At 44.1% G+C, this 57,671-nt stretch carries 44 protein-coding genes, 1 tRNA gene and 1 pseudogene; 17 read left to right on the plus strand and 29 right to left on the minus strand.

All coding sequences use genetic code 11. The features are described 5' to 3' along the window. Nucleotides 1-22 precede the first annotated feature (22 nt). Nucleotides 23-106, minus strand: a tRNA-Leu gene (locus tag A3860_RS32345). Nucleotides 107-1,344: 1,238 nt separating this feature from the next. On the opposite strand from A3860_RS32345, the gene A3860_RS32350 reads away from it, so the two are divergent. After that, on the plus strand, nt 1,345-1,839 hold the full coding sequence (locus A3860_RS32350) for an Lrp/AsnC family transcriptional regulator (protein ID WP_081154666.1): 495 nt from the start codon (nt 1,345-1,347) through the stop codon (nt 1,837-1,839). A 45-nt stretch (nt 1,840-1,884) separates the two neighbouring features. Here A3860_RS32350 and A3860_RS32360 read toward each other — a convergent pair. The 4 genes and pseudogenes from A3860_RS32360 to A3860_RS32375 all read right to left on the minus strand — a co-directional run bounded on the left by A3860_RS32360 (nt 1,885) and on the right by A3860_RS32375 (nt 5,069). After that, nucleotides 1,885-2,973, minus strand: a pseudogene (locus A3860_RS32360) (PEP/pyruvate-binding domain-containing protein). A 247-nt stretch (nt 2,974-3,220) separates the two neighbouring features. Further along, the gene (locus tag A3860_RS32365) at nt 3,221-3,775 is read right to left on the minus strand and encodes a dihydrofolate reductase family protein (RefSeq protein WP_081154669.1); all 555 of its coding nucleotides are present in this window, start codon (nt 3,773-3,775) and stop codon (nt 3,221-3,223) included. Nucleotides 3,776-3,852: 77 nt separating this feature from the next. Beyond that, nucleotides 3,853-4,158 carry a DUF6968 family protein gene (locus A3860_RS32370; protein WP_081154670.1) on the minus strand — a complete coding sequence of 102 codons (306 nt, stop codon included), beginning with the start codon at nt 4,156-4,158 and terminating at the stop codon, nt 3,853-3,855. Nucleotides 4,159-4,208: 50 nt separating this feature from the next. Beyond that, nucleotides 4,209-5,069, minus strand: coding sequence for an ATP-grasp domain-containing protein (locus A3860_RS32375; RefSeq protein WP_081154671.1), 861 nt, complete (start codon nt 5,067-5,069; stop codon nt 4,209-4,211). A gap of 94 nt (nt 5,070-5,163) precedes the next feature. Here A3860_RS32375 and A3860_RS32380 point away from each other — a divergent pair, with 94 nt between their 5' ends. Then, nucleotides 5,164-5,478, plus strand: coding sequence for a hypothetical protein (locus A3860_RS32380; RefSeq protein ID WP_081154672.1), 315 nt, complete (start codon nt 5,164-5,166; stop codon nt 5,476-5,478). Between the two features lie 107 nt (nt 5,479-5,585). Here A3860_RS32380 and A3860_RS32385 read toward each other — a convergent pair whose 3' ends face one another. Next, the gene (locus A3860_RS32385; RefSeq protein ID WP_081154673.1) at nt 5,586-5,912 is read right to left on the minus strand and encodes a TM2 domain-containing protein; all 327 of its coding nucleotides are present in this window, start codon (nt 5,910-5,912) and stop codon (nt 5,586-5,588) included. Nucleotides 5,913-6,055: 143 nt separating this feature from the next. Here A3860_RS32385 and A3860_RS32390 point away from each other — a divergent pair, with 143 nt between their 5' ends. Next, nucleotides 6,056-6,856 carry an SGNH/GDSL hydrolase family protein gene (locus tag A3860_RS32390; protein ID WP_245843678.1) on the plus strand — a complete coding sequence of 267 codons (801 nt, stop codon included), beginning with the start codon at nt 6,056-6,058 and terminating at the stop codon, nt 6,854-6,856. A 30-nt stretch (nt 6,857-6,886) separates the two neighbouring features. Here the strand turns inward: A3860_RS32390 and A3860_RS32395 are convergent, their stop codons facing one another. Beyond that, nucleotides 6,887-7,621: a hypothetical protein gene (locus A3860_RS32395; RefSeq protein WP_143774380.1), complete on the minus strand. Its 735-nt coding sequence runs from the start codon at nt 7,619-7,621 to the stop codon at nt 6,887-6,889. A 20-nt stretch (nt 7,622-7,641) separates the two neighbouring features. Beyond that, a complete protein-coding gene (locus tag A3860_RS32400; protein ID WP_081154676.1) occupies nt 7,642-7,998 on the minus strand; it encodes a DUF6717 family protein in 357 nt (118 codons plus the stop codon). Nucleotides 7,999-8,165: 167 nt separating this feature from the next. On the opposite strand from A3860_RS32400, the gene A3860_RS32405 reads away from it, so the two are divergent. From A3860_RS32405 to A3860_RS32420, 4 genes are all read left to right on the plus strand, one after another. Continuing rightward, nucleotides 8,166-8,432, plus strand: a complete 267-nt coding sequence (locus A3860_RS32405) for an autorepressor SdpR family transcription factor (protein ID WP_081154677.1) — start codon at nt 8,166-8,168, stop codon at nt 8,430-8,432. Next, nucleotides 8,429-9,106 carry an SdpI family protein gene (locus A3860_RS32410; RefSeq protein ID WP_158085435.1) on the plus strand — a complete coding sequence of 226 codons (678 nt, stop codon included), beginning with the start codon at nt 8,429-8,431 and terminating at the stop codon, nt 9,104-9,106. Before A3860_RS32405 ends, A3860_RS32410 begins: the two co-directional genes overlap by 4 nt. 86 nt (nt 9,107-9,192) lie before the next feature. Beyond that, a complete protein-coding gene (locus tag A3860_RS32415) occupies nt 9,193-9,996 on the plus strand; it encodes an SDR family NAD(P)-dependent oxidoreductase (protein ID WP_081154679.1) in 804 nt (267 codons plus the stop codon). Between the two features lie 66 nt (nt 9,997-10,062). Beyond that, nucleotides 10,063-10,920 (plus strand): RNA polymerase sigma factor, encoded by an 858-nt coding sequence (locus A3860_RS32420; RefSeq protein WP_081154680.1) that lies wholly within the window; start codon nt 10,063-10,065, stop codon nt 10,918-10,920. Between the two features lie 24 nt (nt 10,921-10,944). Here A3860_RS32420 and A3860_RS32425 read toward each other — a convergent pair whose 3' ends face one another. Then, the gene (locus A3860_RS32425) at nt 10,945-12,750 is read right to left on the minus strand and encodes a hypothetical protein (RefSeq protein ID WP_081154709.1); all 1,806 of its coding nucleotides are present in this window, start codon (nt 12,748-12,750) and stop codon (nt 10,945-10,947) included. Between the two features lie 319 nt (nt 12,751-13,069). On the opposite strand from A3860_RS32425, the gene A3860_RS32430 reads away from it, so the two are divergent. Continuing rightward, entirely contained in the window at nt 13,070-14,218 is a 1,149-nt protein-coding gene (locus A3860_RS32430) for a ScyD/ScyE family protein (protein ID WP_081154681.1), read from the plus strand. 84 nt (nt 14,219-14,302) lie between these two features. On the opposite strand, the gene A3860_RS32435 is transcribed toward A3860_RS32430, so the two are convergent. The 7 genes from A3860_RS32435 to A3860_RS32465 all read right to left on the minus strand — a co-directional run bounded on the left by A3860_RS32435 (nt 14,303) and on the right by A3860_RS32465 (nt 27,307). Continuing rightward, entirely contained in the window at nt 14,303-15,763 is a 1,461-nt protein-coding gene (locus A3860_RS32435) for a redoxin domain-containing protein (protein WP_081154682.1), read from the minus strand. 59 nt (nt 15,764-15,822) lie between these two features. After that, on the minus strand, nt 15,823-18,432 hold the full coding sequence (locus A3860_RS32440; RefSeq protein ID WP_081154683.1) for an MGH1-like glycoside hydrolase domain-containing protein: 2,610 nt from the start codon (nt 18,430-18,432) through the stop codon (nt 15,823-15,825). Nucleotides 18,433-18,627: 195 nt separating this feature from the next. Next, on the minus strand, nt 18,628-21,675 hold the full coding sequence (locus A3860_RS32445) for a TonB-dependent receptor (protein WP_245843679.1): 3,048 nt from the start codon (nt 21,673-21,675) through the stop codon (nt 18,628-18,630). Nucleotides 21,676-21,720: 45 nt separating this feature from the next. Then, on the minus strand, nt 21,721-22,725 hold the full coding sequence (locus tag A3860_RS32450) for a FecR family protein (RefSeq protein WP_081154684.1): 1,005 nt from the start codon (nt 22,723-22,725) through the stop codon (nt 21,721-21,723). A 19-nt stretch (nt 22,726-22,744) separates the two neighbouring features. Then, nucleotides 22,745-23,296, minus strand: a complete 552-nt coding sequence (locus A3860_RS32455; RefSeq protein WP_173820303.1) for a GNAT family N-acetyltransferase — start codon at nt 23,294-23,296, stop codon at nt 22,745-22,747. A 167-nt stretch (nt 23,297-23,463) separates the two neighbouring features. Continuing rightward, nucleotides 23,464-26,178 (minus strand): TonB-dependent receptor, encoded by a 2,715-nt coding sequence (locus tag A3860_RS32460; protein WP_081154685.1) that lies wholly within the window; start codon nt 26,176-26,178, stop codon nt 23,464-23,466. A gap of 520 nt (nt 26,179-26,698) precedes the next feature. Beyond that, complete coding sequence (locus A3860_RS32465) at nt 26,699-27,307, minus strand: RNA polymerase sigma factor (protein WP_158085436.1); 609 nt, start codon at nt 27,305-27,307, stop codon at nt 26,699-26,701. A 223-nt stretch (nt 27,308-27,530) separates the two neighbouring features. On the opposite strand from A3860_RS32465, the gene A3860_RS32470 reads away from it, so the two are divergent. Together A3860_RS32470 and A3860_RS32475 are read left to right on the plus strand one after the other, a co-directional pair. Then, entirely contained in the window at nt 27,531-27,803 is a 273-nt protein-coding gene (locus tag A3860_RS32470; RefSeq protein WP_081154687.1) for a MoaD/ThiS family protein, read from the plus strand. A 41-nt stretch (nt 27,804-27,844) separates the two neighbouring features. Beyond that, nucleotides 27,845-28,927, plus strand: a complete 1,083-nt coding sequence (locus A3860_RS32475) for a WD40/YVTN/BNR-like repeat-containing protein (protein ID WP_081154688.1) — start codon at nt 27,845-27,847, stop codon at nt 28,925-28,927. Between the two features lie 4 nt (nt 28,928-28,931). Here A3860_RS32475 and A3860_RS32480 read toward each other — a convergent pair whose 3' ends face one another. Further along, nucleotides 28,932-29,327 (minus strand): ester cyclase, encoded by a 396-nt coding sequence (locus tag A3860_RS32480; protein ID WP_081154689.1) that lies wholly within the window; start codon nt 29,325-29,327, stop codon nt 28,932-28,934. A 381-nt stretch (nt 29,328-29,708) separates the two neighbouring features. Here A3860_RS32480 and A3860_RS32485 point away from each other — a divergent pair, with 381 nt between their 5' ends. Then, the gene (locus tag A3860_RS32485; RefSeq protein WP_081154690.1) at nt 29,709-30,875 is read left to right on the plus strand and encodes a FecR family protein; all 1,167 of its coding nucleotides are present in this window, start codon (nt 29,709-29,711) and stop codon (nt 30,873-30,875) included. Between the two features lie 44 nt (nt 30,876-30,919). Here A3860_RS32485 and A3860_RS32490 read toward each other — a convergent pair whose 3' ends face one another. Further along, nucleotides 30,920-31,159, minus strand: a complete 240-nt coding sequence (locus tag A3860_RS32490) for a hypothetical protein (RefSeq protein WP_081154691.1) — start codon at nt 31,157-31,159, stop codon at nt 30,920-30,922. Between the two features lie 51 nt (nt 31,160-31,210). Here A3860_RS32490 and A3860_RS32495 point away from each other — a divergent pair, with 51 nt between their 5' ends. The 3 genes from A3860_RS32495 to A3860_RS32505 all read left to right on the plus strand — a co-directional run bounded on the left by A3860_RS32495 (nt 31,211) and on the right by A3860_RS32505 (nt 37,481). Continuing rightward, complete coding sequence (locus A3860_RS32495) at nt 31,211-34,636, plus strand: SusC/RagA family TonB-linked outer membrane protein (RefSeq protein ID WP_081154692.1); 3,426 nt, start codon at nt 31,211-31,213, stop codon at nt 34,634-34,636. 171 nt (nt 34,637-34,807) lie between these two features. Continuing rightward, nucleotides 34,808-36,418 (plus strand): SusD/RagB family nutrient-binding outer membrane lipoprotein, encoded by a 1,611-nt coding sequence (locus A3860_RS32500; protein WP_081154693.1) that lies wholly within the window; start codon nt 34,808-34,810, stop codon nt 36,416-36,418. A gap of 478 nt (nt 36,419-36,896) precedes the next feature. Beyond that, entirely contained in the window at nt 36,897-37,481 is a 585-nt protein-coding gene (locus A3860_RS32505; protein WP_081154694.1) for an RNA polymerase sigma factor, read from the plus strand. A gap of 151 nt (nt 37,482-37,632) precedes the next feature. Here A3860_RS32505 and A3860_RS32510 read toward each other — a convergent pair whose 3' ends face one another. After that, nucleotides 37,633-38,382: a hypothetical protein gene (locus tag A3860_RS32510; RefSeq protein WP_081154695.1), complete on the minus strand. Its 750-nt coding sequence runs from the start codon at nt 38,380-38,382 to the stop codon at nt 37,633-37,635. A gap of 109 nt (nt 38,383-38,491) precedes the next feature. Here A3860_RS32510 and A3860_RS32515 point away from each other — a divergent pair, with 109 nt between their 5' ends. Beyond that, nucleotides 38,492-39,145, plus strand: a complete 654-nt coding sequence (locus tag A3860_RS32515; protein WP_081154696.1) for an HD domain-containing protein — start codon at nt 38,492-38,494, stop codon at nt 39,143-39,145. Between the two features lie 15 nt (nt 39,146-39,160). Here the strand turns inward: A3860_RS32515 and A3860_RS32520 are convergent, their stop codons facing one another. The 6 genes from A3860_RS32520 to A3860_RS32545 form a co-directional block, all read right to left on the minus strand. After that, complete coding sequence (locus A3860_RS32520) at nt 39,161-40,804, minus strand: recombinase family protein (RefSeq protein WP_081154697.1); 1,644 nt, start codon at nt 40,802-40,804, stop codon at nt 39,161-39,163. Continuing rightward, a complete protein-coding gene (locus tag A3860_RS32525; RefSeq protein ID WP_081154698.1) occupies nt 40,801-41,073 on the minus strand; it encodes a hypothetical protein in 273 nt (90 codons plus the stop codon). Before A3860_RS32525 ends, A3860_RS32520 begins: the two co-directional genes overlap by 4 nt. An 89-nt stretch (nt 41,074-41,162) precedes the next feature. Next, the gene (locus A3860_RS32530) at nt 41,163-41,417 is read right to left on the minus strand and encodes a hypothetical protein (protein ID WP_081154699.1); all 255 of its coding nucleotides are present in this window, start codon (nt 41,415-41,417) and stop codon (nt 41,163-41,165) included. Between the two features lie 274 nt (nt 41,418-41,691). Next, nucleotides 41,692-42,093, minus strand: a complete 402-nt coding sequence (locus A3860_RS32535) for a response regulator (RefSeq protein WP_081154700.1) — start codon at nt 42,091-42,093, stop codon at nt 41,692-41,694. 75 nt (nt 42,094-42,168) lie between these two features. Beyond that, on the minus strand, nt 42,169-42,786 hold the full coding sequence (locus tag A3860_RS32540; protein ID WP_081154701.1) for a hypothetical protein: 618 nt from the start codon (nt 42,784-42,786) through the stop codon (nt 42,169-42,171). A 13-nt stretch (nt 42,787-42,799) separates the two neighbouring features. Further along, on the minus strand, nt 42,800-43,708 hold the full coding sequence (locus tag A3860_RS32545) for a HEPN domain-containing protein (RefSeq protein WP_081154702.1): 909 nt from the start codon (nt 43,706-43,708) through the stop codon (nt 42,800-42,802). A gap of 215 nt (nt 43,709-43,923) precedes the next feature. Here A3860_RS32545 and A3860_RS32550 point away from each other — a divergent pair, with 215 nt between their 5' ends. After that, entirely contained in the window at nt 43,924-44,337 is a 414-nt protein-coding gene (locus A3860_RS32550) for a helix-turn-helix transcriptional regulator (protein ID WP_081154712.1), read from the plus strand. A 221-nt stretch (nt 44,338-44,558) separates the two neighbouring features. Here A3860_RS32550 and A3860_RS32555 read toward each other — a convergent pair whose 3' ends face one another. The 4 genes from A3860_RS32555 to A3860_RS32570 all read right to left on the minus strand — a co-directional run bounded on the left by A3860_RS32555 (nt 44,559) and on the right by A3860_RS32570 (nt 53,315). After that, the gene (locus tag A3860_RS32555; protein WP_081154703.1) at nt 44,559-46,388 is read right to left on the minus strand and encodes a hypothetical protein; all 1,830 of its coding nucleotides are present in this window, start codon (nt 46,386-46,388) and stop codon (nt 44,559-44,561) included. 106 nt (nt 46,389-46,494) lie between these two features. Beyond that, nucleotides 46,495-47,211 carry a hypothetical protein gene (locus A3860_RS32560; protein ID WP_081154704.1) on the minus strand — a complete coding sequence of 239 codons (717 nt, stop codon included), beginning with the start codon at nt 47,209-47,211 and terminating at the stop codon, nt 46,495-46,497. Next, nucleotides 47,168-52,234: an ATP-binding protein gene (locus A3860_RS32565; protein WP_158085437.1), complete on the minus strand. Its 5,067-nt coding sequence runs from the start codon at nt 52,232-52,234 to the stop codon at nt 47,168-47,170. Before A3860_RS32565 ends, A3860_RS32560 begins: the two co-directional genes overlap by 44 nt. Then, nucleotides 52,149-53,315, minus strand: coding sequence for a P-loop NTPase family protein (locus A3860_RS32570; RefSeq protein ID WP_143774382.1), 1,167 nt, complete (start codon nt 53,313-53,315; stop codon nt 52,149-52,151). The genes A3860_RS32565 and A3860_RS32570 overlap by 86 nt, the downstream gene beginning before the upstream one ends. A gap of 482 nt (nt 53,316-53,797) precedes the next feature. Here A3860_RS32570 and A3860_RS32575 point away from each other — a divergent pair, with 482 nt between their 5' ends. Next, the gene (locus A3860_RS32575; RefSeq protein WP_081154707.1) at nt 53,798-57,541 is read left to right on the plus strand and encodes an SEC-C metal-binding domain-containing protein; all 3,744 of its coding nucleotides are present in this window, start codon (nt 53,798-53,800) and stop codon (nt 57,539-57,541) included. Nucleotides 57,542-57,671: the final 130 nt, after the last annotated feature.

The raw sequence follows: 57,671 nt of genomic DNA on the forward strand, positions 1-57,671 counted from the left end.
CTTGAGGCTTTTTCTTTTCGTGTGCCCAGAACAGGAATCGAACCTGCACTCCCTTGCGAGAACCAGATTTTGAGTCTGACGCGTCTACCAGTTCCGCCATCTGGGCCTAAATAGCTTATAATTAATGAATTAAACCTCAATTACAAGCCTTTCAAAATCGGGAGGCAATATTACGACATTGAAAATTCCTGTCCAAAATACAGGCAGATTATTTTAAATAATTGTCAATCTTTTATTTACAACAACTCTTTTTGGGTAGGAAGACCTTCCTGATAAAATTCCAAACCTTTTGCCACATAGGTAATTCTTTGGTGATCTTGCCACAAAGATACAAAGGAGCTGCATACGCTTGTAAAATGAGCGTTAAATACGCCGCGTATGGCAGGGGTACCCCGGCAGTTGGCGGCATTCAACTATAGTTCAGCATTTTGGCAATATCTGGTTTCAACTATTAAATAACTATGGCCACCTTGCAAAGATTGGGGCTAAAGTTGTCAACACAAGACATAAATTTCTTTATATGCAGCAAAGTGACTCATTATGACACATCCGTAAGCAACTTTATAGCATCCCCTTCTAACTTTTCAACATAAGTGGCTAATTAAAGAGCATCCCTGAGCCACCTTGGTCCATATGTCGATCAAGATGGGACATAAGTATTCAACTTCAGACAATATGTGGCCAACCTATATCCAAAAGTTGGCGAGAGATGACACATAATTACCTATGGAAGACCCATCCTGAGTTACGGATGATTCATTCAATACTACGGACGACCCTTAGTGTGTCACCGGTACGGCATAATGACTTAGTGATATACTATAACGATTGAAAGATAACTCATTTTGACTGAGGGATGATCCATAATGAGCCAGGGTAATTACAAATACTGGTAGACGGTATGAAAACAAAAAGAGGGGTAAGTAAAAACAAACCCCGGCTCTCATTTCAAACTAAGCAACCAATAAGAGAACACTTAAAATTTATAACCCTATGACAAACTTGCTATTGCTATTTTCAGTTTACTTTCTTCCAACATCTCAGTAAGAAATTCATCTACCTTTTCTTTTGTTATCCCAGGCATGCAGATCCATATGCGTGCACTCCCCTTCTGTTGCCAGTTGCCATTTTTGACAAAGCGCGGCAGAGGGTGCTGAAAAAACTACCGTAATGGCATTCTCATATAGTTTTTGTAGTCTTATTTAAATGCAAAAGTTTAAAAAATAGTTATTACAACCAATAGATTTAATTTTTATGGTATAAAAAACTATTTTTTAGTTTCTTTGTAGTGGTTTAAATGCTTTCGAGTTACTATTAACTGCTTTCACAATAAAAAAAACTATTATGATCACAGAACTTGACGACATTGACATTCGCATTCTCGACCTGTTGCAACATGATGCCCGCACTACTACCAAGGAAATGGCCGATAAACTGGGGTTAACAGTTACTCCGGTATCGGTTCGCATCCGTAAACTGGAAGAGGCCGGCTATATTAAGCGCTACGTGGCCATTCTCGATAAAGACAAGATCGAAAAAAGCCTGATCGCCTTTACCAGCATTCAATTGAGAGAACATTCCCAGGACGCCCTTCGTTCTTTTGAAAAGGCCGTTACAAAAATGCGCGAAGTAATGGAATGCCACCGGCTTACCGGGCGAACAGATTTCCTTTTAAAAATAGCCATCCGTGATATGAATGAATATAACAACTTCCTAATGGACAAACTGGCCAAACTGGCCAACATCGGTTCGGTACAATCCCATTTCGTGCTCTCGGAAGGCAAGGCAGAAACAGCCTATCCGCTTACGTTGAATATTCAAAAAGAAAAGGGTAAGTAAATACAAACCCTTTTTGTGAATTATACTAATTGTTACATGTGAAACCTAAAGACCTGAAGCAACCATATTTTCTGTACTTACTATTTTGTTGCTGTTCTTTTCTGAATGACTTATTCCGGGCCTTGCCTGCACTATAAATAATTCTTTGCTTAAACCATCGATGGCCCATTCAATATCCATTGGTGTATATTTTTCCAATATACTGCTATAGTACTCTTCGATCTTAATTACCAGGCTGGCTAATTGCAGCACTATGGTATCATCCAAACAAAAACGGGCCTGCAACTCTTTCTCAATAGGAATAACTTTCACTCTTTCACTGGCATTCTCTCCATACACCATTATTTTATCTTTTACACCCATTCATTTTTCAATGGGCAGGGGCGATCCTGCTTTTAAGGCTGATTTACTAATTATATATGCATCTGGCAATACACCTCCATGCACAATCAATTCGCCCAGCCCGTACGAGCCATTAATAACGAGCGCTTCTTTATACCCGCTTTCTGTATTCAGGGAAAAGGCCACACCGCTGGCGCCCAGGTCGCTTCGCACCATCTTTTGAACACAAACTGAAAGGCCGGCCTTCAGATGGTCGATACCGGCGTTTTGCCTGTACAACATGGCCCTGCCGGTAAAAAGAGAAGCAAAACAATTTCGAATGGCATCGAGCAAGGCAGCCGGACCAACAACATTTAAATACGCTTCGTGCTGGCGTGCAAAACTGGCATATGTCAGTCCTTCGGCAACAGCAGAAGAGCGAACGGCCACGTCGGTTGCATCCTGGCCAAAGGCCTCAGATAACTCAAAATATGTTTCAATAATTTCCTGTGATAATTCAGGCAGGAAGCTTGCATTGCTGATAAGGCCTCTTATTTTTTGTGCAGCCCTTTGAAATGATCCGGAATTGGCAAGATCAATTTCGCTGAGGATACTGCTGATCACCGAACCCAATGCATTATAGCTAATGAAGGAATTATAAGCGTTTACAGTAATCACAAAACCCGGCGGTATTTTGATCCCTGTTTTTGTTATCTGTTGAAGTATTTCACCTAATAAGGCATTTTTTTCACCCACCAGGTCAGTATCCTGTATACCCACCTGGTTTAGCAGCAATACGTTACTCTTATTCATATAGCTTTTGCAATCTTATTTGAATGCAAAATTTTAAAAAATAGCTATTGCGACCAATACATTTCATTTTTGCAGTAAAAAAAACTAAAAACTCCCATTAAAAAATGAAATTGAAATCTTTTACGGTGCTTAAAGGCACTTTCACAACAAAAAAAACTTTTCTTCCCCTGCCCTGGTCAAAAAGAAAAGAGCAGGTAAGCACCTGGCACATGAGCCCCTTTTGTTGCCTGTCTCGCTTTAGTTGTCATTATCTTGTGGGCTCATAATAAAGAGTTATGGCGCCACTACCAAAGGTTTTCGTCCTTAAAAGCTTAAGGTTAAGGTTAATTCTATTGTCTATGTTTTTTAATAATGGCAGGCCGCTTCCCGCTATAACCGGGTGAATACAGAGCTGGAATTCATCAACTAAACCAAGATTCAATGATGCTACAATTAAACTCGGGCTGCCAACTAAAATATCTTTTCCTGGTTGTTGCCTGAGTGCCAGCACTTCTTCTTTAAGGCTGCCCTTTGCCACCCGCGTATTTTTCCACGTTACATTTTTCAGTGTGTGCGAAAAAACAATTTTGGAAATATTGTCTATTGTTTCTGCAAATTCATCAATTGATTTGTTACCAGTAGGATTTTCTACTACAGTTGGCCAATATTCCATAAGCTGGTATGTTATTCTTCCGTATATAACGGCGTCTGCACTTTTTAACAGCTCATTGTAATGTTGATGAATTTCATCATCTGCAACTACTGCTGTATGATCACAAAACCCATCCAATGTCATATTGATTGCTGCAATTACTTTTCTCATACTATTTGTTTTAAATCAATTATCAATCTTCTTTTTTTCAAAGGCAGTATTCGATCAACGTAGGCATAAGTCATTTTTTAAACGCCTACCTGAAAAAGCGTATCTACATCTGCTTCCTTATCTGCGTAACTATACACCGTCCAGCCTTTTTCAGCTAATGCGTTCAAGAGCGTTCTGGCTAAATTTTGAGCCAGCATTAATGCCTGAAAAGAATCGTCCCCGTTAACATCTGACAGATCCTCAAACAAACCTTTTAACTGAATTGGGCAGGCCCAGGAACCATCTTCTTTTTGATAGGGTTGCCCAATACGTAAATTCACTTCTTTTACCTCTTCATCTGTATTTTTCAAGTATAATGTTCTTTCAGCAATGTAGATACGCATAATTTATTTGAATTAATAAAGGTGAATACAGAAAAAACGCTGATTAATAGTCAGGGTTTCACGTTATCCTTTCCATCCTCTATATCAACTATTCTTTGCCAAAGTTGTAATTTATTCACGCCGGCATAACCACTTTCCTGGGCGTCGTTCAATTCAATAACTATCCAATCTCCATCTTCCTTTTTTGCCATATCAACCACCAAAAATGGAACATCGACCATTTTTGAAATTTCTTCTGCCAATTTAATAATGTGTGATCTTTCGTTAACAGTCAGTTCAACTTTTTCAAATTCCGTCCAATAGTGCCCAACTCCAACGGCTCTATTTTTCCAAAGGAATATTCTAAATTCTTTTGATGGTTGAATTTTGTCACCGACACGTTCTGCTATCTTTTCCAGTTTTATAAAATCCCGGCAGATCAAACGTTGCCAACCAAGAACGTTATCCTGCTTCCAATAATTTAGAATATTTTCTAATTCAGCCAGGTTATTAGCAATACTCATGGCTTGATTATGCCTGTTTGTTTGCCGTTCGCCTTTTATGAAAACAGGAAATGTAAATTCTGCCAGGATTGCTTCTGCCGTGGGTAGCGTATCATACCAAACACTTCTTGCTGTAAATTCTTTTATTTTAGGATACCAATTAGGTAATAAGGAGGCCATGGAATGTTGCCTGACTGAATTAACTAAACGCAAATCGAGTTCCATTAGTGCATTAGCCAAATTTTCATATGCTGAAATTGCCCCTATTCTAAGAACGACAGGGAGTGTTGTGTTGGTTATAACTGGTTTTGTTTCAAAATACTGTCTGAAATCAAAATCATATATGTCAAAATTTGTTTTGTGATATGCAACACAAACTGTTCCATTTATTTCAATAAGCGTTCTCAATATTTCTCCTGAATGCACCATTATAAGGGGGACTTTATAGTTGAATTTAAGAACTAATATTGATTCTGAACAATTTGACAAGTTCTATATTTGTCAACTATACAAAAAGCGAAGCTTGAAAGCAATCAAAATACAAATCGTACAATTTATCAGCGGCCATCAACCAGGTTTTGTGGAGTGCAGGTTTTATGACGTTATGAATAAAGAACATATCGTTCAGGAGAAAGTCCTGGTTGTTACCCAAAAAAATCTGGACGCCAACAGCGAGTATCCACAAGATGGGGTAATTGCCTATGAAATTGTAAGTGAGCGGAAAAACGCAGCAGGAAAAACAATAGTTACCCTTGACACTTCAAAGCCGTGGGATATTGACACTACTGAAGGGCTTACACAATTTGACCTGTTTGAAGAACAGTTGACAGAACATTAAAGAGGGGCTTCGAAAGCTATATAAGCCAAAAGTTCCTGCCGCGTTACGACAGGAACTTTTGGCAGATTCATGCATTTAAAGGCAGCACATTAAAGAAAAAAAACAGTTTATTTCCTGACGAGGGGTCTGCCCTGCCCATCTTTAAAATTTTCTGTAATGATCATAATTAAGTCTACCAACGCCCAAATACCACAACCTCCCAGGGTAAATAACTGGGCAATGCCAATACCAGTCTTTTTAGTATAGAAGCTATGAATTCCCAGTCCACCTACAAAAAAGCAAAGCAGCAGGGTTGTCAGCCAGTCATATCCTTCAGCAGCGACGGCATTATGTGCTCTTGCAGCTGTTTGTGAAAAATTGTGTGTAGGTACGCCGCATTTAACACATACAACGGCTTTGTCATCAATTTGGGTTCCGCAATTTGAACAAAACATAGTAAGGGGTTTAATATTTTACACATGATAAGGATAAATTTCTATAAAGTAAAAGGAAGTCTTTTTTATCTTAGCCAATTATGCCGGTAAAAACATTCATAGCCAAAATCTGTATTTCAGCCTTCTTAATAATTGGGCCAGGGTTGCTTGCTTCCTTTACTCAAAAGGAAATTGTATGGGTAGCTATTGGTGACTCTATCACTTACCTGAACGATCACCCCAACGAAACAGGGAATCGTGTTACCAAAGGGTATTTAAGCGATGTAGTTGCTGCATTGCCCGACTTACATTATATCAATCAGGGACATAACGGCTGGAAGTCGAGCGATATAGCCGGCAAGATCGAGCAACTGGGCCTGGTGAAAGCAGAGATCTATTCAATATTCCTGGGCACAAACGACTGGTGGGCCGGCCGGCCTGTAGGGAGCGTCGATGATTATAAAAATAATACAGGTACTGGTTCTTTATTCGGGTCATTCAGGATTATCATCGATAAAATACGCCAATTAAACCAGGAGGCGAAAATAATACTCATAACGCCTATGCAGCGGAATGATTTTGTTTATTTATTCAATGCCACTAATAACGCATATGGTTCCTATAAAACTAAAAACGGGCAATCACTGGAAGCGTTTGCCAACGCAGTGATCACTATTGGGAAAATGGAAAATATACCAGTTGTCGACCTCTATCACGATCCGCGGCTTAAACTGAAGTACCTGGTTAACTTCAAACGTTTAAAAAATCCCCACACGGGTAAATATAAAAATTATCATTACCCCAAATTCACCAAAATACCATTTGACCCCGCAAACGATGAATACCCCTACCCTTCCACTGCTGTAAATATTACTTATGACGGCTTACATCCATCCGATAAAGGAAATGAGATCATTGCAGAAAAGATAATAAAAACGTTGAGGGAGATTGGAGTTTCGGAATGATGGTAAAGAAAGATATCCTTAACTGTCATGTCAAAATACCCATCTGACAGGCTTTATTTCTTTCAATTTGTCCGCATAGAAGTCAAGCGCTTCTATAACTGTCTCAAAAAACCGCCCACCCTCTCCGGTATCATTGTATGAAACATAAAACTTACCAAGTGATGCAGGCACCTCATCACTATACATTACCGGAACGATATAAGTGCCAAGCTTCCAGGTTTCTTTTATGTCTTTGTCTATGCTGAACCTTAGCCAATAATGACTTGTGAATGGAAAATAACATTCAAAAGCTTTATGCCGTTTAGCTTTATTTAGCATCTCTAAATATCTTTCATTCCATTCTGCCCATTTCCAAAACCTTGTATTATTAAAGAACATATTCTTAACCTTTGTCCAGGCCTTATCAATATCGGCATTTGGGTTTTTATGCTCAAAGTCTGAATACAATTCGAGTTCATCAAATTCGCTTTTGATGGCTGAAATGTTTTTTTGTTTGTCAACCCATAGATCTATAACAACTGCAAGCCGTTCAAGGTCGGTAAATAATCCTCTTGCAAAACAGTTCTCATAGTTTTGCTTCTCTGTTCGCTCAAAAAGCACAATTGAAAAGTCATTTTCAGTAAAAGCAAACTCAGTTCTGAAACTTCTACCTGGCTTACCATAAAAAGAATACCTGCCGGGAAATGTTCCGTCAATTGTTGAAGCTAACTTCACATTGGAATTTAACTTATCAAGCCGTCTTTGTATTTCGTTTGATAAATGCACGATCGTCTTTTTAAAAAACATTATTCCCCCTCCTGCCGCACAAAAATATGCTCAGGAAGGTCGCCAAAAACAAATTCGGTCACCTGGCATAACCACATGCGCTGGTTGATCGCCTGCCCTTTGTATGTTTTCATCAAATAATAGCCACCGCCAATTTCGGGCTCGCATTTTTCGGTTAACACCAGCTCATCGGCGCCTTCAAATGGTTCGGTTGAGATGGTCAGGGATACAGAATCACCATTTTCTGCCATCACATCCAACATCGTATCGGCCCCATCAACCATTTGCAGATCACCGGCGCTTCCTCCCTGTTCTATATATTCCGGCAGGTCGATGAACCAGAACTGCCCGATCTTTATAAACCTGTATTCTTTCATAAGCAGCAGTTATAACACCAAATCTAATAAATCCCTCATAAAATAACAACTATCGCTATTGGGCATATGTTTCCAATGGCTGCTGCGGTGGGCGAATGTTAACCATTTTTTTATTTTCAAAAGTATTTTTATATTTGTCTAAATATATAAATATCTAAACATGAGGAATGAACACTATATTTAAAGCCCTCAATGACCCAACGCGGCGGGAAATACTTCAACTGCTGAAGGACCGTGACCTAACGGCCGGGGAGATTGCTGATCAATTTAACATCTCCAAACCCAGCATTTCCCACCATCTTGACCTGCTGCGGCAGGCAGACCTGGTACAATCCGTCAAAGAAGGACAATTCATTTATTACTCCCTGAATACGACCGTAATGGATGAGATCCTAACATGGCTTATGCAATTCAGGAAAAAAAAGAAAAAATGACAACTATAAACTTCAGGAACATCGTTCGCCCTGTCATCGTACTGGGCATCCTGGCAATCCCATTTATCTATCTATCCCGGATCTACCCATCCCTACCCTCACTGGTGCCCAAACATTTTAACGGGGAAGGTATACCAGATGCATATACCGCCAAACACAACCTTTGGAAGATCCTCGCTTTAACCAGCGCCATTGCGGTTGGTATTTACCTGTTACTTACCAATATCACCCGCATCGATCCTAAAAAAAAGGCCAGCCTTTCAAGGAATACCTTCCAAATGATATCCATAGTGTTGGTGATCCTTATAGCTGCTTTGAATAGCATTACGATCGCTGCCTCACAGGATGGTCATTTTGCTTTCAGCAGGTTTTTACCCGCTATCCTGGGCTTGTTCCTTGCCTTCCTGGGAAACAGAATGCTTAGCATCAGACCCAATTATTTCGTCGGCATCCGCACGCCCTGGGCCCTTGAGCACGAAGACAACTGGAAAGCCACGCACCGGCTGGGTGGAAAGGTCTTTTTCGCCGGTGGTATCCTGATCGTCATCGTTACATTCCTGCTGACCCCGGCTTTGGTAGAGTCAGCCCTTTTTGCCATCATAGCAACAATGGCCCTGATCCCTGTTGTGTATTCGTATATTTATTTCCGGAAACATTCCGGAAATAATTCGTGATCAACCATTTATGAAACTATACCTGTTTTTTTAGAAAAACCGACCGTTTTGCCCGGCTTATTCGTCCATAGATAAATACCTACAAAATGGAAAATCTAAAAGACAAAGTAGCCGTCGTATTTGCCGCCTCTGGTGAGATCGCCGGAGCAGTGGTCCGCTCATTTTCGCAACACGGGGCAAAAGTATATGTTACAGCCCGTAACCTCGATGCTGTAAAAGCACTGGCTCAGGACCTTACAACCAATGGCGGGTGCGCAGAAGCTGCCAAAGTAGACGCGTTGAATGAAACCCAAATCGACAACTTCTTAAAAAAAGTAGTCGCAGACAATGGTAAACTGGATATAGTATTTAATGGCATCGCGGTGGACTATAGCGAGATGGGCGGCCGGCCGGCCGCAACGGAGGCCACCTTTGAACAATTTATGGCACCGATGAAAAAGATAGTGGGTTCTCAATTCCTTACTTCGCGGGTAGCGGCTAAATACATGATACAATCCAAATCTGCAGGTACTATCATTCATTTAACAGCAGCGGCATCCCGGTCAAAGATCCCCAATTTGTCGGGCTTCTCGGCTGCCAGTGCCGCCGTTGAAGGAATGACCCGCGTAATGGCTGCCGAATGGGGCGGTGAGGGCATAAAGGTGACCTGTATTTGCAGCGGCGCCATAATGGAAACCAGGCGCATCTCGGGATGGATCGATTCCGCAGCAAAACAGTACGGCATACCCGTAGAGCAGCTGGTTGCCCAATACAAGGCCTTCGATATACTAAAGACCAGCCCAACCCTGAAGCATATTGGTGAAACGGCAGCCTTTATTGCCTCCGAGGCTGGTGTTGCATTCAACAGTCATATTGTGGATGTGGATTGCGGTAAATTGAATGTGTTATAATAATTTAGCTGTTGCGGTCTTCCAGGCGAAGGCCGCAACAGCATTTTTTATTAATGAATTGAAAGAATGGAAAGAGAAGAACTTCTTAAAGGCGCCCTGGCCGGTGATATCAATGCATTTCAAACCCTGTTTGCCGAATTTCAAAGCCAGTTGAAATCATACCTGTACCGGTTACTTACCGACAGAAACGACGTAGACGACATCACGCATGATACCTTTATCAGAGCATTTTCCAAAATATCGACCTTTAACCAGGATGCTGAGCTGAAAACCTGGGTATTCAAAATAGCCACCAACCTGGCGTATGATCATTTAAGAAAATTGAAAAGATGGCAGGCCGATGCCCAGGACCGGGGGGCAGACCTGGCCATAGGTTCGGAAGAAGTAAGGCGGGCCTTCTGGATAGCGCACGACACCTCACCGGCGGGGACGTACGAAATGAAAGAGCATATCGACTTCTGTTTCACCTGCATTTCAAAAACGTTGCCCATAGAAAACCAGGTAGCGCTGATCTTAAAGAATATCTACGATTTTCAGGTAAAGGAAATTTGTGAGATCCTTGAAAAAACGGAAGGTGTAATAAAGCACCTGCTGAACGATGCCAGAAATATCATGACAGATATTTTTGAACACCGGTGCGCGCTGATAAACCAGCATGGCGTTTGCCATCAATGCAGCCATATAAACGAGATCTTCAATCCCAAACAGGACCAGCAGGAAGAACTGATGAAGCTGGAACTGGTAAAGGCATCCAAAAAATATAACCGGGAAGAACTTTTTACCTTGAGAACATTACTGGTAAAGGCTATTGACCCCCTGCACGCATCGGGCACCGATTTACACGAATCAATTATGAACTGTGTAAGAACGGCAATTGGTGAAAAGAAGGATTTCTTTGAGCGGAACCGGGGTAACGCCGGGTAATCCGCGCAAATGAATGCCCACCTCCTACTCCGTAATATTATAAGCAAAAGCTAATTCATCCAGGCTCCGTTCCGCTTCTACCAGGTCCTGATGAAATGCAGCCTTGCCTGAACCGGCTATTGCAGGCAGTTGGCGGTAATATGCAATGCCGTCCCTGCAATTTTTATAATAGGCACTATAATACTTTTTGTTTTTCAGCAGGCCATTTGCCCTGCTGTCATGTAGCAATTGTTCTTCAAGGTATTTAATATACAAACGAAGTTCTGCTATGAACATATGCGGCCGGCTGTTGCCTGCAATGATATTTTCCCTTCCATAAATATGGTCAACCATTGTTTGCAATGAAACCACCTTTGAGAAATTAACGATGTTAGGCCCCGGGCAAATGGTGACCGCATTCAATTTTTTAACAAATGGCTGATCGTAAGCAATAGCAGCCGCATTGCTTAAGCCAATACATAAACATTCCTTTTCTGTTACCTGCATAACCTGTTGCTGATACTCATCGTTTGACAGGTTGAGCAATTGCAACTGTTCAATCTTTAGTTGCTGGTACTTATGTGATGCCGTACAAATTGGTTCTTCGGTAAACTCGTTGTTAAACGACAAATGCTTTTCAGTGCAGGGGCTGCCTGGTTTTCCTTTATTTATACGCGCTGCCCTTTCCTTTTCACCGCTGGTGCCTTTAAGATAATAGAACCGAACGCCCAGGGGAGAACTGCCGCTTAATACCACATCGTTCTTTCCGGCAGCACAGAGCAGCTCAAGTGTAGCAGCATCAACGGTTGTTGCCTCGGGCACCAGCAAAAACGGCGTTCCCCAGCCAGTGCTTTCAATGCCGTAATACTGATGTAAAAAACGGTCTTCCTCAAATGTGCCTATTCCACCCTGCGCCGAAAGGGTCAGGGGTGGCACATTGGTAATTTCAGAACCCCTTCTTTTTTCTACCGAAGCATTATAAATAGCAAAGATCGTATCGGTCAATTCCTGTTTCTTTAATTTAAATTCTTCCAAAATTGGCCCCAGCAGAAAACCTTCCGTTGCAAATGCATGACCACCGCAGTTGAGGCCCGATTCTATTCTGAATTCACTTACCCATATTCCTTTTTTTGCCAGGTATTTTCCCTGTATCAAAGCTGAACGATAATCACTCACTTTTACAATCACCCTTTTTGCAAACGTTCCATCTTCACCAATATCAAATGCGCTGCAATTTTCCAGGTAATTGAAAAGCCTGGGGTTCAATCCTGCTGAAAACACAACAGCTGAATTACCAAGATCGCTATTTGCATACCCGCGCAACGCCGACACGGCATCTGACCCGTCTTTTAATAATTCCCCGCCTTTATTATGATTTTCCTTATCTACCTTGGTCATGATATTTACGTCAATACGGCCTGCTCTTACCTGCGTTCTTAAATACTCCTGCATCTTCTTTTTTTCCTCCCGATCATCCGTCTTAGTCATTTGAACATACAACTGCCTTAGTTTACTGTCGGCCGGAAGCATTTCAAAATATTTGACGATCTCCGTTCCGGCTTCAAAAGCAGCCGCCTTTACTTTTGACACCTGGTTTTGAACGATCCTGTTTACCAGGTTCAGGTAATCAGTAATTCGTTTAGCTCTGTAATCCTCTTCCGATGTTGAAATGGGTTCATAGGTTTCACCAATGGTGGCATAATAATGCTTACGCATCATTTCAACCAGCCGGTCTTCAATAATGGAAATAACAGAGTTGATCCCAAACCGGGCAACTTTTATGGGGCTATCAATAGTGTACGCCAATCCCATTACCGGGACGTGAAATGTGTGTGGTGACTGATATTGCATGAAAGGCAAAAGTATCCGACGCCAGTGGCACTAAAACTGATTACAATCATATCTTTCTATATTTTTGAACAGGTTCACGAAGCAACAATATTGAGACGCCAACTTTGTTCCGGCAACATTTTTGGCAATCCCTCAAAAATTGAGTAGCTTGGATGTTCCTTTCGAAAACGCCAGGCATTTCAGTTTTTAATACCGCTCCCCGCATATACGTATTAATCACCTTCTCCTCACATGTATTAGTCTGACATTCCTTTGCAGAACCTCGTTGTATTCACGCAATGTTGTATTGATTTATTTATTCAACACAAAGGAGGTAATTATGAAATGTTCTACGAGGCTGATCGCTATTGGCATTCCAGCCTTTCTTGCTATGTATTCCTGTCAGAAGGGATTGAAAACAACCGACCAACCTGACTTAAACGAACGGGTGACCCTGCTGAATGCAAGATCGTCTACTGTTATACAGGGCACCGTGTCGGTCTTTGCAACGGGTTTTAATAACCCGCGTGGATTGAAATTCGGGCCCGATGGCAATCTCTACGTAGCAGAAGGAGGCGTAGGTGGAACAAATTCAACAGTTGGTCAATGTACCCAGGCACCATTCCCTGTAGGTCCTTATGTCGGCAGCCCTGTAAGTGGAAGGATCTCGAAAGTAAATGCAGCAGGCATACGTACCACTATAACCGATAATCTTCCTTCAAGCGCCACTTCTGTAAATTTAGGCAGTTTTGTTTCAGGTGTGGCCGACGTTGAATTTATCGGAAACCAGCTATATGCATTACTCGCCGGTGCAGGTTGCTCGCATGGCGTTCCCAACATTCCCAATGGAATAATAAAAGTCAACGCAAACGGCAGCTGGACGTGGGTAGCCAATCTCAGCGCCTGGCAGCAATCGCATCCCGTGGCCCAACCTGAAGAAGATGATTTTGAACCGGATGGCACCTGGTATAGTATGGTGGCTGTACGCGGCGATCTGTATGCCCTGGAACCCAACCATGGCGAGCTGGTAAAAGTTACCACAGGTGGCGATATCAGCCGGGTGATCGACATCTCAGCCAGCCAGGGACATATTGTTCCCACTGCATTGGCTTACAAAGGCAATTTCTATATGGGGAATTTAGATACTTTCCCTATTCCCGGTAACGAATCAAAGCTCTACAAGATCACCCCATCAGGACAAATAAAAGTAGTAGCAGAAGGATTGAATACTGTTCTGGGACTGGTATTTGATGATCGCGACAGAATGTATGTGCTGGAGATGACGGTGGGTGCTCCCTTCCCTACACCGGGCATGGGCAGGGTGCTGCAAATTGACCCTGCTGGCAATACTACCATTATTGCCTCAGGGCTTTCATTGCCTACCGGTATGACCATGGGCCCCGATGGCAACCTGTATGTTTCTAACTGGGGCTTTGGCCCAACAGCCATTGGCGGCGGCCAGATACTTAAAATAACGCTTACGCATTAAATTATAAATTTTATGACAAACAAAAAACCCCGGGAGGCTGTGACCATCACAATACTTCCGGGGTTTAGTTTATTTATCGAAAGATTACATTATCATATCGATCATCGCACTCAACTCTGCCACCGCCGCTTCATTACCACCGGAAAAACCGGTCACCGTGAACCGGATATTACCGTTCTTATCGATAATAAATTTGGAAGGAATACCGGTAATACCAAAGCTCTCCACTACTTTATTGCTGCCATTCTCATCTTTCAGGTCCATCAGCACCTGGAAAGGATATTTGTTATCGTCAACGTATTTTTTAGCTGCAGCAGTAGCATCCTCCTCTCCCCGCTCCCAGGTATGTATAAAAAGGAATTGTACATTGGGATTGTCTTTAAACTTATTCACGGCCATTTGCATAGCAGGGAATGAACGCTTGCAGGGTCCACACCAGGTAGCCCAGAAATCAAGTACTACCACTTTTCCTTTCAGGCTTTCTGAATTAACTGTATTTCCATTCACATCTTTCAATACAAATGCCGGTGATGGCTTGTTGATAATGGTGTTCTTCAAATTGGCAATGACCTTTTTGGTAAACTCCGCTTCCACTTCCTTCATGTATTGCTCATACGGCTTACCGCCCGGGTTCAGCTTTTCATAGAGGCTCTTATGTACGCCTTTCAGTTTTGCCTCGGCAGTGCCGGCCTGTACTATTTCATCGGCTTTTTCATAAGCTTCTTTATCACGGCCCAGCGTCATCAGAATATCAACATAGTTTTGATTGATCGAAGGGGACGCTTTACCTTCTGCATAAGCTTTCTGAATATACACCAGGGCGCTGTCGGGCTTTTTCTGCAGCAATAACATACGTGCATAGGAGTTACAATAACCCCGGTAGCCCTGCGCTGCAAACCGGGCGCCTTCTTCATTGGTGCGGGTGGTTTTAAAAGCCAGCGAATTTTCCAATGCTTTTTTATACAACCGGGCAGCTTCCTCTATGAAACCGTTCTTTTCGAGGTCCATGGCCACCCCGGCCCAGGCCTCGCCGTTCCAGGCTGGCGTTTGTCCCTGGTTGGCATAGTATAAGGCCTTTTTCACATTCCTGTCAGCAGCAAAAGCCCTTGCTACATTATTGGCGGCATAATCATATAAGATCCTGCTGCCTTCAAACTTTTTAACAGGATATTTCTTTAACCATTTTTTATAGGTTACTTCTTTTTCTGCAGGGGTGGTGGCATTATAAATAGTTTGCAATTCTTCGCGCCGGAAATAAATGCCACCCGGAAAACGCGTCTTGATGATGGCTTCTACAGAATCGGCCGTGGCTTTCTTTTTAAGCACTGTAAATACCTGCTGGGCCACCATCCAGTCATTTTCTTTTTTGCTTTGCAACAGGCCGTACATTTTACCGGTTACCAGGTCCTTATCGGCGGTCACCTTTGAAGAAGCCAGCCGGTAATAGTATTGTTCCATGGTATCCTTTGCCGCCTGTGACTGTGCCTGCAATCCGGTGCACGACAGGGCCATTGCCGATACGGCAACCCATATTTTTTTTGTCATTCCATCAATTTGTAGGTTCTATACATGATTGTACCATGTAAAGACGCCTAACACCCCGTTTAAGGGTTATTCTTCATCACAATTAAATTGGCAACCAGGCCCGTCCAACCAGTTTGGTGCGAAGCGCCCAGCCCCCTGCCATCGTCGCCATGAAAATATTCGTGGAAAAGGATATAATCGCGGAAATGCGGATCGGTCTGCATTTTTTCATTACTCCCAAACACCGGCCGTTTGCCCTGTTCATTTCGCAGGAAGATATTGATAAGGCGGCCTGCGATGGAAGTGCCTGCCTGCTTCAGGGTTACAAAATTCCCTGAGGCGGTGGGATATTCTATTTTAAAATCATCGCTGTAATAAAAATGGTATTTGCGCAAACTTTCAATGATCAGGAAGTTCATGGGCATCCAAACCGGTCCGCGCCAGTTAGAGTTACCACCGTACATGTCGCTATCACTATCACCCGGCACATAAGGCACACTCATAGAAGTACCATCAATACGAACGGTATAAGGACGCTGTGCATACTCTCTTGATAAGGACCGCACGCCGTAATCGCTCAGAAATTGCGTTTCATCGAGCATATGGCTCAGCAATCTTTTTACACGGTGGCCACCCAGCAGTCCCAGCAGGTGGTTATCCTGTTTGCCTTCCTCGTACCAGCGCGATACCAGCAGCGCCAGATCGGGCCGGTGACGCAGGAACCAGTTCATGCGTTCGGCAAACACGGGATTATTATCCAGTGTTTCTTTGGTGATCACTTCTACCGCAAACAGCGGAATGAGGCCCACCATGCTTTTTACTTTCAGTTTCACGATCTGGCAATTTTCCGCACGCACCTGGTCGTAAAAGAATTCATCTTCCTCGTCCCACAAACCGGTATTGTTCTTACCCATACTGGCCATAGCCCCGGCGATATATAAAAAGTGTTCAAAGAATTTGGTGGCCATCCCCGTATAGGCCTTATTGTAAGTAGCCAGCTCCAGCGAAATATGCAGCATGTTCAGGGCATACATGGCCATCCAGCTGGTAGCATCGGCCTGTTCCATTTGAACCCCCGCGGGCAGGGGCGCACTACGGTCAAATACGCCGATATTATCCAGCCCCAGGAAACCGCCTTCAAAAATATTGTTCCCTTCCGTGTCTTTGCGGTTCACCCACCAGGTAAAGTTGATCAACAGCTTGTGAAAGATCGATTCCAGGAAAACATAATCTTTCACGCCTTTTGCCTTTGCATCGAGCCGGAAGATCCTGAACACCGCGCCCGCATGTATGGGTGGGTTGGCATCGCCCAGCGACCACTCATAGGCCGGCAACATACCCGAGGGATGCATAAACCATTCTTCGGTGAGCAGTTGCAATTGCTGTTTCGCAAAATCAGGATCAACCATACCAATGGTAACACAATGAAAACCGAGGTCCCAGGCTGCATACCATGGAAACTCCCATTTATCGGGAACCGAAATAATGTGTTCGTTATTGAGTTGTTTCCAGTCGTTATTGCGGCCTTTCCAGCGCTCTTGTGGCGGTGGTGGCGAAGCAGGATCGCCATCGAGCCATTGCTGTACTTTATACGAATAGAATTGCTTGTTCCACAACATACCGGCAATTGCCTGCCGGTGTATCAACCGCTCATCGTCATTCGTTATACCCTGTTGCAATTCATTATAAAAAGCATCGGCCTCTGCTACGCGTTGATTGAACAAAGCGTCGAAACCGTCAAAGGCGTCGAAAGGTTGCTGATTACTTAACCGCAGGCGAATGGTATGCGAACCGCCGGCCGGAATCGTAAGCTCATAATCAATAGCCGCCCTGGTGCCCATCATACCCGGATTCACCGTTTTTTTACCATGAATAAGATGATCAACAATGCCATCTTTGGGATACAGCTCCTTTGCATCATAGTTGTACAGCCGGTGCATATTCGTCTCGTTCTCGCAGAACAGCATCGTACCGTTTCCTTCGAAGTACAAAGAAGATACTTCCAGCTTCTCATGTTCAATGCGGATTGAATGATCGCCGGTTTTGTACAAAGAGGGCTTGTAATCATGGCGGCCCCAGCTCCAGGTATTGCGGAACCAAACGGTGGGCAATACGTGCAAACTGGCATCTTCATGGCCGCGGTTGTGAATGGTTATTTTGATCAGGATATCATCGGTGCCGGCCTTGGCATATTCAGTAAAGACATCAAAATATTTATCCTCGTTAAAGATACCGGTATCCATGAGCTCGAATTCCGGTTGCTGCCGGGTACGGCGGGCATTTTCCTGTATCAGCCATTCGTAAGGAAACGCCTGCTGCGGATACTTATACAGCATTTTCATATACGAATGGGTAGGCGTTGCATCGAGGTAATAGTAGAGCTCTTTTACATCCTCTCCATGATTGCCCTGTTTGTTGTTCAACCCAAACAGGCGCTCTTTTACGATGTTATCCCGTTTATTCCATAATGCCAGTGCAAAACACAACAACTGTTTATCATCGCTGATGCCGGCAATTCCTTCCTCGCCCCAACGCCAGGCTTTACTGCGCGCCATATCGTGCGAAGTATAATTCCAGGCATCGCCATTGGCGCTGTAATCTTCGCGCACCGTTCCCCATTGCCGGTCAGATACATAGGAACCCCATCTTTTCCAGCTGGGTTGTTGTAATCGTTGTTGTTCTGCGTTCATTTAAGAGTTTGTTGCTGCAAGTTACAAAAGGAGCGCTCAAAATAATTGTTACATTTTAGAAGGTAGGGAAACGAAGTAGGATGTAGGAGATAGGAAGTAAGAAGAGTCTGAATGTTCAGCCTCGCTATTTGTTTCGAGTCTCGAATTTCGGGAAATTCTTACTTCCTACTTCATACCTCTTACTTCTTACACCTACTACAACTTACAATTCAATGTAAACAAAAATATTGTTCCTGACTGGCTGAAGTGCGATCCATCATAGGTAGCGATCCCATAGCGGCCATTAAAGGTAACCGCGTTGATGTTCTTTTTTACTGCATCGGGATCGTTCAACAGGTTGCGGCCTTCGCCGTTCAAAGGTTTCAATACATATTTGGGCAGTATATTAAACACATTATTGATGGTAAATGTGCTGCTGAGCCAGGGCGTGAACTGGTAGCCAATATTGGCATCGGTGACCACTTTCGTCTTAAAGACCATCTTGATATTTTTATCTAACCCTTCGCTGCGGAAAGTGGCCGGACCGAACAAGGTATTATTTACATTGAAATTCCATTTATGCAGGGTGAGGTCGGCCCCCAGAATGCCTTTGCATTTCGGCCGGCTTGTTAACAGCAGCGCCTCCTGCATGTAATCGAAGATCGCCTGGCCCGCATCATCGATCAGTTTGGGGTTCGATACCACGCCCAGCAATTTATTCGCAATGGTATAATTGCCGGCCAGGTTTACCATAAGGCGGCCGGTGGTTCCTACCCGGATATTTTTAAATGCCGCTACCAGGTCGAGCCCCTGGGTATTGGTGCTGATGCCATTGGTAAAAAAACTAACGCCAATGATCCCATTGGCGCTTAATACTTCATCGAGTTTCGTATTGCCGTTAGCAGTATGCGTAATGTCGGAGCTCAGAATAATTCGATCGCGGATATTGATATTGTAATAATCGAGGGTAAGGCTGAACTGTTGTGATGGCCGCAAACCAAAGCCGGCCGTAAAGTTCACCGACCGCTCCGGCTTCAGGGCCGGCACGCCCAATACCTGCGCCTGCATGCTCTTGTTGCTGACCACACCTTTCGATTGCACCCCCATGCCCGGTGAAAAGATCTGTTGTACGATCTGCAGGTTTACCTGGTGCAAACCAGGTGCGCGAAATCCGGTTGATACCGATGAACGCAGGGTAAGCATATCACCCAACAGTTTTTTGCGCCCGCTGACCTTCCACACAAAAGCGCCACCAAAATCATTATAATACTCCTGGCGGGCTGTTGCATTGAGCAGCATCGATTGAGAAAGATCATAGCTCAGATCGAGATAACCGCCCACATTAAAGCGGTTACTTGTATTGGCGTTGATGTTTGAAATGCCCGAAAATGAAATAGGGCCCATCCCGGTGTAGGAGGCCCTGTCCCCTGCTATGATGATGAACGTTTCATTTCGAAACTCAGTACCAAACGCAATGGCTAATTTGTCGTTCACGGCATGTGTAACATCCACGTTCCCTACCACATGGTGAAAGGCATAGCCACCGGGACGAAATGTGGTGGGGCTGTTGGCGCCCATGGCAGGGTTCCAGGTATTATCGACCGTATACAATTGCCGGTTGCCGCCTACCGTGGCGCTTACATCGGTATTCCAACCGCCGTTCTCCCGTTTAAAACCCAGGGTGGCGTTGTAATCGTTGAGGTCACCGGCAAAAGTAGGCCCGAACCCCAGGTAAGCTGATGTTGTATCGTGTAATAAATGATAGGGATCCTGTTTCCAGTAAGACGTGCGGTAGTTGGCATAGCTTTGAATATTCTTGTACACATAGGCTGCGTTCGCATAAAAGGAACCGTTATCATTGACAGGAATAGCCGCATTCATCAGGAAGCGGGCGGCTGTAGTGGCCGGCGTACCATTTATATTGCGGGCATCGGGAAACTGTTCGAGGAATGTTTTTACTTTTTGCAGCCCATCGGCCGTTCCTTCGCCGAGGTCGATATTTTCCTGTTCGGCATCTACTTTACCCGGCCGGTTGGTGCGGTTCTCTTTTTGAAAATTGATGGTATAGTTCACATAGCCCCGGTCGCCAATATTCACCCCGCTGTTGATGCTGGTGCCAATAGAGAACCCATCGCCTTTACTGGTAACCCCCGTATTGGCTTTATAGCTGGTATATTCAAACCGGTCTTTCAGAATGATGTTCATCACCCCCGCAATGGCATCTGACCCGTATTGCGCCGAAGCGCCGTCGCGCAGGATCTCTACCCGTTTGATGGCTTCGAGGGGAATGGCCGACAGATCGGTCTCTGTTTCACCGCGGCCGGGCGAGGTTTGAATATACACCAGCGACCCCGGGTTCTTTCTTTTTCCATTTATTAAGATCAATGTGCGGCAGGGGCCCATATTCCTGATCTCATAAGGATCAGATAAGGAAGTAGCATCATGCACGGGCATATTCACCGTATTGAATGAAGGCGCGCGGTATTGCAGGGCCCTGTCGAGCGACAGCTGACCGGTGCTGAGCAGATCGGAACCATTGATATTATCAACCGGTAGCGAGGTATTGGTGAAAGTACGTTGCGCGGCGCGGCTACCCACCGACACTACCACCCCGCTTAGATCGGTCATCACATTGTTCAGCGTTACGTTCTTTACGGTTTCGGCGTGTTGCATTTTTACCGAGGTCACATAACTGTTAAAGCCAACGCTGCTGAAATAGATCTTATGCATGCCATCCTGCAGCGGCAGGCGGTAATTGCCCTGCGCATCGGTGACCGTACCCCTGGCATTACCGATCACCACAATTGAAACGCCGGGCACCGGCTCGTTCCGTTCGTTTCGTACGGTTCCTTTCAACAGGCTGTGTTCATTATTGTTACCGGTCTCTTTTTTACCGGCAACCATTCCATCGCGGTCGGGCGATTCGGAAATAATGATCTGGGTGGGCGATAATTTTTTAAAGGTCAGTCCGAACGGTGCGAGCAGCGAGCGCAGGGCGTTATCGGGATTGTTGTTATTGAGGGTATCGGTTTGCACATTTTTGTTCTGCACCAATTGTTCGCGGTACAGGATGCTGAGGCGGAATTTACGTTCCAGTGCGGCAATGACGTCTTTTAAGGGAAGGCCGTTTTCGGGTTGTATGGGGAGAACATGCGCTTTTTCGTTTTTGTCATTACAGACAATTCGCTGCCCGTGCACGGCATTTACCATGCATAGGGATAAACCAAGTGCAATAAGCCAATAATGAAACAGGCTTTTTCTCATAATCGCATGCAGTTTCCAACAATTGGTTACGGATCCCGGGTATAATTATTCTATAACCACCTGATTCCCCTGCTTTGACACTTTTGCATTCAACAGTTCGCTCAGTACACGCAACATCATTTGTTCATTCTGTAACTCAAGCGTACCCGAAACAGCCTGCGCGGCCAGTTGGGGTTTGCGTATAATGAATTCGTACCCGAAATATTCCTTCAGCGTTTCGCACACTTCCTGCACCGCCGCTTTCTCGAAGCGGTATTTTTGTTCCATCCAGGCGGTAAAGAAAGCCGGGTTTGCCACCCGGGTAATTATTTTTCCCTGTGCGGCATCATACTGGCAATAATCGTTGGGCTGCATGATCGTTTGGGAATGACTGGCCGGTATACTGAACCGTACCTTTCCCTGTTGCAACAGTACGCTGGTACTGTTATTGACATTTTTTACATTGAATTCGGTCCCCAGCACTTCTATCACGGCATCCCCTGCATATACAGCAAAGGGCTGTGCTTTTCCGGCTATATCGATATGACGTACTTTAAAAAAGGCTTCTCCCGTAACCCATACTTCCCGTTTGCCGCTCGTACGGCTGTTGTTGAAGCGAATGGAAGAATTGGCGTTGAGCATTACTGCCGAACTATCAGGCAACCATACCGTTTTAATAGCTGCATACGGTGTGGAAATAAACGTATAGGAAGGTTTTCTCACATAATACAAAACCAGCGCGCTGACCACCAGGCCGGCCACTACCGCCGCTGCTTTCAGCCAGAAACCAATAACCGGCTTTTTCTTTTCGGTAATGCGGTGTTCCCCGGCAATGGTGTTATCGATCCGTTGTTTCAGGTTCACATAAAATGCATCGACTACCGGTTCCTTTTTAAAATCAAAGGAACGAATGAGCTCAATGGCATTTTGGGCAATCGCTTTGTTTGGCTGATCCGAATGCATCCAATTTGTCCACCCCTGGTTAGCTTCCCCCTCCGGATCCAACACCCAATTGATAAATGATTCATCCTGAAGAAAATCCTCAGTTTGATATTTTGAATAGTTGTCCATTTTCAATCCGTTGTTTTAGTCACCATTTCCACAACACAATACTCCACTCCTCCCCATCTGGCGCTGTATACTCATGTATGGTTTCAAAACCAACCCGCTTATGGGCCCTTATCGACCGCTGGTTCCTGGTAGCGATCTCGGTAATGGCAAACTCATATTTGTTTTTGAAGTTATGGCTGTAGGCCGCATAACAGGTATCGAAAACACCTTTGCCACGGTAGCCTTCCGCCACACAAACCTGCCCCACCACAATATACCGGTAATCAGCGATCTTTTTGTGCTGATAGCTTATCTTTTCAAACATTTCAAACATGGCCACCAGCACAGGAATATCGAACCGCGATTGGTTTGTCATTGCCAGTAAATAGGCAATTACCCGGTCATCGTCCTTCGCTATCACATGCGCTTCAATATCATTCATTTTTTTCAGGTCTTCAAAACTATGCATTACGGTTACAAATCCCTGTGAGGCGATCTGTTCTGCCGTTAACCCCGCTGCCAGGTTTTGTTTCTGCAGCTGCAGGATCTGTTGAAGGTCCTTATCGTTTTTTGACGTTGTGTACGTTATCATGATTCTACAGAAATGAGACTATATGAAGTAGGAAGTATGAGGTATGATGTACCCGAAATTCGAGACTCAAAACAAATAGCGAGGCGCGGCATCCAGACTTTTCTTACTTCTTACTTCCTACTTCGTTCTTTTCACCTTACTTCATAAAAATATGAAAACAAAAGCATCTACAATTTAAAATTGACAGTGAACAGAAACGTTGTACCCAGCTGGCTGAAATGCGATCCGTCGTATGTTACCATACTGTAGCGGCCATTGAAGGTAATGGCATTGATGTTCTTTTTCACTGCCGCCGCATCACTCAAAATGGCATCACCATTGCTGTTCAGCGCCTTCAGTTTCCATTCAGGGGTTATATTGAATATATTATTCACTGCTATTGATGCATTTACCCGGTCACTGAACTGGTACCCGATATTGATATCGGTAAGCACTTTGGTTTTAAATTCCAGTTTCAGGTTTTTATCCAGTCCATCATTGCGGAAAGTGGTGGGCCCAAACAGGGTATTGTTCAAATTGAAACTCCATTTATTGAAAACAAGGTCGCCGCCCAGCACAGCTTTGTATTTGGGCCGGCTGGTCAACAGCAGCGCTTCCTGTATATAATCAAAAGTGCTCTGCCCGGCATCACTGATGAGCTTGGGGTTGGTAACATTGCCATCGAGCTCGTTCTTTAGGGTATAGTTACCGGCGAAGTTGAGCGTGAGCTTACCGGTGCTGCCAATCAAAATGCCCTTGTAGTTGGCCACCACATCGATCCCTTCTGTTTTGGTGCGGATGCCATTGGTAAAGAAGCTCACCCCAACAATCCCATTGTTCCGTAACACATCATCGAGTTCTGTATTGCCCGCTGCGGTGTTGGTGATGTTTGAACTTAAGATGATGCGGTCTTTGATATCGATGTGATAATAATCAACCGTTATACTGAAGTTCTTTGTGGGGTTCAACCCAAAACCTGCGGTGAAGTTCACCGACTTTTCAGGCTTAAGGGCCGGTACGCCCAGCAAATGCGCCTGCGGACTTTTATTACTTACAATACCTTTTGTTTGAATGCCCTGCCCCGGCACAAAACTTTGTTGCGCTATCTGCAGGTTGATCTGGTGTAAACTCGGCGCCCTGAAACCGGTTGAGATCGATGAACGCAAAGTAAGCTTGTCACCGGCCAGTTTGGCGCGGCTGCTTATTTTCCATACAAAGGCGCTTCCGAAATCGCTGTAATACTCCTGGCGAACGGTGCCATTCACCAGCAGCGCCTTACTAATGTCGTAGCTCAGATCGAAGTAACCACCAATGTTAAAACGGTTCACCTTGATGGCATTCACTTCGTTCACCCCGGGAAAGGAATTGGCGCCTTCGCCGGAATACGAGGCTGTATCGCCGGCAAAGATCTGGAAGTTCTCACTGCGGAACTCACTTCCAAAACCAACGTTCAGTTTATCAGTCACCTCTTTGGTGATATCAATATTGCCCACTACGTGACTGAAGGCATAACCGCCGGGTTTGAACCGGATGGGGCTCTTGGCGCCCAATGAGTGGTTCACAGTATTCTCAACCGTGTATAATTGTTTATTACCGCCAGTGGTAAAGCTGATATCATGCATCCAGCCGTTCTTAAGCGTTTTAAAACCAACCGTGGCGTTATAGTCGTTCAGGTCACCTTCGAAGGTGGGGCCATAACCGATGTATTCGGTACCTGCTGCATGCAGCAAGCCATAATCCTGCTTCCAGTAGGGCGTGCGATAGTTGGCGTAGCTCTGCACTTTTTTATAAACGTAAGCGGCATTGGCGTAGAAAGTGGTGTTTTCACTAACAGGGATACCCGCATTTATCAAAAATTTGGCGGCCGTATTGGTAGGCGTACCATTTACATTTTTGGCATCAGGAAAACGGTTGAGGAATGCCTGTACCTGTTGCAGGCTGGTGCTGGTGCCGTCGCTCAGGTCGTTATTGTCGCCTTCGGCATCTACCTTGCCCGGGCGGTTGGTTTTATTCTCCCGCTGAAAATTAATGGTATAATTGAGGAATCCCTTGCTGCCGAAATTGGCGCCGCCATTGAGGCTGGTAAGAATGGAAAAGCCATCGCCTTTATGGGTAAAGCCGCTGGCTATTTTAAAATTGGTATAGTCGAACCGGTCTTTCAGAATAACATTCATTACCCCGGCAATGGCATCGGAACCATATTGGGCCGAAGCGCCGTCCCGGAGTATTTCTACCCGTTTGATGGCTTCGGTAGGAATGGCGGCCAGGTCGGCGCCCGTTTCCCCACGGCCAGGCGATGTTTGGATATACACCAGCGAGCTGGGATTTTTCCGTTTGCCGTTGATAAGTATCAGCGTACGGCTGGGCCCCATGTTCCTGATCTCGTAGGGATCGAGCAAAGAAGTAGCATCATTTACCGGTGTATTTACGGTATTGAAAGAAGGAACGCGCAATTGCAAAGCTTTATCAAATGATATTTGTCCGGAAGTTTGCAGTTCAGCCGCGTTGATATTATCAACGGGCAATGGCGTGGTGGTGAAGGTGCGCTGGGAAGCGCGGCTGCCTACGGACACCACTACTTCGCTGAGATCGGCCACGGCAAACTGCAGTACGATATCCCGGGTAATGGTGCCATTTTCGATCTTTACATTGAGTGAATAAGGATTGAAACCCACACTGGTAACAAACAGTTTATAGGTACCAGCTGGTAAAGAAAGACGGTACCCGCCCGTTGAATCGGTAGAAGTACCGCCTTTGTTACCGCCGACAATGATGGAAGCATTGGCCAGCGGTTCACCATTTTCACTCTTCACCATACCTTTTAAAACGCCCTGCGCGGTTGCTGTAGTGGTCCATAGCAGTAGCAACGCCACTACCTGAATAGCATGCATTAATTTTCTCATGTGACTGATTTAATGATGGTTTACAATGAAAAGCAAGCTTCTCGCATCAAAAACCACCGCGCGGGTTTTGTATATGAGGAAGGAGCGGGAAAAATTACCCCACGAGAATTCAAAAAAAATTAAAATAATGAGTTTTCATTTAGTTTAGCGCGTTTCAACTTCACTCAATGCTTTATGCCTCGCCCCTTCGCCTACGCTCAGGGTCATTGAAAAGTATGCAGCTATGTTTCGGGTTAACTTCGCTCTTGCGCCGGGTTTAATTCGCCCCCGTTCGGGTGCCGGGCCGGTTGAAAAACAATATTATAAACTTCTGATAACCTGTGCAGCAGCTTCTTCCCGAAGAAGACCCGGCAGAAACCCAAAGGAAACCCTAAGTAACATCGCTATAATGTCGCTATAATATCACTATAAGGTCGCTATAATGTCGCTGTAAGATGGCTGCCTGGATAGGAGAAATAAAGCGCAGCATGTAGTAGAACCGTAGACAATAAAGCTACAAAAAAATTGAACAGCATTCATCTTAGTGTAACAATATAATTAATAGCACCAGCGACCCGGGAATATTCTCCCTTAGTGTAGTGATGGCCCGGCCCATGAGTTTGTAACAGGCTTTTACCGAAAGGTTCATGTTGATGGCGATGTCTTCAAAATTCAATCCTTCGTAATAGCGCAGGTAAATAACCTCTTTTTGTTTGGCGGTGAGGGTGAGCAGCACGCGCTCGATCTGTTGCCGTATCAGCCGCCGCTGTTCATTATTCAGTAAATGCGTTTCGGGCGTGAGCTGCAATTCGAACGCATAGGCGGGATCGTCGCCGGTGTTTAAAGGCTGTAACCGGTGCTGTTTTTGCAGCCAGTGCAGCATAGCGGTGCGAACCGATTTGAACAAATAACTTTTAACGGCAGAATGAATGTTCAGCTTTTGCCGGTTCATCCAAACCCACACAAATACATCGTGCAAACAATCTTCCACCGCCGGCAGATCGGGAATGAACTTGAGACCGTATTGGGTAAGGGGTCCACAATATTTATTATAGAGCAGGGTAAAAGCGGCATAGTCGCCTGATCGTATTTGACTGATCAGTGACAGATCTTCCTGTGCATTATGTAAATCCAAGGGTGTCCGGGTCATGCGCATGTTACATAGGCGCCTGTAATTTAAGCACAAATAAAATGACCCGCGACATTTCTATATTGTATATATGTGGGGCATCAGCCCGCTTTAGCATGCTTTTATGGTTCCTTTAATCGCTTAAAATCCAGCTTCAACCAATGGGTTTCCCGGTTTATCAAATTTCGGGGGTCGCCTACCTACCCTATTTGAATAATTCAGTAGCTTAGACAGTACAGTCCCCATGGCCACCGTTAAATTCACATATGCGTTAAAAAGGTTTTTCCCCAGGCTGGGCGATACCAGCACCAACGGAAAAACATTGCGGGCGGTACTCGATGAAATGGAGGCCCGGTATCCCGGCGTAACCCGGTATGTGCTCGACGACCAGGGGCGGTTGCGGCAGCACGTCAACATCTTTATTGACGGCACCATGATAAAGGACCGCACTTCGTTAAGTGATCCGTTCCAGGAAAACAGTGAGATCTACATTATGCAGGCCCTGTCGGGCGGATAAAGAAAATGGGTTCATTAACTATTGCAATAAAAGTAAGCTACATGAAATCAACACTTCTTTTAGGAACACGCAAAGGATTTATTGCTTATCGCTTTCAGAACAACCAATGGAAAATGGAGAATTGTTCTTTTGAAGGCGTACCTGTTTCCATCGCCTATGCCGATCCGCGAAATGGCACCTGGTGGTGCTGCCAGGACCATGGCCATTGGGGGGTGAAATTGCAGCGGTCGAAAGACCGGGGCAAAACCTGGGAAGAAGTGGCTGCACCGGCGTATCCCGAAGGCGAAGAAGTAAAAGACGGCATGCCGGCCACCACCCGCTATTTGTGGTCGATGGCGCATGGCGGCAGCAATCATGCTTCCCGGTTATGGATTGGGACCGACCCCGGCGGACTGTTTGTGAGTGAAGATGAAGGCAACAGCTTTCAGCTCGTTGAATCGTTGTGGAAACATCCCACCCGCAAGGAAGGCTGGTTTGGCGGCGGCCGCGATCTGCCCGGCATTCACTCCATTGTAGTTGACCCACGTAACGACGATCATATTCATATTGGCATCAGCTGTGCCGGCGTTTTTGAAACCAACGATGGCGGCAAAAGCTGGGCAATCACGAATAAAGGCCTGCGCGCCGATTTTCTCCCCGATCCCAAACAGGAAACAGGCCACGACCCACACATAGTGGTAGCAGCGCCAAGCAATCCCGACGCCTTATGGCAGCAGAATCACTGCGGCATTTTCAGAAGCACCGATGGCGCACGCAATTGGGAAGATGTCAGTGAACCTGAAGGACCGGCCCGTTTTGGTTTTGCCATTGCCGTGGCGCACGACAATCCCGACCAGGCCTGGGTAGCGCCCGCCGATAGCGATGTAAACCGCACGGCCGTCAAAAATTCATTGTTCATTTGCCGCACCGATGATGGCGGCAAAACCTGGAAACAATTACGCAAGGGCCTGCCCCAGGAGAATTGTTTTGACATCGTATACCGCCATGCCCTGGTGAGCGATGGCGATGCCGTTGTGTTTGGCACCACCACCGGTAATTTGTTCTTCTCGCCCGACCGGGGGGAGAATTGGGAAGTTATCAATAACTACTTACCTATGATTTACTCCATTCAATTTGCTGATTGAGTTACTAACTAACCACCTGGCCATAGCGCCAGTGCTCCACATATTTTCCGTCCTTCAATGTAACGATATCTATCAAATGCATAGTGATGCGTTCATTGGAGGCCGGTTTGTTTAAGAACTCGCCCACCTGAATACCCGAGATCGATTTGCGGGTAACCACGGTATCGCCCTCAGCGATCTGGTCGAAGATGGTCACACTGATATCTTTTAGCACCTTGTGTAATACATCTATTATATAATCTTTGATGCCATCGCGACCGGCCGGAATGTTCAAGGTGGCGGCGCTGCGGTTCACAAAATCAGTTGCCACTATCTCTTCAAAAGCATTCAGATCACCTTTCTCAATAAACTCCTTATTAAAGCGGGTGACGGTTTGTTTGTTCTGTTCTTGTATAGTCATATTTATTTTAGATGGTTATTATGTGAAAATAGGGGCCCGAAGTAGGAAGTATGATGTAAGAAGTATGAAGAACCCGAAATTCAGGGTCATAACAAATAGCAATTATGAGCTTCGACATTGAGACTTTTCTTACTTCCTACCTCCTACCTCTTATTTCATATTCTTATATCCTCTCAGATTCAATTACTACTAAACAAAGTTAAAAATCAAACCTCCTCCGCCTGTAACGGAAACAGCTCAAAAAATTGCTATTTCAGACAACAACAACCAATGTGCAAAAAAAATTAGCAGGGCTCGGGTTAAGGCAGTTATAATTTTCTTTAAAAGTTTTTCCACTTTCCGTAGGGTGGCGCTATGATGCTGGTACATATATAGGTAAGTATGGACAAGCAATCATTTTTCAGCATATTGGACAAATACCAGGATGGTACTGCCAGCGAGGCAGAAAAAGCACTGGTAGAGGCGTATTATCAGCGGCTTGAAAAAGCCGGCGCTACAGCGTTATCGGCCGAGGAGGAAGCAGCATTGAAAGAGGAAATGTATCAACAGATAGCCGCCGGTATACAGTCATCCGAAGCACCCGTGATCCCGATAAAAAGAAAAAGTTACCGCATGGCAGCGGCAGCAGCGGTATTGTTGATAATGACCGGGGCCGGCGGCTACTTCTGGTTGCTCAATAAACCTGGCAAAATGCCCCCGCCCAACGTTACCGCACAGGTGAAGCACCATGACCTGCCACCGGGCCGGGATGCAGCGGTATTAACACTGGCCGATGGCAAAACCATCATCCTGGATTCTGCAAACGGCACTATAACCCAACAAGGAGGGGCAAACGTAATTAATAAAGACGGGCAGGTTTCCTATGCAAAAGCATCGGGAAAAGAAAGCGAGTTAGCCATAGTATATAATACTGTAAGCACGGCCCGCGGCAACCAGTATCAGCTGGTACTGGCAGACGGGTCAAAAGTATGGTTGAACTCAGCCAGCTCGCTGCGGTTCCCCACCTCATTTACCGGCAACAGCCGCGAAGTGGAACTGGATGGCGAAGGATATTTCGAGATCACGAAAGACGCAACAAAACCATTTCATGTAAAAACCCGCACGCAGGATATTGAAGTGCTGGGCACGCATTTCAATGTGAATGCATACCATGATGAAGAAGCAACACGCACCACGTTGTTAGAAGGTAAGGTGAAGGTGGAAAGCCAACCGGCAATCGGTAATCGGCAATCGGCAATTCTTAAACCCGGCGAGCAAGCTGTACTTGCAGCTAATTCACCATTCACCATTGACCATTCACCAGATATAGACCAGGTAATGGCCTGGAAGAACGGCTGGTTCGAATTTGACAGCACCGATATAAAAACGATCATGCGGCAGATAAGCCGGTGGTATGACGTAGATATCCATTATGAAATAAAAACCAATTCGGAAACTTACGGCGGCCGCATCAGCCGTAACCTGAATCTTTCCAATATTCTTAAGATGTTGGAGAACTATGGTGTTCATTTTAAGCTTGAAGGAAAAACGCTTACAGTGATCCGATAGCTAAAAATTGTTAGCTAAGAAAGAAGCATTTTACAGGAACTCGATCATTGATAACGAAAAAGCAAGACACAATTGGCAATAGGCAGAAGGTTGTTGCAGCATCGCTCCGGATTGCCGGGGTTGCATTGGGTTTTAACAATTGAGAACAGTGCATCAACAACAACAATCAGGCATATATTTTGAAAATGCAGTTGCCACACCCAACGCATTATTGCCAGTTGTTTTGCGAATAAGAAAAAAAATGCCGCTTCGTGGCCAGACGAAACGGCGGGTTCAGTAATCATAAACAAATCTGTTGAGGAATCATTTATTCAATCACCAAACCAAACAAAGTTATGCAAATAACTGCAATGATCCGTTTGCGTAAATATACGAACGGATTATCTGCCCGGTTAGCCAGCCGGGAAAAGCACAAACTGCTTAAGGTCATGAAATTAACCACGATCCTGCTTTTCGTCACATGCTTGCACGCAGCTGCCCATACCAGTGGGCAAACTGTAACCCTGTCGCTTAAGAACGTGCCTGTTCAAAAGGTGTTCAAGGCGGTATCAAGGCAAACAGGCGTGTCGATCGTATATTGTGAAAACCTATTTGAGGGGCTCCAACACGTTACCATCAACGTAAAGAATGCCCCCGTGAAAGATGTGCTGCAGCAATGCCTGCCCGGTGCTCCTTTCGAATACAGCATGCAGGGCAATACGATCGTGATCAGAAAGCGGTCGGCCATTGAACTGCCGGCCATCACCAATACACCTGCCCCGCCACCGGTGCCTATAAAAGGAAAAATAGTGAATGAGAAGGGCGAACCAATCGCCGGCGCCAACGTACAGGTGAAAGGCACCCGCAAAGGCACCAGCACCAATAACGAGGGAGAATTTACGATAGATGCCAACAAAGGTGATGTACTGATCATTACCAATATCGGCTTCGCCCCTAGGCAAATAATTGTATCAGATGACAAGCCCCTTCATATTGCTTTATCGGTAAACTCGCAACAACTGGGCGAGCTGGTGGTAACGGCCCTGGGTATTCAACGCCGTCAGAAAAGCCTTACCTACAGCGCCACCAAAGTGAATAATGCCGAACTCACCACGGTAAAGAACATGAACCCCATCAACAGCCTCAATGGCAAGGTGGCCGGTTTACAGATAAACCCCAGTGCATCGGGTGTGGGTGGTTCGGTGCGGGTGATCCTGCGCGGACAAAAATCAACCCGCGAAAACCAGCCCCTGTATGTTATTGACGGGGTACCGCTTACCAATTTTTCAACGGCACAACCCATTAACCTCTGGGGCGAAAGCGGCGGCATCAATGCCCCCGGCCGCGATGGCGGCGATGTGCTTAGCAGCCTGAACCCGGAAGATATTGAAAGCCTCACCGTGCTGAAAGGCGCCTCTGCTTCTGCGTTATATGGAAGCCAGGCTGGCAATGGCGTCATCATGATCACCACAAAGAAAGGCCGTTCAGGTACTTCCAGGGTCGACTTCAGTACCAGCGCTACCATGGAAAAACCCATGTATTATCCCAAGCTGCAATACCAGTACAACCAAACCGGTAAAGACAATATTTACAGCTGGGGCCCTGCCGGTTCCAACCCCGATCATGTAAAGCCCTTCTTTAAGACCGGTAAAACATTTATCAATACCATTGCATTCACCGCAGGTAACGAGAAGGCGCAAACTTATTTCTCGTATTCCAACACAAATAACAACGGCATTCTGCCCACCAATGAATTCAAACAACATACATTCAACTTCCGTCAAACCTCCAAATTCTTTAACGACAAGCTGAATGTAGACGCCAATATCATCTTCAGCACCCAGAAAACACATAACCGGCCGGCATCAGGTTTATACTATAACCCGCTTACCGGTTTGTACCTGTTCCCAAGGGGCCTCAACTTCGACGAGTATAAGAACAACTTTGAATACTGGTCGCCCACCCGTATCACCAATTTGCAGAACTGGTGGAATATTAACCAGGACAAAGACCTGGTTGGGTCAGATAACCAGCAGAACCCTTACTGGGTGGTGAACCGCGACCTCAATGAAGGAAAAAAAGACAATCTCTTCGCCTCGCTGACCATGAAGTATCCCATTAACAAATGGCTGAACATTCAGGCCCGGGGAAGCGTGAACCGCAATTACGACAATTACGAATTAAAAGCATATGCCAGCACCCAGATAACGCTGGCCGATTACAATGGCCGTTATACCTACGACAAATTGACCCGTACCCTGTTGTATGGCGATGTGATCGTTTCGGGTAATACGCCCATCACCGACAAGATCGGGTTCAGCTTTAACGCGGGTACCAGCATCAATGATCAACAACAGGACCGCGTATTCTTTGATTCAAAAGGAAGCGACCTGCGTTTTGCCAACATCTTTACACTCGGCAACCTGAACCTTAACCCGGCATTGGTGGCACAACCAACCGGTTTGCGCCGCCAGGTTCAATCGATCTTTGCCACTACCACTTTCGACCTGGATGAAAAGATCTTCATTGACCTTACGGCCCGTAACGACTGGTCATCGACCCTGGCGTTCACCCCTAAAGAGAAAAGCGGTTATCCGTATTTCTCTGCCGGTATCAACACCATCGTGAGCGACCTGGTAAAACTGCCGGCACTGATCAATTATGGTAAAGTGCGTTTCTCCTTTGCCAAAGTGGGTAATGATGTGGAAGCGTTCTCTACCTACCCTACCAATACCATCAGTTCGGGTAATTACGGCAGCATTCAGGTTGGCCCCTACCTTGGCGCTTACCTGAAACCGGAAGATGCCCGTTCGTATGAAATAGGTACCGAATGGAAATTCCTGAACAACCGGTTAAGCCTTGATTTCACCTGGTACAAAACCAATACCCGCGACCAGTACTTCGAATTCAGCGCGCCACTCGGCAGCGGCCTGTCGAGGTTCTTTGTAAACGCCGGTAACATCGAAAACAAGGGTATTGAAGCGGCTATAGGATATGATGTATTACGCAAAGGGAATGTGAAATGGAACAGCGCCCTGAACCTTACCCGTAACCGCAATAAAGTAATTAAGCTGTTACCAGAGCTGGGCGGACAATACGAGATCACCCAGGCCGGGGTAAACAACTACTCTTTACGCATTCGCGAGGGCGGTTCGTATGGCGACATTTACGGCAAATCGTTCCTGCGTGATGCCGACGGATCGATACTGGTAGATGACGCGGGTAAACCGCAAGGCGGCGATTTCAAGTTCCTCGGCAACCCCAACCCCGATTTCCTGGCTGGTTGGAACAACACAGTGGAAGTGAACAATTTCATCATAACGGCGCTTATTGATGGCCGCTTTGGTGGTAAGGTAATGAGCATTACCCAGGCTGTGCTTGATGAATACGGCGTATCGAAAGTTACGGCCGACGCCCGCAACAATGGTGGTGTAACGATCAACGCTACCAAAGTGAGTGGCGGAAAATGGGCAGGTGCCATTCCGGCTGAAACCTTTTATTCAACCGTGGGTGGCCGTGCAGGCATTACTGAGTACTACATGTATGATGCCACCAACATCCGGTTGCGTGAGCTGTCAGTAGGTTACAAAGTGCCCTCAAAGAGTAAGGTTATAAAGGACATGCGCCTGGCACTGGTGGCACGCAACCTTTTCTTCTTTAAAAAAGAGGCGCCGTACGATCCTGAGCTCAGCATGAGTACCGGCAACGGGTTACAGGGCATCGATGTGTTTTCACTGCCTGCCACGAGGAGTATGGGATTGAGCTTTAGATGCTCATTTTAATAGTGAGTGATGAATGGTGCATGTAAAAATCAGTTACCGATTGCCAGTTCCCAGTTACCAGGGCTTAAATTTCACGGTACCCGGCAAGAGTTAAACGGTCCGGGTTTTCCGGCCCGGTATCCGGTAACCGGTAACCGGTAACCGGCAACAATAACATAAAATAAAATCGAAATGAATAATTCACATAAATATATTCTTATTGGTGCATTTGCGGCAACCCTCGCGGTTACCGGCTGCACCAAGAACTTCAAGGAGTACAATACCAACCCATACGGCGCCAGCAATGACGATCTGTTGCCCGATTACGGACTGGTAGTGGCGCAATTGCAGGAAGCGCAGAAAACCATTTATGTATACCAGCCGGCCTGGGTTACCCAGCTGCAGCAAAACCTGATGGCGGATGTATACAGCGGTTATATGATGCCGCCAACGCCATTCCGCGGTAACAGCAACAACATGAACTATGACCTGGTCGATGGCTGGAACGTATGGTCATTGAACCCGGCCTATTCCAGTTCAGTGGGCAGCGTTATGAACCCCCTCTCGAATGTGGAAGTGACCACTAAAACAACAGCACCCGATCTGTATGCCATGGCCAAGATCGTGAAGGTGGAAGCCATGCACCGGGTGAGCGATATCTTCGGCCCTATCATGTATTCAAAATATAAAGTACGGGCAGCTGACGGCGGTTATGATTACGACAGCCAGCAGGATGCTTATTCCAATTTCTTTAAAGACCTGAGCGAAGCGATCGCGATCCTTACGCCTTTGCGTACGGCAGCATCGACCCCCACTTTCAAAAATGCCGACCTGGTGTATGGCGGCAGTTATATGAAATGGTTGCAGTTCGCCAATTCATTGCGTTTGCGTTTGGCCTTGCGCATTGTAAAAGCCGATGCGGCCAAAGCAAAAACAGAAGGCGAAGCAGCCCTGGCCAACCCGGCCAAGCTGTTAAGCACAGCTGCCGATAATTTCAGCGTTGACATTGGCGCCACCACCCACCCGCTGAACACCATCAACAAAGCCTGGGCCGATATTCGCATGGGCGCGCCCATAGAATCGATCATGAATGGATACCGAGACCCACGTTTGCCGAAATATTTTGATACTGCCACCGATGCCGCTGTATCCGGAAAATACAAAGGCATTCGCAACGGGATTAACATCGATGCCAAGAGCCGCTACCAGGGTTATTCGGCCCTGGCCACCTTCCCCAGCAAAATTCAATTGATGACGGCTGCAGAAGTATGGTTCCTGCAGGCAGAAGCCGCCTTACGTGGCTGGACCGGTGTTGGTTCAACGGTGCAGGAAAGCTATGAAAATGGCATTAGAACATCATTCAGCCAGTATTCACTGGACAATGCCGGTACATATATCAACGATGCCACCAGCAAACCGGCTGAATATCTTGACCCGAAAGCGGTAACACCCGGGCAGAACGATATTACCAGCGCTTCGCCCTGGCTGAGCACCATCACCATTAAATGGAACGATGGCGATGCCTTTGAGAAAAAGCTGGAAAGGATCATTACACAGAAGTGGATCGCGATGTATCCCGAAGGACAGGAAGCCTGGAGTGAGTTCCGCAGAACAGGTTATCCCAAACTGTTCCCGGTTGTGATCAATAACAGTGGCGGCAAGATCTCTACCACCACCTTTATTCGCCGGGTCAACCTTCCACCAGATGAATACCTGACCAATCCGCTTGGCGCCAAAAGAGCGGCAGCCATGCTGAACGGACCGGATAATGGCGGAACCCGGTTGTGGTGGGATAAACCTTAGGAAATGAAGGATCAGAAAGTAGAAAATATTAAATGTATTTAAACGAAGTAGTAGATCAAAGGAGGTTTTACGACGGCATCGCCCCGGTAATGGAGAGTTTGCAACCAATCCGTTACCTGGGGTAATGCGGGCAAAAAGAGCTTAAAGGGGAGTTCTCTTTTGCTCATCTGCAGATTTCTATTGAATGCTTCTGGAAAAGCCGGGTTGCCTGCAAGCAGGCATATGAATAAAAGGGTTTGAAGAAGGTCTCTCTTATTCGATGCTGATGTCTATCCCCGGCTTCCCGGAAGCAAAGAGATGAAGGAGTAAAAGAGTTTGAAGAAGGGCTCTTTTGCTCCTTATCTCTTTATACAAGCCTCAAAAATGACCAACGATTACATAAAATATCTAATATCAACACTATTTCTCGCAGATTTTGCAGTTTTCTGCCCTCCCCACTACGTAGAAGGTTAAATTTTTTTTAACTTTCGGGTACAACGTGCAAAATTATCCTATTCATACCGACGACCAGTTGCTGCAACAGCTTTATGCAAGCGATGAAAAAGCGTTTGCCGAAATTTACAACCGGTACTGGAAATCGCTCTATACATCAGCCCATAACATTTTACAGGTTAAAGATGCCGCCCAGGATGCCGTACAGGAGGTTTTTATCTCTTTATGGAAACGGCGGCAGGCCATACAGGTTGAAGTGTTGCCATCGTATTTACACCAGGCGGTACGCTTTCAGGTATTCAAAGCCATCAGGGCTGAAAAAACAGACCAGCATTTCTTTAGCCGGCTGGCACAGATCACAAAAGATATCCTCATTGAAGATCCGTTGCTTTTTAAGGAACTGGAGACATTATACCAGCGGCTCATTCATGCATTGCCGCCCGATGAACAGGAGATCTTTTTGCTGCACCGCGATGGAGGTTTAACCTATAAACAGATCGCAGCGCAAAAGAACATTTCCGTAAAAACAGTAGAAAAGAAAATGAGCCGGGCGTTGAAGGAGTTACGCTACGGTATGGATGATGCCATGGTGATAGCGTTGGTCTCTTCTGCTGCTTTAATGCTGAAGTAAGAAGTAGGAAATAAGAAATCCCTCAAATTCGAGCTTCAAAACAGGTCGCGAGCCTTAAAATTCAAACTCTTCTTACGTCTTACTTCTTACCTCCTACTTCTATTTATGCCAGAATCCCTTTGTTTTTTATCAAAACAAATCAACACAGTATCTACTTAGGTAAACTATAGGTGATGTTTCCCTGTTGGTCCAGAAAATTGATCTTTGCCATCCCGTTTGAATCAACAAGCAACTGAAGCCGGGGCTTTCCCAACCGGTCGGCCAACATTACCATGGCTGTTTTACTATCATCCTTGCCCACAAAAACTCGTTGAGCAAATGCCTTCTGCCCTTTTTTGGGTTCCATAAGATTCTTCAACAATTCCTCTTTTGCCGCACCATCAGGAAGCTGTTGTGCTTTTTTATAGGCAGCACGGAAATCCCAAAACGCAGGTGCAGTTTGCCAGTCATCAATATGCAGCCCTGTGTTCTGATTGCCATTCTCATCAGCATAGGTAAGGTAGAGAACCTGGTTCTGGTTATACTGGTCAAAAGAAAGATGCCCGGTAGCATGGTATTTTCCACTACTATCTTTTCCGCCCATAAATACCAACCCGCCATTTTCTGTGCCTTCATCGTTATAAAAGACAAGCCCTGGCCTGTTGCCGCCAGGAATTGGTGGTGTAAAAGGTTTACCATAGGCAAGATCTTCCGGAGACCTGCTTTTATTGGAGATAACCATTCGCAACTGGCCATTATCTTCCAGGATATTAATGCGCTCAACAGAAATTTCTTTAAAACGTGAGATGCCTGAATTGGTAAATGCAAACAAACCTGCAACAACAAATAACACAGACAGAATACCTGCAAACCATTTGAGCCGCACCAGTTCTTTCTGCATTTTGAGTAAACGTTCTTCCATACAATTTTATTAAGGATTCATTTTTTGAAGGCAGCAAAGGTAACAGCAATTAAACAATTTAAGTTCTATAACTTTTCCTGGTTCTTCCTACTTCTTATATTTGTAATAGATGAATCAACAATCGATAATTGAACAAACAGTAGCGCACGTAAAATTAACCCTCTCCGATGCCGAAGGCGGGCACGACTGGTGGCATATACACCGCGTATGGAAAACTGCCCAACATATTGCCACCGCTGAACATGCCGATGAGCTGGTAGTGGCCCTGGGTGCCCTGTTACACGATATAGCCGATTCAAAATTCCACAATGGCGATGAAACCGTTGGTCCGCGCAAGGCCCGGGAATGGCTGGTATCGCTTGGAGTGGATGAACCGGTGATCCTGCATGTAGAGAATATCATCACCCATATATCTTTCAAAGGCGGCAATCATCAGCAGGCTTTTAAATCGAAGGAACTGGATATTGTACAGGATGCCGACCGCCTCGATGCCATAGGCGCCATTGGTATTGCCCGGGCATTCAATTATGGCGGTTTTAAAAACCGGCCATTGCATGATCCCGGTATTCAGCCCAACATGAATATGAGCAAGGAAGAATACAAGAGCAACAAAGCGCCCACCATCAACCATTTTTACGAAAAGCTGTTGTTGCTGAAAGACAGGATGAATACCGAAACGGGCAGGCGATTAGCCATGCAACGGCATGTGTTTATGGAGAATTATTTAAAGCAGTTTTATGGGGAGTGGGATGCGGAGTTTTGAGGAGGAGAAATCATTTTATTGAAGGGGTGGAGGTTCGAATCCAGTTGTCCCGACTAAATTGGACAAGGCAGCAGAAATGCTGCCTTGTTTATTTTTATCATCTTCTGAAATGCAGTTCAGGCGCGGGATTGGCTGAAATACTTCGTTTACATTTTCAGTTAGAAATGTGCCGTTTTTGTGGTAATAGCTTATTCCCTTGGGGAATACCAGTTTTTGTAAGTTTTCTTTTACACCTACTCCGCCGGAATCCCATAGCAGCGGGAGTTCCAGCGAAATATTGATGGCCCATTCGAAGGTATCTTTTAAGTTAGAACTCTCAATATTGCTACCGGCAAGGTTGTCCAGGATCTGCTTTTTCTCTTTGGCGAGCTTTATCATTAGTCTGTCATAGATTTCGGCAGGCACCTTTTTATCAACGTAATAGTTTTCTTCTAATTCCTCAATCTTTGCATCCACTATAGCCAGATTGCTTTTTAGGGTGTCCCTTAGCTTAAAGGAAGCTTCATAATGCCGGTCAAAAGCATAGTTCATGTGGTATAACAGTGGCGTTACCAAATGCGATTTAATGCTATAACCAGCCAGGTAATCGAGAAAGTGGTTATTAACCACTCTCGTACTCTTATTGCAATTACAGCCTTCAGAACGACATTTGTAATAATGATACCGGCCTATTTCCTGGGTTGCTTTAATTGTTTTGGTTACGGCATAGCCGGTGTAACCAATTCCACAATTGCCGCATTTCATGAAAAGTTTTAACGGGTATTCTTCATTCTCCTTTTTATGCGATACACCATACTTACCTCCCGCTGCTGCCCGGATATCGTGAATACGCAGGAATAGTTCCTGGGATATGAGTTTCTCGTGGTCACCCACCACCAGTTTTCCATTCAGGGTTTTATGGGCAATGATTCCGCAATAAAATGGGTTAGAAAGGATCATGCTCAGTTTCTGCTTGTAGATCTTTACACCCAATGCCTGTAACCGGGATAGGATTTCATCATTTTTCATGCCGTGTGCTTTCCACTTAAATGCCTTGCGCAGTTTTTTGCCTATTTCATTGACAACAATCTTGCGGATCTTATCTTCTTTGACAATAGAGTAACCCATCGGCGGTTGCAAACACCAAATACCTCTTTCCAGCTTTTCTTTGGTTCCGGCAATGGCCCGTTGCCGGCGTAACTGGTTATCATACTCACTGAACAGGAATTGCATATTTTGCTGAAATACGCCGCCTGGGTTGCTGGTATCAATGGGTTGAGTAACTGCGATAATGGTAACACCGTATTTTTCTCGCAGTTCTTTCGATAGCCGCATGGCTCCATCGCCAGTACGGCTAAACCTGTCCAGGAGATACACAAGTATATGGGTTACTTTCTCTTTGTTCTTTTTAATGAACTCCAGCATCCGCTGAAACTCCTTTCGGCCATCGGTACTGGCGCTTTCATAAGTACCACCAAAGTAGCCCATGATGGCAAATTCGTTACGAGCGGCAAACTCCTCAATGGCTCGTTTCTGCGTGTCGAGGCTCAAGTTGGTTTCATATTGCTCTTTGGAGGATACACGGGTGTACACCACGCAAAACTTACCGGTTGCTGTTTTCTTATAGTGTACAATTGGCTTTTTTGACCATTGCTGAAACAAATCAAGGTGCTGGCTCATGATGCTTTCTTTTTAATAGGATTTAAGTATGATATGTTGTTGGTGTCTGGTAAATGGACCACTTTGGCTTTTGAAACGCATTCAAACAGAATAAGAGCATATTGGTTAATAGTCTGCACTACCCGTTCTGCTTCTTCATCATTGTAATGTTCACATCCAGGAAAGGTGCGTAGCTTCTCAATGGTTAATGGTTCCTTTTTAGGATTGATGGCCTGGGCAAATGCTGCACCATCCTCCTGGCTCTTCAGGTTTTTGATTTTGGTTTTCATAGTACAAGGATTTTTAAGATTGTGTATCGCTTTATAAATGGAAAAATCGTGAGGTTATCCCACGATTTCGTTTAACTGACGGCAGTGATCTAATCTTCCTCCTCGTCATCATCTTCATCTTCTTCTTCCTCAGTTTCTTGGTAATCGGAAATCATGTCTTCTATTTGATGAATAACATCACGCTGCTCCCGTTCAAACTGTACTTCTATTAACACTTCATCAATTTCTGTATCTGCACCAATGATATCGTTAATGATCTCGTTTTCTAAGAGTACCTCTGCCACTTCTGTGATGATAGCAGCAGGAATACTCAATTCTTTTTTAGTTATTAATTTGCTTGACATACTTTTTTGTTTTTGAAAGAATTAGTTGTAACACAAAAGTATGCTAGGGCTATAGGGTAACTTTGCAAACGCACTCGAATGCATACGATTATATCTAAATTTCTTCGATTTGGTACAATTTGGCTCGATTTTCCTCACAATGTCAACCTCCTACACTAATGTCTCTTGATTGGAAACCCAGGTTGACTACCATTTAAATACTATTTGAATTCGATTTGATTTTAATTAACCGGAGCTGAAAATCATTAAAAATGCCTGTTTGATCAGCATGTTGTTATGGCGAAGTGATTTTACAGCCGACTATTTGGCTGCTTAATAGCGCCAGCGCCTCTTTTAATTCCTGGTATGGGCCGCTTTTTGAAACGATTGCGTCTGCCCCTTCAGGTTGTTGCTCATGTGGATCTCTAAAATCCATCGAATAAGCAATGATTTTAATGCCAGGCAATTTTGCCTTAACGACTTTTATGGTTTCATAACCATCCATTTCAGGCATTCGCATGTCTAAGATGCAGATATCTGGTATGATTCCCCTAACAAGCAAGTCCAGAAAGTCTTTGCCGTTTGTTGCTTGTGGAATTACGTTGTACCCCCAAAGGCTGACTAATTCTTGAAGGCATTTACGAATTAGAGCATGATCGTCTACGATAGCTACTTTTATTTGGCTGCTTAAGTTCATAAATAGGAATTTAGGTTGATGAATTATATGTGTAAACTCGGGTACGATTGATTAGTTGATCTATTGGGGACTGTATTAGTGGGTAGTCTTGATTCTGTTCTTTGGAATACCTCCTATGTGGTTGTTTTCCCTGACATCAATCAGGTGGGCCGCTTCTACCAATTTGCAAAGATGAAAATATAGCGATAGCATATCTTTTTTCATGCCTGCTTCATGTAAACTTGTTTCAACTAAAGCATATTCCAGCAGGTCTTGCAGTTCTACTTTCCAGGCAGACAAAGACAGGTATTTAAAGAAGCGCTTGAAAACTATATACGGATCGACATATTCTTTAAATGATAGAATCTTGGGAAAAAAATCCCATTGGGTAGAATCCGCATGCCAACTACAAAAGAGATTGGGGTTAAATGTGTCTTCTTTATTAATAACAAGTGGCGATGTTTTGTTTTCCTTATTTATCAGCCAGGCAGCATTGATAACGGATTCCATCATTTTAAAGTAATATAATAAGGCACCTGGGTTATTTTTTGGCCAGATATGTTTTCCAAAAGCGGCACTTAAGACTGCTTTAATGCGCTTTCGGTAGTCTTTAAGAGCCGCTGCGGTGAAAAATTCAGCGAAAATCTGGTTTGGGTCGGTTATGGGTTCTTTAAACCATATGGAGGTTTCCAAATAGTCTTTGGTTGATTTCATATAAATTAAGATTTTAGACTGTTGCGTCCGTTTCTGTTAGGGGAAAAGTGGTAGGTTTGGTACTCTGTAAAGCCGTTATTTTCTTGTCGTATAATTCCTGGGCTAACAGCAGCAATTCTTGCACTCTTTTCTTTAATAGGATGGCCGTTTCAGTTGGTACGGTATAGTTTTCTTTATAACGGGCATCAGAGTAGGCTTTGTTGAGTTGGTTAAGTAGCGCAATTTCCTCTGCTGTAATACAAGGAAATACACTGGAAGGAACAAAGGAAAAGTTCTCAATTAGGGCGAGTAAACGGAAAAGGTTGTGCGTGGTAGACCGGTATCCGGTGTATACTCGTAAAAGTGCCATACAAGTATGTTGAGTGGCCTGGTGTAAATCAAACAAGGCTTTTTCATTCCAGTCGTTGTCCAGACAAAAGCAGGCAGTTTTAAAGAATCGTTCCGCTGTTTGGTAACAGTTGTTCCAGGCAGCTTCTATTTTTCTTGTTGTTTCTTCATGCGATATTGCTGTCGGAGGATCTATTATATCGCCATTGCCCGCATTATATACCAGTACGGCTTTATGATAAAGAGTGGTCAAAAAGCGGCTGTTTTTGGCTATTAAGTCGTTTACCGAGTCCAGAGATTGGACAATTGCAGTGACTTCACAATCCAGGGGTTCCGCCAAATGATTAATTTTTTGTAGCATTTCATGGTCGGGCAGGTCATTTTTACCATTGGTGATAACTAACAGGTCGAAAGTGGCCTTAATTGTTTCCTGGTTGGGACTGTCTTCGGTAAAACAGCTCCAATCGTTTTGAGGAAAGGTGCGGTAACCATAACAAAGGATCTTTTCAGGTTGGATTGTTTTGGCAATTTTCTGTGTAAGGTCGGCTAATAGAGTTACCAGGTGTGGAGATAGGTTGTCAAATGTCGTTTGCATGTAGGTTAAAAAGGTTTGGTATTAAAATAAAAGCATATGCCTTATGGCGGGGTACGGCTTTTATCTCTAGTGAATAGCAAATTACAGGGTACTTGTGCCGTACCGAACCAATTTAACCTGTGGATTACCAGTATTTTACTGTATTTTACAAAGGATATAACGGTACAATACCAATACCATAAATTCCATATATTTGAACCATGATAACTACACCTATGCCTGAAAAAGTACATCAAGGACGGGCCGTAAAACGCATACGGGAAATATTACAGGTAAAACAGGAAACACTGGCCAGTGAGCTTGGCATTAGCCAGCAAAGTGTGTCCCTGCTAGAAACTAAAGAAACAATTGATCCAGAGACCCTGGAGCAGATAGCGAAAACGCTGAAGGTGCCAGTGGACGCAATAAAAAACTACAACGAGGAAGCTGCTGTTAGTTTTGTAAGCTCATTTCATGACAATAGTGTTAGCCATGTAATTGGCAATTACGGAACTTATAATTTTAACCCAATAGATAAATGGGTTGAAGCTTTAGAAAAAAATGAAAAGCTTTATGAGGCATTGTTAAAGTCAGAACGTGAAAAAAGTGCACTGCTGGAAAAGATGTTGGAAGAGAAAAAGAAGAAGTAAAGAAAATATTTTTAATAAATAAACTATAGTTAAGCCACCAGATATGGTGGCTTTTTTATGAGAGCATTACAAGTTGACCTAGCATTCCTTTCCCCTCGTTTGCAACCTGCATAATTTTAAATTTTGAATGCACTAATTAAATAGGCATTCGTATTATTATTCTTGGTATTATCAATACAATGCACCCAATTTTATTTCATACTTAGTAATAAAATTGCCTTTTATCGATACCTTCCCGACCGCACAACTGTTCCCATTATTGTATTACCAGTAAAAGAATCCATCAGATAAATACGATCAAACAATAATTTATCCGACGGCAAATCTTCTATTTCCACATGAAAACTAGACGATGAAACCTCCGACGAGTACACAACTAACAGCCAACAGGTTGATAAATTCATGTTCTGTTTGTACGCCGCTATTTTCGTCTCTTTGTCTGCTATTCTTGCTTCTAAAGCTGCTCTATTGATCCCCTTCCTAAAAAAATGACGTTCTGGAGAAAGACTCAATGTTCCTTGTTCATATCGCTGTATGCTGGTTATAAATACCGGACGATCGACAGCCTCTCCTCTTGCAGAGGCGATTACGTATGCGCCCAGCTTCTCTGCCATCTTCCGTAAATCTACCTTCGGCAACTCCATAAACGATCTTTCATTCAAAGAAATACGACCTGTGTCAACTCCTATACTAAACAAACCTATAATATCAACCGCCGTTCGTACTATATATTTTCTGGCCTCTTCCAACATAGACAACACCTTCCCGACTCTATGCTGTTCTGTCTCATCAAACAGTTGAGTATGTTCCAATCCCACTCTTTCACCCTGAAATTCGAAAATAAAATCTGGACGCTCAGCTACTTCCAATAAACGCAAGGGCATTTTATTGTAATAAACAAACTTTCCCACGTCCACCAACTCCATTGTCTTATTACCTTCTACTCCAAATTGTTGAACTAACTTGTCATAAAATGGTTGAATCACTGCAAGGACACCCGCTTTATCCTGTGCAAGCCTAGCAGGTGCCTCCTTCATATTTTCTTGCATTCTCTCTACGGCAGCTGCAGAAATACCTAACCGTTCTGCCATGTCTGATACATTCACCTTTTGTCCCGCCGGCACGCTTATACTAACTAAATGACTAACCGGTGGCTCCATCAGATATTCCAAATACCGCTCCAATGGCGCTACCTTATCCCCAGCCCCTGCTGCTTCAGCTGCATGTTTAATATCGCCGTCTTTACTAATCAGATATACCGTCGTCAGTCGTGACACATGAAACAACATCTCAAAATCCCAATACCAATTCCTTCGGCTTCCCTTTGACATATCAAACTCCTTATTCCCCACCATCCGCGACATAATATCGATATACAAAAAAAGCGGTGCATGAAAATAGTCCCTTACGATTTGAGTATAACGATCAAACTCTGCTTGTTCTATCCCTGCCACCTCGATGCCAACAATCTCAGCTGCTCGTATCGTCTCAAAGAATACCAACTGATCTACAAATGCTGGTTCTTGCATCGCCTTCACCAAACCCTTTTCACCACCAAACTTCGCACGAAAAAATGTTTGTATCTCATTGAACCGCTGTATAAACCCTTTCTCCTGGGCCAAAGCATAATTCCTAACCGCTATCAGTTGGTTCCTGTACTGCTCTAAAGTTTCAATCGTCGGGTTTTCATAAATCAATCCTGCCAGCATATCCATTGACGCTATCTCCCGATCCCTCACCGCATGCTTGAATCCGAATACAGTGGCTGCTACTATCATAAAAGGCCATGGCATCATTTGAAAATCCCGTTCATTTTTCGCCCGGCTGTGTAAATAACTTGCTACCAGGGCACCAAGACATTCCTCCAAATGAGGATCTGTCGGGTCGGTCAAGTGCACAAATAGCTCCAACCATACCACCGGCGAAACAAAAACCATAATTCCCCTCCGCTCTTCCTCCGATCGAATCTTCCGTATTAATTCCGCAATTTCTCCAATAGGTAGCCCTGCCACGAGCTGCCTATAGGCATTTGTATCAAAAATGACCTGCATATTTTGGACTATGATTGTGTCTATATTTTCTTTTAGGGCTCGTTTTATACGTTAGTAATAACATATAATAATTTATAAAGCGCCTGATGAATGTCGTGAACCTTCATTACTTTTTTAAGCTTATCAGTTCTTTTTCAAACTGTCCAGTCAAATATTCGTTGACCTCCTTAAATTTTTTTAATTCCCCGATACGGCGGTTAAGTGTTTCGATTTTGCTCTTTCTAGCCAATTCTTCGGTATCGACTGGTTCTTCATCAATATCCTCCATTGAATCTGTAATAACAAATCGAATAATATGAGCATCCATCGAATCGGGTAGCTTAACTGCACTATCTATTATTTTTTCGAGTTTTTCATTTTTGGCTTTTCGAGCTGCTTCATGAAGAAGGAAATTAATCCATATTCTTGCGGCTTTATCAACCTGGAGCGCAAATGAAGATAAATTTTTTAACTCCGAAGGCTTAAAAGATTGATATTCCTCTTCCTTAGATTGGGCATCATTGAAACGATAATAGTAAGGTTCTTCTTTTTCAGGATCAAGCTTTTCTAGAATATCAAACAAGTGATTGAAATCCCTTAAAGGCTGCTTGTTTGATTTATAGTACCATCGATGTTTCCAAAGGTCAAGAATTAATGAAAAACATTCTTTCTCTGCATTCTTTTTCTTAACACCATCACTGAGAGCTTCAGCATATTTAATTTTTTCAGCAACATAATGAGCCATCCACCGGGAAAGAGTATCAACACCTTTCCCAAGGCCAAGTTCTTTTACTAGCAGCTTACCCAATTCCAAAACTGCCTTCTGTTGTTCTGATTGTTCCATCGGCTGATATAATTAGTATTTTAACAAATGGTTTTCCGTATTTATTAGATCCGCCCATCCTGCTAATTATTATATCCCTGTCGATCACCATTTCAATGATAAGATCACGCTGGTACTTTTTGCAAGCCTGCATTAAAAAATTCATATTAGCTTTTAAACGCATGCCACACTGATCGGTATATTCACCACGCTCTCCGCGATCTGTACTCCAATTTTCGCATCTTATTACCTCTTTGGTTGTTCCTATTTCCTTCCATGTGTTGAATTCTGAAACCAGTTCTAAGTCTGACAGAACAGATGCGCCGATGGAAATGATCGGGTAACTAACCTCTGCCGAACGCGGGTCAAAATCATCTAGGCCTTTTGACCTAGAAGGATATTCTATCCAGCCCTTTAAAACGAAAACTCCGTGAGTTGACTCCATATCATCTTCTTTATAATCGGGTATCTTATAATCATGATGATCATTGCAAGACTGCAGAGCACGCATTAACGCGTCTGATGTCTCCTTCGCTACAAATGCTGATCGTATCGATACATTCTCTTTCCGTTCATTTTCCTTTTCATACCAACCCCCACCTATACATATCCAATTTTCTCCCTTATAAGTGTTTATTAATCGTTCCCGGAAATCTTGTTCCGTGATGTCAGTTTGCCAGTCATCCGTCCTTTGCTTCTTTATCCACTTTGGGCGATTGAGTGGCAATGGATCCCTGATATCACTTAGCCACCTGCCATCTTCAATGGTTAACAAATGACGGCGTATCCATTCATTCCAAGCATTCTCTCTCCATCCCCTGGTTTCAACTACAGGCATTGCTTTTAGAAGTTTTGCTGCGGCCACCATCATGGAGTGATAGGACAAATAAAAGTCTAGATTATCTGTTTTCGGGTAGCTGCCGTGGTCATGCCAGGTTTCGCGGTCAGATGAAGAACTGTTCCACAAACCAACCCTGGGATCATTTTTATAACCGCTTTTGTCACCCATTCCCCAAACATTTACCACTACATCTGCAGCGATATCTTCCACTTGCTTTCCAGGTATACCGAATACATCACCCAGTGGTTGAAACCAGTAACGGTCAAAATCCCACCCGAAATGAAAACCTATATTGGTATTAATTTCTTTCGCTTCGTGCCAGATACTCTCAGTCCTGTAATTGTACTTTTCCATTCTTGGCTTGAATGGGCTTTTTCCAACTTGTCTCAACAGATCAACAGTAATATCGTCGTATGTACTTGGAAATGCGGCCGCAATATTCAAAGCGGCATCGGCAGCAAACCGCTGAATCAGAAGGTGGTTAGCCCCAAGGGCATACTCACTTATCTTACCTGCATGTTTAACGATAATACCGGGATGAGAGAGTGAAGTTCTCGCCAGCGCAATGAAGAAATATTGTATTGCGTGCAATTTGTAAAAAATGTATTCCGCGCTGCCATAGGCTCCGACCTCACCATGCTCTAATGAATCGAATAATGCATCGATTATGTCTGGGCAGCCTAGTTGTCCCATAGATCGAATTGCATGTGCGGCATTCCATCGTTCCCAACCCCATGGCGATCCCAATGCCGACCAGATAAATCCTGCTACACTTTTCTTTATATCATTATCGACAGCTACTTTATCACTATAAGGCCCATCGCCAAGTGTGTCATCAATATGCAATTCAAAACGACGCATAGAATAGTCTGTCAGTTTCAGAGCTTCTTCCGGTGATAACATAGGCGCGGAAAGGCTACAAAATCCAAAAAAAGTTTCCTCATCATGTAAACCGCCTTTTTGAAGCCCTTCATACATTCCATGTTTTAATTCACTTACCAGTATATCTGATAATTGCAGATCGCTTACGCAGTAATCAAATGTAAATTTGTTAGTTAGCTCCTGTGCATAGTGCTTACCAAATTTTTTAATAAGTAAAGGCCAAGCTGCCTTTAGTGCCGGCTTATTTTTCCAACTGTCCGGAATACCATATAAGATCGCCTTTGCATCGTATATTTCAACCTGGTCCAATAAAAATACTGCATCGATGTAATTATAAACTTGGCTATGATTTATCCTTGAAAGGCCTTCAATTAATATATCTCTAACTCCAGAATGGTCAAAGCGATCTTTGGGCTCGTTATTTAATTTCTCCAGTAGTGTAGTCAACCCATCCAGTGAATCGATTTGGATATCATTAAATAGCGCATCCCATGCCTTATCTGGTTGATCATTTCTCTTTTTTAAATAGGAATGATCTTGATCCTGTGCCTTTTCCACTTTATCGGTTGCGAAGAACTCAACAAGATTTGTCAAGCCGTCGTTATATAGTCCGAATTTAGAAGCTATTATTGCAAGGTCATTCACGTATTCTTGATGAACACCTTCCATCTGTAATATTCGCACAGCGTCATTTAAAATAGCCTGCTTTCCAGCTTTGGTTGATTCATGTTCAATACATATTAAGGCCAGGTCAACATACTCACCAAAAAAATGGGTCAATGACCACGCACACAAAGGAGAAATCAAATTGCTTTTTACAAGATATTCGATAATCGATTGGAGTTGGTACTGGTATCTACCGACAATTCGATCTCGCCATCGGCTAATCGCGGCAAGCGCCGTTGTAGGGGACAGCTTGGCGTCAGACCTAGCTGCACTACTTCTGTCCCAATGTTTTTCTCGCGAAACATAAATACCAACCAATTCAGCGCAACGGATAAACCGGTATGCAAATTCGTCGCTTATGTCCGGAAATTCCGCCGCACGTTCAGCGAGAGATTCCAAGGCTTCCCAACGCCTCACCAGTTCGTCGCCAAACTTCGAAACAATTTCAACTGCCTGATCAAAGTAAACACTGGCATCAGCTACAGAATTTACTGCGACTGCCCGCGAAAGCGAAATGTATTTTTCTGCCATTTCATCCGGCCCTTCTTCTTTGAGTGACTCGATCAGCTCGTGAGTCGTTTGCTCCAAGTTATCGCAAATATCTTTTAGGTGTTCAGAGCGGTGAGCTGCACGTAATAGATTGAGCCTATTTTTAGAACCAAAATCGTTTCCGGATAAAAGATGCTGGTAACAGCAATTAACAACCGTCGAGTCTCCAAGTATCAGTATTGAAGAAGCCAGTTCCGCAATCTCATTTGGTAAAGGGTCATAATTACTATATCGATTCGTTCTCGCTTGATGGGAACTGGATACCGTCGACTGAAATTGGGCCTGGAAATTAACGACGATTCCCCGAAGGAGATTTGCACGCAAAATAAACCACGGCAGTAATCCATTAATACATTCTTTATACTCTTTTAGGTCGCTTTCATAATCGTGTTTTGTCTTCTTGGCCAGCAGTTCTGCTGGAACAATTTCTTCAATCTCAATTTCACTTTTCCCAGTCAAGATCAATCTGATCGCAAGTGCCTTTAAAAAGATAAATCTGTCTTTTGATGTGTGTTTTGACACCACCATATTGTTGGCCTTCGCAGGTACGTAATAGTCAAGTGCCAAATTTATTTTTTTGGAAGCGAGTTTATAATGGAAGCAAGTTTCAATAATGCTTATTATGATTACAATCTGTTGATCATCGTAGAAATAATTCTCTGATTTAGGTATCCGGGTTTTCGCATCGCTGAGCTTATCGAGACATTTTGTCGCGATTGACCGTTTTAAAAACTTTCCTACCTGTAGAAATTCATGTGCAATAGAAACAACATAATATGGCTCGTCCTGCCATTCTTCAGCAAACTGATGCAGCACCTCAATTTTTCCTGCATCGATAAGCCGCTTTGCAAGCATAGAAACCACTCTGTACACATATTCCTTAGGTTTGAGTTTGTTAAGAAAGGCCGTAGCTCCTGCAACGCCATTGATATTCAAATGAGCATACGCAAATTCCAGGATATCTTGTTCTCTAAGTTTTTCTTCATGCGAATGATCGTCATCTTCAGTTTTCTCTCTTTTAAAATAGATCGATAGCCAGTTCTCTGCAGCTCGCAAATATCCCCTCGCTTCGCCTTTGTAGTCTGAAATAGCTGATAAAAGGGAGGCGGTATAAATATTTTCCGACCCATCCCAGCCGCTTCGCAGTTTGGTTTTAAAAGCAATTTCCTGTACCTTTTCCTTTCCCTGCAACACTGCAAGGAGATCAATATTATTTCTAAAAAGAAAAAATTGCCGGTTACTGCCTGCCACTTCTTCTCCTGCTCGCATACCAAGCTGAACAGAATCTTTGAGGTTTTGGGATTTTAGCGCTGCGATAAATGCAAAACGCAATCTGAAAATTCTAACATTACGTGCGTCAATCGGATTGCTTGTAGGCAGAAGATCGTCGGACAATGCGATTTTTATCAGCTTTTCGTATTCTCCCGCCTGTAGGTATAGTTGAGGAAGAACCTCTGCTACATAGGTTGAATCAGTTGCGAGTGGTTCCAGCCGTGCAATATAGGAAAGATAATTTTTCTTGTCAGCAAGATAGGTTTTGCGGAACCAGGTTTCGGTTGGCTCGTCCCTGAATTGAACAGAACTGTCGCTGATCCATAGCGGTCTGCCCAAATCAGCTACAAAGCTGTTAATTGCTTCTGTGGATACGCCTGCAGCACTTGCTAATATTGAAATAGGTATATGAGGCGGTAGGCTTGCAAGGCCAACGCAAATGGCGTTGATTGTGTCCTGAAAGTTGGGAGTTTGGTGTTCATTAATTTTCAAAACGGCTGCACGCAACTGTTGTTCAATCTGCATTTCAACTGTCATCGGGTTGGGACCGAAAGATGAAAGCAACTTGGTCACTGTTTGGTAGGACGCTGTGAGCGCATTTGCCTGCACCCTTGGATTTCCACCCGTTAGACGATAAAATTCAACGCCATCGTTTGCTGTGGCACCTGGAAAGTAGCCCTGCAGATTGCGAAGTGATTCTACTTCGGAAAAAGGCTTCAATTCTAGTGATAGAATATTGTCATTGGGCTTAAGAAGATGTTTGCGTTCTGTTCGGCACAACATAATTAGCTTGCATCCTTTCGGCATTTTTTCGCGTAAAAAGTTCGTGCGCAAAGCAGTTATCTTTAAATTCTTCCGCTGCCATCTCTGCATTATCCGCTGCATCGATTACGATAAAAAGTTGGGCGTGACTATTTACTTTTTTCAAAGCATTGACAGCGGAATCTATTCGTTGTAAAAAGCTTCTTAATATATCATCATCATGGCTTGTGTCAAATACCAAGATGGGTTGACAAATTCCCTCTGCTGCAAGTTCATTTGCAATCTGCACAAGAGCGTCGCGGTACCTGTGTCTGAACGAACTTCTGTTCCGATAGCTGCCTGTTCCAAAGCAGTCGTAACCGATAGTTAATGAATATTCAGGAACGGATGTTTTGAGGTGCCTACAAAAAACGGTTTTGCCAACACCGCCTGCAGCATGAACAATAACAGGGTGTTCCGATTCGCTTACGCAACGAATCATGCCAGCGTACTGCTCACGCTCGATCACCTTGTCGAGCTTTTCCCAGAGCGGAGGGGCTGGAAAAAGCTCTCGATCATTTGTAAACCCAAATCTCTTCAGGACTTCTTCACGGTTGACGATATGATCGCTATGGGGAAGCACCTTATCCTGCACCATACTAGTCAACGTTTCTGCCTGGGTACTTGTGACAGAGCCGGCAACTAATTGGGATAGTTCTACACGCAGTTCGGTGTTCTGTACGTTGTAATCGCCTTCACTGTCTTCGATAGTGAGAAGTGCACAAAACTCTGCAAGCTGTTTTCCTTTAAGTTTTGTATACTTTTCAAGAGTTTTACGAAAATTTGATCCAACATCTTCTCCCATCGCCAGGTAGATGAACTGATCCTTGACAATATCATCTACTTTCCTATTTGTAATAATACTAAAGGATATCGAAACCGAGTAATCACTTTTTTTCCTTTCATGCTGGCGGAACCGGGCAGCAAACCCCTCAAGCGTCTGTTTCAGCTCAGCCAACTTCATGGCTTGCTGACCACGTACAGTGGTATGCTTTAGCTGATAGTACTGTATGCTTTTGGAGTTGTCTACTGTATTTGAGTATTCTGTAACATCTATCACATATTCTCCTGCTTTCTGCGATTCATTTGATCCCTCAATAACAATGCTTTTCAATGTAGTGGTGGGATAAAGTAGCCGTAGGCATCTTCTCGCTGCCCACCGGTAGTGAAAAACATCACCTGCACGTGAATACGATACCAATTGGTTATTCAAGAGTTTATGTTGTTTTTATATAAATGGCAATGTAAGTTTTCCCTGTTTCGGGTTCAAATATTATACTTCACAATGATGTTAATTAAGTGCGTAATACGCTGACAATAAGATTGTTATTCAGCCTATTGAGTTGTTTTAAAGTGAAAGATTGTTTTCTATTATGGTCATGTCGGATGATGTGTAATAAAATAATTGGCTTAAAAAACACTCCCAATCAATATATTTTAGCAACGGCCTTTCCCGGCCAACCTATTTCCGAAAAAGGTATCTTCATAATGGTAACCCATGCCCCATTAATTAAAGGCTTCAGGTGAGGCGATAAAAGGAGTGGAAGACTAACAAATGTGTGGAACGAATATTACAAAAGACAGTTATATTATTACATGATGCCCAATCAAAACGATCCATGCCCCTGCGGAAGTGGAAAACAATACAAACGTTGTTGCGGAAATAAAGCCAACCGGAAAAGCAGCAATCCCTTTGGGAAGTATAACACGATCGATATTCTTCAAACCATTGCTGCATTGACTTTGGAGGAAGAAAACCATGGAAAGAACTTACGCCTGGAAGAAAGTGCGCTAGAAGCAGCCCGCCAGCCTAATCAAAGCAAGAAGAACATACCTTTTGAAGAGCTTAGAGGCTACCTGCAGGAGGAATATGAACTCAATCCCCAGGAAGATCCACCAGCTAATCTCTTTACCGAAGTGGTTGCTTTTGAAGGCGGCGACCATTTGATCCTACCTGGAATTATTCAAAGCCCGGCTTTTATACTGAATCAACTGTTATCAGGTATCTATCATTGGCGCGGCGTACCGTTGAGTGAGCAGTTTACAACAAACTGCTACCATTATGTAAAAGCAATACTCCTGCTTTCTGATCACATGATTAGAAAGGCCGGGTTACCCCGGTACCTGCAAGGTGTGAAACGGGGTAAGTTCATTTCGTTTCCCAATAATGGAAAATTAAATAAATTTAAAAAGGCGGTATTTTTTTCCCATGAGGAGATACAGGTACTCTTTGATGAAGCGGCCGTTGATATCCAGGCGTTGAATCCATTTTTAGCAGTCCTTACCAATCCTGCCTTCCAGCAAGCTGGGTTGGTTGAAAGCCCTTTTGTAAAACAACCTATTCTAAAGCTGCAAGACGGATACCTGGTGGTTAGCCCAGCTACGCTTACCTTTGCTTTGATTAAGGTATTGCAATCAGAGGCAGAAGCGATAGGATGCGTGGATGATGTACACAAAGTGTATCATGCAATCACTTGGAATAGTACAAAGAAAGGCCTGCAAGTAATGGGATTTAAGATGGTGGATGTTCCTGAAGTCCCTTTCCCGGTTCATCCCGGTGTTGAAACGGGATACTATCAGATTGATGACGATAAAATTGCGGCGGTTCAATATGTGGCTATGAGCCGGCCGAAGAACGGTTTTAATCTGAAAACCTTTGAGGCCGAACGTAGCAAAATGATGGCAGACCTTGCTGCTTTACCGCAGTTTGCTGGTTATAAGTTTATGAGCGTTTGTATTCCTTCAGCCATGGGCAACGACCTGATGATGCCATTAAGTGCTATTAATCAATGTCAGACCTTGTTGGTAAATTCGTTTGAATTTGATGCATTGGCGCAAACGCGCCGTATTAAAGCAATTGACCTTTGGAATTATACGGTTGCGCGGGAAAAGCAAATTCCAGAACCTTTCAAGTTTTCCATGCTGTCCTTTCTGGATGAATTTACCATTTATAGGGAACATGAAGATTCCTTTTATCTTTCAGACGAGGGCTTTGATATTGGTGTATGGCAATATGGGCGATCGCAATCCTTTATAGCCAGTGCCCGGCAAGCGGAAGATGCTCATTGCATGGCCATGCGCAAGACAGATGGCAGAATAGCTAAGACCTTTGTGATCAGGAAAGACAAATATGCACCCATTTACCTCTCCACAGATGATATGCGGGCAGGGGAAATATGTTATGGAGTGGAAGGCTTTACCCCTTCTGTTTGGGTGGAAGCTATCAAAGAGGTAGAAAAACCGGACCCGAAAGAACTTACCTTATACATTGAGTTTACAGATGCCATTAGTTATTGGCTATGGCAGATAAAGGATGATATAGACCCATACCTAGCACAAATAGATCCCGATTGCATTCAGTTTACTTTTGCCCTAAATGATCTAAAAGCTTTTACAGAATTAAACGATTTCTACCAGCGTGACTCGGAGGTATTAGCTAAAATCCAAATAACTGCCAATGGCGATACCGTTCATTTGGTTCTCCCAAAAGAATTGCTTTCTTATTTCTACGGCGCAGATAATGAGGGTGACCGAATTCTGGTAAAAGCATTGTTAACAGGCATCAATCTGCTACGAGTACAAAAAAACTTAGCCCCCATTCTGGATGCAGAAATGGATCAGATCGTTGAAAAGAATGCTCCGCTGGGACGAAAGAAAAAGTTGTTCGTACATCACACTAGCCATAATTGGATAATTGATAATAACGGACTTGGTAAACCACGGTTCATCCAGAAGTACAATACAAGCGAAGTAGCTAATTCAATAGTCGGCCTGTTGGGTCAACATTGCCCTCCACCAGGGGAGGTAACTGATCCTGCATTAAAAAAACGCTTACCCATTGATATCGTTATCAAGGGATTGCTTCCACATTTAAAACAGGTGATTAGCCAGTATGACAATGAATCACTGCTCATAAGGTTGTTGATGTTAAATGAAAGTTTGGTGCAACACCGGGAGATGTATCGAATTAAGACGCCTACCCGGATAGCGTGCTTTGTGGGGCAGAAACAGCATATCATTGATACGATGGATAGAATGGCTGACAGTAGCCGCACCACCACTGCTGTTCGTTGCCTGATTGAACACCTGGCAGCAGAACCTGCTACAGGCAACAAAATGGTGAGTAACACCGCCATAGATGAATTGGTGGCGATAATGGATGCCATTATCTCATGGGGAAGCCTCGGCGATCAATTAACCTATGAATTGTTTGATATCCGAGTGGGCGTATTAAGAACAGGTCGTATCGGCACAGAGAAAACAGTATCAAGGAAAATATTCGACCCCTTCTACCTGGAGAAGGTCAAAGAAAATGTGCAAGATGCTGAAAAAGCATTTGAACATGAATTTCCGGTTGCTTCATCCCAACAGGGAAATGCTGCTGGATTACCTACAGCTGTGGATACTGCTTTTCGCGCAGAGTTCGGCATTACGCTTACGCGTGTCTTTGATTTTCTTTATTTCATAGCAGCACTGGGTTTGAAACAGGCGACAGGTTATGCAATGATGGATTTAAAGACTCTGAAAAACCAGGCTACCAATCCGCCTGAACCATTTACCGATGAAGAATTTAATAATGCCATTGAGTTCCTGAGTTTACGTAACCGGGGGAAAGTTGAAAAATTTCCCAAAGGTTATGAACCCTATGATATTTCACCCTGGCGTATGAGCCGCAGGTTATCACTTATGCGTAAGCCACTGATACTTGTCGATACTCCTGATAAGGCCAATCCGATAGTGTTTTGGGGTGCTCGGCAGGCGCTTGTTTGCGCTGACAACATTAAGATACAATGCGAAACAGACCGGTTAAGGGTGCCTGATGGTGGGCCGGTCAAAAAAGCATTGGCAACCTTTGTGAATGCAAAGAGCGCTGGTCTTGTAAAAAGCGTACTTCAACAGCTTAAAATAACCGGAGCCATAATAGACAGTGAAGTATTTATCTCCCCTCATGGAAACCTAAAAAATGAGGAGGATATCGGGGACATTGATGTATTGTTGATTGACCCTGCAAGCAGGGAGATTTATAGCCTGGAGTTAAAATCCTTTGCCCCCAGCAGAACAGTCAATGAAATGATCCAAGAATGTGAAAAATTATTTAGTAGCCTTTCCGAAAAGGGTCTGATTGAAAAGCATGAAATCAGGCATAAATGGATAGAAAATAACCTTGACAAAATGGGCAAACTATATAATATAGATCTTACCGACTTTAATGTTAAATCGGTATTTGTAACAAAAGAAAGTATGATTTTTCCATTCCTGAAACAGGCAGGTGTATCAATGCCATTTATAACATTGTATCACCTGGAAAAGGAAGGATATGAATGTCTGAAAAAACTGTGACATAATTATTTTAGTGGTATTCGTTTGCAACTAACTGTGGCTTTTACGCAGAGCTGCCATCTGAGCCGACCGGAAGCAGTAAATTTTTAGTAGGCTATTAGCTATAGCACTGTATCAAAACGGTATTTTC

Origin of the sequence: Niastella vici, from assembly GCF_002077945.1 — a bacterium.
In the GTDB taxonomy this organism is placed as follows: domain Bacteria; phylum Bacteroidota; class Bacteroidia; order Chitinophagales; family Chitinophagaceae; genus Niastella; species Niastella vici.

What these genes read in the sequence shown, in the direction of transcription:
- A3860_RS32545 (WP_081154702.1), bottom strand. Translation starts at nt 43,708, where the DNA reads ATGCAAACGACATTTGACAACCTATCTCCACACCTGGTAACTCTATTA.
- A3860_RS32420 (WP_081154680.1), top strand. Translation starts at nt 10,063, where the DNA reads ATGGAAAGAGAAGAACTTCTTAAAGGCGCCCTGGCCGGTGATATCAAT.
- A3860_RS32370 (WP_081154670.1), bottom strand. Translation starts at nt 4,158, where the DNA reads ATGCGTATCTACATTGCTGAAAGAACATTATACTTGAAAAATACAGAT.
- A3860_RS32535 (WP_081154700.1), bottom strand. Translation starts at nt 42,093, where the DNA reads ATGAACTTAAGCAGCCAAATAAAAGTAGCTATCGTAGACGATCATGCT.
- A3860_RS32490 (WP_081154691.1), bottom strand. Translation starts at nt 31,159, where the DNA reads ATGATTACTGAACCCGCCGTTTCGTCTGGCCACGAAGCGGCATTTTTT.
- A3860_RS32480 (WP_081154689.1), bottom strand. Translation starts at nt 29,327, where the DNA reads ATGACTATACAAGAACAGAACAAACAAACCGTCACCCGCTTTAATAAG.
- A3860_RS32475 (WP_081154688.1), top strand. Translation starts at nt 27,845, where the DNA reads ATGAAATCAACACTTCTTTTAGGAACACGCAAAGGATTTATTGCTTAT.
- A3860_RS32515 (WP_081154696.1), top strand. Translation starts at nt 38,492, where the DNA reads ATGAATCAACAATCGATAATTGAACAAACAGTAGCGCACGTAAAATTA.
- A3860_RS32525 (WP_081154698.1), bottom strand. Translation starts at nt 41,073, where the DNA reads ATGAAAACCAAAATCAAAAACCTGAAGAGCCAGGAGGATGGTGCAGCA.
- A3860_RS32530 (WP_081154699.1), bottom strand. Translation starts at nt 41,417, where the DNA reads ATGTCAAGCAAATTAATAACTAAAAAAGAATTGAGTATTCCTGCTGCT.
- A3860_RS32375 (WP_081154671.1), bottom strand. Translation starts at nt 5,069, where the DNA reads ATGGTGCATTCAGGAGAAATATTGAGAACGCTTATTGAAATAAATGGA.
- A3860_RS32365 (WP_081154669.1), bottom strand. Translation starts at nt 3,775, where the DNA reads ATGAGAAAAGTAATTGCAGCAATCAATATGACATTGGATGGGTTTTGT.
- A3860_RS32470 (WP_081154687.1), top strand. Translation starts at nt 27,531, where the DNA reads ATGGCCACCGTTAAATTCACATATGCGTTAAAAAGGTTTTTCCCCAGG.
- A3860_RS32425 (WP_081154709.1), bottom strand. Translation starts at nt 12,750, where the DNA reads ATGCAATATCAGTCACCACACACATTTCACGTCCCGGTAATGGGATTG.
- A3860_RS32460 (WP_081154685.1), bottom strand. Translation starts at nt 26,178, where the DNA reads ATGAGAAAATTAATGCATGCTATTCAGGTAGTGGCGTTGCTACTGCTA.
- A3860_RS32440 (WP_081154683.1), bottom strand. Translation starts at nt 18,432, where the DNA reads ATGAACGCAGAACAACAACGATTACAACAACCCAGCTGGAAAAGATGG.
- A3860_RS32500 (WP_081154693.1), top strand. Translation starts at nt 34,808, where the DNA reads ATGAATAATTCACATAAATATATTCTTATTGGTGCATTTGCGGCAACC.
- A3860_RS32445 (WP_245843679.1), bottom strand. Translation starts at nt 21,675, where the DNA reads ATGAGAAAAAGCCTGTTTCATTATTGGCTTATTGCACTTGGTTTATCC.
- A3860_RS32455 (WP_173820303.1), bottom strand. Translation starts at nt 23,296, where the DNA reads ATGATAACGTACACAACGTCAAAAAACGATAAGGACCTTCAACAGATC.
- A3860_RS32485 (WP_081154690.1), top strand. Translation starts at nt 29,709, where the DNA reads ATGGACAAGCAATCATTTTTCAGCATATTGGACAAATACCAGGATGGT.
- A3860_RS32410 (WP_158085435.1), top strand. Translation starts at nt 8,429, where the DNA reads ATGACAACTATAAACTTCAGGAACATCGTTCGCCCTGTCATCGTACTG.
- A3860_RS32510 (WP_081154695.1), bottom strand. Translation starts at nt 38,382, where the DNA reads ATGGAAGAACGTTTACTCAAAATGCAGAAAGAACTGGTGCGGCTCAAA.
- A3860_RS32495 (WP_081154692.1), top strand. Translation starts at nt 31,211, where the DNA reads ATGCAAATAACTGCAATGATCCGTTTGCGTAAATATACGAACGGATTA.
- A3860_RS32520 (WP_081154697.1), bottom strand. Translation starts at nt 40,804, where the DNA reads ATGAGCCAGCACCTTGATTTGTTTCAGCAATGGTCAAAAAAGCCAATT.
- A3860_RS32435 (WP_081154682.1), bottom strand. Translation starts at nt 15,763, where the DNA reads ATGACAAAAAAAATATGGGTTGCCGTATCGGCAATGGCCCTGTCGTGC.
- A3860_RS32540 (WP_081154701.1), bottom strand. Translation starts at nt 42,786, where the DNA reads ATGAAATCAACCAAAGACTATTTGGAAACCTCCATATGGTTTAAAGAA.
- A3860_RS32415 (WP_081154679.1), top strand. Translation starts at nt 9,193, where the DNA reads ATGGAAAATCTAAAAGACAAAGTAGCCGTCGTATTTGCCGCCTCTGGT.
- A3860_RS32560 (WP_081154704.1), bottom strand. Translation starts at nt 47,211, where the DNA reads ATGGAACAATCAGAACAACAGAAGGCAGTTTTGGAATTGGGTAAGCTG.
- A3860_RS32350 (WP_081154666.1), top strand. Translation starts at nt 1,345, where the DNA reads ATGATCACAGAACTTGACGACATTGACATTCGCATTCTCGACCTGTTG.
- A3860_RS32465 (WP_158085436.1), bottom strand. Translation starts at nt 27,307, where the DNA reads ATGACCCGGACACCCTTGGATTTACATAATGCACAGGAAGATCTGTCA.
- A3860_RS32385 (WP_081154673.1), bottom strand. Translation starts at nt 5,912, where the DNA reads ATGTTTTGTTCAAATTGCGGAACCCAAATTGATGACAAAGCCGTTGTA.
- A3860_RS32575 (WP_081154707.1), top strand. Translation starts at nt 53,798, where the DNA reads ATGATGCCCAATCAAAACGATCCATGCCCCTGCGGAAGTGGAAAACAA.
- A3860_RS32400 (WP_081154676.1), bottom strand. Translation starts at nt 7,998, where the DNA reads ATGAAAGAATACAGGTTTATAAAGATCGGGCAGTTCTGGTTCATCGAC.
- A3860_RS32450 (WP_081154684.1), bottom strand. Translation starts at nt 22,725, where the DNA reads ATGGACAACTATTCAAAATATCAAACTGAGGATTTTCTTCAGGATGAA.
- A3860_RS32550 (WP_081154712.1), top strand. Translation starts at nt 43,924, where the DNA reads ATGCCTGAAAAAGTACATCAAGGACGGGCCGTAAAACGCATACGGGAA.
- A3860_RS32430 (WP_081154681.1), top strand. Translation starts at nt 13,070, where the DNA reads ATGAAATGTTCTACGAGGCTGATCGCTATTGGCATTCCAGCCTTTCTT.
- A3860_RS32405 (WP_081154677.1), top strand. Translation starts at nt 8,166, where the DNA reads ATGAACACTATATTTAAAGCCCTCAATGACCCAACGCGGCGGGAAATA.
- A3860_RS32555 (WP_081154703.1), bottom strand. Translation starts at nt 46,388, where the DNA reads ATGCAGGTCATTTTTGATACAAATGCCTATAGGCAGCTCGTGGCAGGG.